Origin of the sequence: Pantanalinema rosaneae CENA516 (genome assembly GCF_050753385.1) — a bacterium.
Taxonomy (GTDB): Bacteria; Cyanobacteriota; Cyanobacteriia; order Leptolyngbyales; family Leptolyngbyaceae; genus Pantanalinema; species Pantanalinema rosaneae.
Genome location: NZ_JBLZFZ010000015.1, coordinates 1 through 57,671 on the forward strand (window position 1 = coordinate 1; position 57,671 = coordinate 57,671).

The 57,671-nt window shown below is 50.6% G+C and carries 53 protein-coding genes (1 of these 53 running past the window's edge); 30 read left to right on the forward strand and 23 right to left on the reverse strand.

Translation table 11 applies throughout. From position 1 onward, the window contains the following. Nucleotides 1-682: bifunctional 4-hydroxy-2-oxoglutarate aldolase/2-dehydro-3-deoxy-phosphogluconate aldolase (locus ACN4EK_RS10820; RefSeq protein ID WP_431657873.1), on the reverse strand; the 682-nt coding region annotated here is incomplete at its 3' end. Between the two features lie 247 nt (nt 683-929). On the opposite strand from ACN4EK_RS10820, the gene ACN4EK_RS10825 reads away from it, so the two are divergent. From ACN4EK_RS10825 to ACN4EK_RS10840, 4 genes are all read left to right on the forward strand, one after another. Then, nucleotides 930-1,181, forward strand: a complete 252-nt coding sequence (locus tag ACN4EK_RS10825; protein ID WP_431657874.1) for a DUF2382 domain-containing protein — start codon at nt 930-932, stop codon at nt 1,179-1,181. Between the two features lie 163 nt (nt 1,182-1,344). Continuing rightward, nucleotides 1,345-4,833 (forward strand): YsnF/AvaK domain-containing protein, encoded by a 3,489-nt coding sequence (locus ACN4EK_RS10830; RefSeq protein WP_431657875.1) that lies wholly within the window; start codon nt 1,345-1,347, stop codon nt 4,831-4,833. Nucleotides 4,834-5,505: 672 nt separating this feature from the next. Continuing rightward, nucleotides 5,506-6,780 carry an RpoD/SigA family RNA polymerase sigma factor gene (locus ACN4EK_RS10835; protein ID WP_431657876.1) on the forward strand — a complete coding sequence of 425 codons (1,275 nt, stop codon included), beginning with the start codon at nt 5,506-5,508 and terminating at the stop codon, nt 6,778-6,780. 79 nt (nt 6,781-6,859) lie between these two features. Continuing rightward, nucleotides 6,860-8,398, forward strand: coding sequence for a glycoside hydrolase family 10 protein (locus tag ACN4EK_RS10840; RefSeq protein WP_431657877.1), 1,539 nt, complete (start codon nt 6,860-6,862; stop codon nt 8,396-8,398). A 15-nt stretch (nt 8,399-8,413) separates the two neighbouring features. Here ACN4EK_RS10840 and radC read toward each other — a convergent pair whose 3' ends face one another. After that, nucleotides 8,414-9,145: a RadC family protein gene (gene radC / locus ACN4EK_RS10845; RefSeq protein WP_431657878.1), complete on the reverse strand. Its 732-nt coding sequence runs from the start codon at nt 9,143-9,145 to the stop codon at nt 8,414-8,416. 220 nt (nt 9,146-9,365) lie between these two features. On the opposite strand from radC, the gene ACN4EK_RS10850 reads away from it, so the two are divergent. After that, nucleotides 9,366-9,563, forward strand: coding sequence for a hypothetical protein (locus ACN4EK_RS10850; protein WP_431657879.1), 198 nt, complete (start codon nt 9,366-9,368; stop codon nt 9,561-9,563). Here the strand turns inward: ACN4EK_RS10850 and ACN4EK_RS10855 are convergent. Next, nucleotides 9,560-10,951, reverse strand: a complete 1,392-nt coding sequence (locus tag ACN4EK_RS10855) for a malic enzyme-like NAD(P)-binding protein (protein ID WP_431657880.1) — start codon at nt 10,949-10,951, stop codon at nt 9,560-9,562. The two genes, ACN4EK_RS10850 and ACN4EK_RS10855, sit on opposite strands and share 4 nt — an antisense overlap. Before the next feature lie 272 nt (nt 10,952-11,223). Between ACN4EK_RS10855 and ACN4EK_RS10860 the strand changes: the two genes are divergently transcribed. Further along, nucleotides 11,224-11,658: an SRPBCC domain-containing protein gene (locus ACN4EK_RS10860; protein WP_431657881.1), complete on the forward strand. Its 435-nt coding sequence runs from the start codon at nt 11,224-11,226 to the stop codon at nt 11,656-11,658. Nucleotides 11,659-11,717: 59 nt separating this feature from the next. On the opposite strand, the gene bchB is transcribed toward ACN4EK_RS10860, so the two are convergent. Next, complete coding sequence (bchB, locus tag ACN4EK_RS10865; RefSeq protein WP_431657882.1) at nt 11,718-13,244, reverse strand: ferredoxin:protochlorophyllide reductase (ATP-dependent) subunit B; 1,527 nt, start codon at nt 13,242-13,244, stop codon at nt 11,718-11,720. A 718-nt stretch (nt 13,245-13,962) separates the two neighbouring features. Then, on the reverse strand, nt 13,963-14,946 hold the full coding sequence (locus ACN4EK_RS10870; RefSeq protein ID WP_431657883.1) for an alpha-ketoacid dehydrogenase subunit beta: 984 nt from the start codon (nt 14,944-14,946) through the stop codon (nt 13,963-13,965). A gap of 123 nt (nt 14,947-15,069) precedes the next feature. Between ACN4EK_RS10870 and ACN4EK_RS10875 the strand changes: the two genes are divergently transcribed. From ACN4EK_RS10875 to ACN4EK_RS10885, 3 genes are all read left to right on the forward strand, one after another. After that, nucleotides 15,070-15,957 (forward strand): PhzF family phenazine biosynthesis protein, encoded by an 888-nt coding sequence (locus ACN4EK_RS10875; protein ID WP_431657884.1) that lies wholly within the window; start codon nt 15,070-15,072, stop codon nt 15,955-15,957. Between the two features lie 554 nt (nt 15,958-16,511). Beyond that, complete coding sequence (gene pgmB / locus ACN4EK_RS10880; RefSeq protein WP_431657885.1) at nt 16,512-19,487, forward strand: beta-phosphoglucomutase; 2,976 nt, start codon at nt 16,512-16,514, stop codon at nt 19,485-19,487. 132 nt (nt 19,488-19,619) lie between these two features. Then, nucleotides 19,620-20,150 carry an ankyrin repeat domain-containing protein gene (locus ACN4EK_RS10885; RefSeq protein WP_431657886.1) on the forward strand — a complete coding sequence of 177 codons (531 nt, stop codon included), beginning with the start codon at nt 19,620-19,622 and terminating at the stop codon, nt 20,148-20,150. Between the two features lie 37 nt (nt 20,151-20,187). Here the strand turns inward: ACN4EK_RS10885 and ACN4EK_RS10890 are convergent, their stop codons facing one another. Together ACN4EK_RS10890 and ACN4EK_RS10895 are read right to left on the reverse strand one after the other, a co-directional pair. After that, nucleotides 20,188-20,394, reverse strand: a complete 207-nt coding sequence (locus ACN4EK_RS10890) for a DUF6887 family protein (RefSeq protein WP_431657887.1) — start codon at nt 20,392-20,394, stop codon at nt 20,188-20,190. Continuing rightward, nucleotides 20,391-20,564, reverse strand: a complete 174-nt coding sequence (locus ACN4EK_RS10895; protein ID WP_431657888.1) for a DUF6888 family protein — start codon at nt 20,562-20,564, stop codon at nt 20,391-20,393. The genes ACN4EK_RS10890 and ACN4EK_RS10895 overlap by 4 nt, the downstream gene beginning before the upstream one ends. A gap of 268 nt (nt 20,565-20,832) precedes the next feature. Here ACN4EK_RS10895 and ACN4EK_RS10900 point away from each other — a divergent pair, with 268 nt between their 5' ends. From ACN4EK_RS10900 to ACN4EK_RS10910, 3 genes are all read left to right on the forward strand, one after another. Beyond that, nucleotides 20,833-21,078 carry a hypothetical protein gene (locus ACN4EK_RS10900; RefSeq protein ID WP_431657889.1) on the forward strand — a complete coding sequence of 82 codons (246 nt, stop codon included), beginning with the start codon at nt 20,833-20,835 and terminating at the stop codon, nt 21,076-21,078. A gap of 108 nt (nt 21,079-21,186) precedes the next feature. Next, nucleotides 21,187-21,696 (forward strand): hypothetical protein, encoded by a 510-nt coding sequence (locus ACN4EK_RS10905; RefSeq protein WP_431657890.1) that lies wholly within the window; start codon nt 21,187-21,189, stop codon nt 21,694-21,696. A gap of 655 nt (nt 21,697-22,351) precedes the next feature. Beyond that, entirely contained in the window at nt 22,352-22,618 is a 267-nt protein-coding gene (locus ACN4EK_RS10910) for a tyrosine-type recombinase/integrase (RefSeq protein ID WP_431658001.1), read from the forward strand. Here the strand turns inward: ACN4EK_RS10910 and ACN4EK_RS10915 are convergent. The 4 genes from ACN4EK_RS10915 to queG form a co-directional block, all read right to left on the reverse strand. Beyond that, the gene (locus ACN4EK_RS10915; protein WP_431657891.1) at nt 22,586-23,617 is read right to left on the reverse strand and encodes a 2-hydroxyacid dehydrogenase; all 1,032 of its coding nucleotides are present in this window, start codon (nt 23,615-23,617) and stop codon (nt 22,586-22,588) included. The two genes, ACN4EK_RS10910 and ACN4EK_RS10915, sit on opposite strands and share 33 nt — an antisense overlap. A 108-nt stretch (nt 23,618-23,725) precedes the next feature. Then, complete coding sequence (locus ACN4EK_RS10920; protein WP_431657892.1) at nt 23,726-26,164, reverse strand: phosphoketolase family protein; 2,439 nt, start codon at nt 26,162-26,164, stop codon at nt 23,726-23,728. An 804-nt stretch (nt 26,165-26,968) separates the two neighbouring features. After that, complete coding sequence (locus ACN4EK_RS10925) at nt 26,969-27,676, reverse strand: sensor histidine kinase (protein ID WP_431657893.1); 708 nt, start codon at nt 27,674-27,676, stop codon at nt 26,969-26,971. Nucleotides 27,677-27,777: 101 nt separating this feature from the next. Further along, complete coding sequence (queG, locus tag ACN4EK_RS10930) at nt 27,778-28,749, reverse strand: tRNA epoxyqueuosine(34) reductase QueG (protein ID WP_431657895.1); 972 nt, start codon at nt 28,747-28,749, stop codon at nt 27,778-27,780. A gap of 212 nt (nt 28,750-28,961) precedes the next feature. Between queG and ACN4EK_RS10935 the strand changes: the two genes are divergently transcribed. Then, the gene (locus ACN4EK_RS10935) at nt 28,962-29,471 is read left to right on the forward strand and encodes an orange carotenoid protein N-terminal domain-containing protein (RefSeq protein WP_431657896.1); all 510 of its coding nucleotides are present in this window, start codon (nt 28,962-28,964) and stop codon (nt 29,469-29,471) included. A 125-nt stretch (nt 29,472-29,596) separates the two neighbouring features. Further along, complete coding sequence (locus ACN4EK_RS10940; RefSeq protein WP_431657898.1) at nt 29,597-30,031, forward strand: nuclear transport factor 2 family protein; 435 nt, start codon at nt 29,597-29,599, stop codon at nt 30,029-30,031. 7 nt (nt 30,032-30,038) lie between these two features. Here ACN4EK_RS10940 and ACN4EK_RS10945 read toward each other — a convergent pair whose 3' ends face one another. Then, nucleotides 30,039-30,479, reverse strand: a complete 441-nt coding sequence (locus ACN4EK_RS10945; protein ID WP_431657899.1) for a hypothetical protein — start codon at nt 30,477-30,479, stop codon at nt 30,039-30,041. Between the two features lie 173 nt (nt 30,480-30,652). Here ACN4EK_RS10945 and ACN4EK_RS10950 point away from each other — a divergent pair, with 173 nt between their 5' ends. Next, on the forward strand, nt 30,653-31,096 hold the full coding sequence (locus ACN4EK_RS10950) for an Rrf2 family transcriptional regulator (protein ID WP_431657900.1): 444 nt from the start codon (nt 30,653-30,655) through the stop codon (nt 31,094-31,096). A 48-nt stretch (nt 31,097-31,144) separates the two neighbouring features. Here the strand turns inward: ACN4EK_RS10950 and ACN4EK_RS10955 are convergent, their stop codons facing one another. Beyond that, a complete protein-coding gene (locus tag ACN4EK_RS10955) occupies nt 31,145-31,591 on the reverse strand; it encodes a CU044_2847 family protein (protein ID WP_431657901.1) in 447 nt (148 codons plus the stop codon). 133 nt (nt 31,592-31,724) lie between these two features. Between ACN4EK_RS10955 and cbiB the strand changes: the two genes are divergently transcribed. Continuing rightward, the gene (gene cbiB, locus ACN4EK_RS10960) at nt 31,725-32,711 is read left to right on the forward strand and encodes an adenosylcobinamide-phosphate synthase CbiB (protein ID WP_431657902.1); all 987 of its coding nucleotides are present in this window, start codon (nt 31,725-31,727) and stop codon (nt 32,709-32,711) included. Here cbiB and ACN4EK_RS10965 read toward each other — a convergent pair. After that, the gene (locus tag ACN4EK_RS10965; protein WP_431657904.1) at nt 32,691-34,451 is read right to left on the reverse strand and encodes an ABC transporter ATP-binding protein; all 1,761 of its coding nucleotides are present in this window, start codon (nt 34,449-34,451) and stop codon (nt 32,691-32,693) included. The genes cbiB and ACN4EK_RS10965 overlap by 21 nt on opposite strands. Before the next feature lie 90 nt (nt 34,452-34,541). Further along, nucleotides 34,542-35,912 carry a YdcF family protein gene (locus ACN4EK_RS10970; protein ID WP_431657905.1) on the reverse strand — a complete coding sequence of 457 codons (1,371 nt, stop codon included), beginning with the start codon at nt 35,910-35,912 and terminating at the stop codon, nt 34,542-34,544. A gap of 195 nt (nt 35,913-36,107) precedes the next feature. Here ACN4EK_RS10970 and ACN4EK_RS10975 point away from each other — a divergent pair, with 195 nt between their 5' ends. From ACN4EK_RS10975 to ACN4EK_RS11020, 10 genes are all read left to right on the forward strand, one after another. Next, entirely contained in the window at nt 36,108-37,595 is a 1,488-nt protein-coding gene (locus tag ACN4EK_RS10975) for a cation:proton antiporter (RefSeq protein WP_431657906.1), read from the forward strand. A 101-nt stretch (nt 37,596-37,696) separates the two neighbouring features. Further along, entirely contained in the window at nt 37,697-37,864 is a 168-nt protein-coding gene (locus ACN4EK_RS10980; RefSeq protein ID WP_431657907.1) for a hypothetical protein, read from the forward strand. 124 nt (nt 37,865-37,988) lie between these two features. Next, nucleotides 37,989-39,491: an N-acetylmuramoyl-L-alanine amidase gene (locus ACN4EK_RS10985; protein WP_431657908.1), complete on the forward strand. Its 1,503-nt coding sequence runs from the start codon at nt 37,989-37,991 to the stop codon at nt 39,489-39,491. Between the two features lie 37 nt (nt 39,492-39,528). Next, the gene (murI, locus tag ACN4EK_RS10990; RefSeq protein ID WP_431657909.1) at nt 39,529-40,404 is read left to right on the forward strand and encodes a glutamate racemase; all 876 of its coding nucleotides are present in this window, start codon (nt 39,529-39,531) and stop codon (nt 40,402-40,404) included. Nucleotides 40,405-40,451: 47 nt separating this feature from the next. Then, nucleotides 40,452-40,649 carry a hypothetical protein gene (locus ACN4EK_RS10995; RefSeq protein WP_431657910.1) on the forward strand — a complete coding sequence of 66 codons (198 nt, stop codon included), beginning with the start codon at nt 40,452-40,454 and terminating at the stop codon, nt 40,647-40,649. Nucleotides 40,650-40,704: 55 nt separating this feature from the next. Continuing rightward, the gene (gene thyX, locus ACN4EK_RS11000) at nt 40,705-41,439 is read left to right on the forward strand and encodes an FAD-dependent thymidylate synthase (RefSeq protein ID WP_431657911.1); all 735 of its coding nucleotides are present in this window, start codon (nt 40,705-40,707) and stop codon (nt 41,437-41,439) included. Nucleotides 41,440-41,605: 166 nt separating this feature from the next. Next, entirely contained in the window at nt 41,606-42,670 is a 1,065-nt protein-coding gene (gene hemE, locus ACN4EK_RS11005; protein WP_431657912.1) for a uroporphyrinogen decarboxylase, read from the forward strand. Nucleotides 42,671-42,834: 164 nt separating this feature from the next. After that, nucleotides 42,835-43,803, forward strand: coding sequence for an NAD-dependent epimerase/dehydratase family protein (locus ACN4EK_RS11010; RefSeq protein WP_431657913.1), 969 nt, complete (start codon nt 42,835-42,837; stop codon nt 43,801-43,803). A gap of 89 nt (nt 43,804-43,892) precedes the next feature. Beyond that, nucleotides 43,893-44,174, forward strand: coding sequence for a DUF2470 domain-containing protein (locus ACN4EK_RS11015; protein WP_431657915.1), 282 nt, complete (start codon nt 43,893-43,895; stop codon nt 44,172-44,174). Nucleotides 44,175-44,201: 27 nt separating this feature from the next. Beyond that, complete coding sequence (locus tag ACN4EK_RS11020; protein WP_431657916.1) at nt 44,202-45,866, forward strand: ABC transporter substrate-binding protein; 1,665 nt, start codon at nt 44,202-44,204, stop codon at nt 45,864-45,866. Here ACN4EK_RS11020 and glsA read toward each other — a convergent pair. The 7 genes from glsA to ACN4EK_RS11055 all read right to left on the reverse strand — a co-directional run bounded on the left by glsA (nt 45,863) and on the right by ACN4EK_RS11055 (nt 51,859). Further along, the gene (gene glsA, locus ACN4EK_RS11025; protein ID WP_431657918.1) at nt 45,863-46,777 is read right to left on the reverse strand and encodes a glutaminase A; all 915 of its coding nucleotides are present in this window, start codon (nt 46,775-46,777) and stop codon (nt 45,863-45,865) included. The genes ACN4EK_RS11020 and glsA overlap by 4 nt on opposite strands. Before the next feature lie 59 nt (nt 46,778-46,836). Next, nucleotides 46,837-47,181 carry a carbon dioxide-concentrating mechanism protein CcmK gene (locus ACN4EK_RS11030; protein WP_431657919.1) on the reverse strand — a complete coding sequence of 115 codons (345 nt, stop codon included), beginning with the start codon at nt 47,179-47,181 and terminating at the stop codon, nt 46,837-46,839. A 64-nt stretch (nt 47,182-47,245) separates the two neighbouring features. Then, nucleotides 47,246-47,557, reverse strand: coding sequence for a carbon dioxide-concentrating mechanism protein CcmK (locus tag ACN4EK_RS11035; protein ID WP_431657920.1), 312 nt, complete (start codon nt 47,555-47,557; stop codon nt 47,246-47,248). 138 nt (nt 47,558-47,695) lie between these two features. After that, nucleotides 47,696-48,082 carry an oxalurate catabolism protein HpxZ gene (gene hpxZ / locus ACN4EK_RS11040; RefSeq protein ID WP_431657921.1) on the reverse strand — a complete coding sequence of 129 codons (387 nt, stop codon included), beginning with the start codon at nt 48,080-48,082 and terminating at the stop codon, nt 47,696-47,698. Nucleotide 48,083: 1 nt separating this feature from the next. Beyond that, on the reverse strand, nt 48,084-48,977 hold the full coding sequence (locus tag ACN4EK_RS11045) for an alpha/beta fold hydrolase (protein ID WP_431657922.1): 894 nt from the start codon (nt 48,975-48,977) through the stop codon (nt 48,084-48,086). 97 nt (nt 48,978-49,074) lie between these two features. Continuing rightward, complete coding sequence (locus ACN4EK_RS11050) at nt 49,075-51,483, reverse strand: M48 family metalloprotease (RefSeq protein WP_431657923.1); 2,409 nt, start codon at nt 51,481-51,483, stop codon at nt 49,075-49,077. 136 nt (nt 51,484-51,619) lie between these two features. Then, the gene (locus ACN4EK_RS11055; protein WP_431657924.1) at nt 51,620-51,859 is read right to left on the reverse strand and encodes a hypothetical protein; all 240 of its coding nucleotides are present in this window, start codon (nt 51,857-51,859) and stop codon (nt 51,620-51,622) included. A 322-nt stretch (nt 51,860-52,181) separates the two neighbouring features. Here ACN4EK_RS11055 and ACN4EK_RS11060 point away from each other — a divergent pair, with 322 nt between their 5' ends. The 3 genes from ACN4EK_RS11060 to ACN4EK_RS11070 are packed head-to-tail and all read left to right on the forward strand — an operon-like array spanning nt 52,182 to nt 55,991. Further along, nucleotides 52,182-54,668, forward strand: coding sequence for a CapA family protein (locus ACN4EK_RS11060; RefSeq protein ID WP_431657925.1), 2,487 nt, complete (start codon nt 52,182-52,184; stop codon nt 54,666-54,668). 9 nt (nt 54,669-54,677) lie between these two features. Further along, nucleotides 54,678-55,547 (forward strand): aldose epimerase family protein, encoded by an 870-nt coding sequence (locus tag ACN4EK_RS11065; protein WP_431657926.1) that lies wholly within the window; start codon nt 54,678-54,680, stop codon nt 55,545-55,547. A 15-nt stretch (nt 55,548-55,562) separates the two neighbouring features. Then, the gene (locus ACN4EK_RS11070; RefSeq protein WP_431657927.1) at nt 55,563-55,991 is read left to right on the forward strand and encodes a DUF1036 domain-containing protein; all 429 of its coding nucleotides are present in this window, start codon (nt 55,563-55,565) and stop codon (nt 55,989-55,991) included. Between the two features lie 22 nt (nt 55,992-56,013). On the opposite strand, the gene ACN4EK_RS11075 is transcribed toward ACN4EK_RS11070, so the two are convergent. Then, entirely contained in the window at nt 56,014-56,631 is a 618-nt protein-coding gene (locus tag ACN4EK_RS11075; protein ID WP_431657928.1) for a hypothetical protein, read from the reverse strand. 796 nt (nt 56,632-57,427) lie between these two features. Here ACN4EK_RS11075 and ACN4EK_RS11080 point away from each other — a divergent pair. Then, on the forward strand, nt 57,428-57,671 hold the 5' end (the start) of the coding sequence (locus ACN4EK_RS11080; protein WP_431657930.1) for an ABC transporter ATP-binding protein. The gene runs 1,574 nt beyond the window's last position; 244 of the gene's 1,818 nt are visible here — the first part of the coding sequence; it begins with the start codon at nt 57,428-57,430; its stop codon lies off the right edge, out of view.

A 57,671-nucleotide genomic window follows, 5' to 3' on the forward strand; every position in this document is an offset into this window, starting at 1 on the left:
AGATGTGTATAAGAGACAGCCTCCCCCTCTCCCCCTCTCCTACTTCCCATTTCTCCACCAAACTGACTAACCGACCAGCCTGCTCCGCGATCGTCTGCCACTCACCTTGCTGCACGAGTGCTTTAGGAAACAGACAGCCGGATAGACCCACCCCAACCGCCCCAGCTTGTAAAAAGGCGGTGGCATTGGCTAATGTGACTCCGCCCGTAGGAATCAGGGGAATTTGACCTAATGGTCCTTGCAGGCTGTGGATGTACTCTACGCCGCCCAGGGCATGAACTGGAAAGACTTTGACACTACTACAACCTGCCTGCCAGGCTTGAATTATCTCAGTGGGAGAAAGAGCACCAGCCATCATGGGTATATTGTGTTCAACGGCTGCCTGAATCATGCCGACATCTACATGGGGACTAAACAAAAACTGGGCACCAGCCGCGATCGCTGTTTTCAGGTGATGCGTGGTGAGCAATGTACCCGTCCCGATCGCACAGTCGGGCAAGGTGTCTCGCAGATGGGCAATCAATTCAGGGGCGCGATCGCTGTTCCAGGTGATTTCAATCAAGCGCATGCCACCCTGGGCGACGGCGGTTGCCATCTGGCAGCCTAATTCAAAGGTAGGAGCACGAATGACTGCGATCGCCCGTAATTGGCAAATGACCGTCATCCAAGACTTAATTTCCATGCTCAGGTTCAATCAAATCAATCCAGGTTTTCGGAAAATGAATTTCCGGTTAATCAACAGTTATTTTTTCGGGTTGTGGGGGATTGCTAGTATTAGCCATCGGTTGGCTCTGAATAAGCCAGTAAAGGTCAAAAGTAACAAAACTTAATCAGTTAGCCAAAGCCAGTGGGGGAGCGGTGGAAAAAACCCGTTCCATTCGGAGATTTTTAATATCATGGTATCAACTTAGGTCATGAGGAACAGGGACGTGTCTCTTAACGAAGTTAACAGTGATGAATTGGGCGATCGAAATTCCTTAGCCTGCTCTGAGGGCGGATTGACTTTGACGAAAGATTCAAATTCGGAAAGCATCCGTGGAATAACTGATTTACAGGAAGGCGAAGTGATTCGGGTGGCAATTTATGAGGAAGTTCCCGAAATTCGGCGGGAAACATTCGTGCGGGAAAAAGTTCAGATTAAAAAAGTTCTGGTGCAAGAGAATGCTACTTCCCAGCCTTAAATTGGGCTGGGTGATGATGACGTTCTAGTGAAAAAACAACACACCTGCAAACCTCGCCCTTCTCCCTCGATTTATCAACGAAGCCAGTTGATGAATCCTGTCTGCACCTCTAGACACGTTCAAGTCCGAATTGTAGTTTCGTAGCTTAATTTAAGGCAGGAACATGAGTCATCAACCATCTGTAATGCCATCTGGACCGACGGAACCGGATGCCGATCGCCTCAGAATACTACTCGATAACTTGAATAACCTGAGAAGCAGACTCAAGAGTTTTGCGGTGATTGATAAACAGGGACAAGCGATCGGGCAAGTTCAAGATCTGATCCTGGATGCGGCACATCAATTAAATTTAGTGATTGCTCAACCTGATGCCCCTGATAATGGACATAGTTTTCTGTTAGACGGTAGACAAATTCAGAAAGTTAGCGTCCAGGCTCAATCCGTGTTTGTGGATATTGCCCAGGCGGAAGTTAGTAGCTTGCCGATCTATCAAACCAATCAGGCTCCAGAAGAGACGAGTCCAACCGCCTCCGAAATTGAAGATTTGTTTGCCGATACGCCCGAACAGCCAGAGTTAACGATCGCAGAACCGGCTGATAGCCGTTCGCTCACCGACCTGGATAATCTGGGTGATCTACCGGAACCCGAATCTCCGGCGATCGATGCCTTTGGGGATGCCGATCTGAATGGACTGGAGCTAGAAACAGCATCATCCGCGATCGATGAAGATCTGTCGTTTGTCGAGTTAACGGCTGAACCCTCCTCAAATGATGCTCTAGAGGAAGAATTCTCGTTCTCCAGTTTGGTTGCCGATCCAGCGTCCGAAGATCTATCGAATCTGGATCTGGGTAGTCTGGACGTGGCTGAACAGTTGACTGAAGCCGATTTTGGCAATGATTTGGAGCTAACGGAGCTATCGCTGACGGAGGATGTCCTGATCGCAACCCCAGAATCCCCTGAAACGAGTGCCTTTTCCGAGAGTTTGGAGAATTTAGATTTACCACTGAATGATTTAGAGTTATCGTCCGAGTCGGCTACGGCAGATGCCCTGATCACGGATGACCTGGTAGGGTTGGAGGATATAGACCTGCCGGTGACTGAGCCACTGCAAGATGCAGATACTGGGTTCTCAGAATTGCTGAGTCCGAATGAACCCCCCGAAACGGCATTTGATCTGGATCTATCGGAATTAAATGGCTCGGCTGATTTTGGCACCGCGATCGCAGATTCGGTCACAGAATCGTCACTGGGAGATGACTTCGGTTTGGGTGAATCCCTTAGCCCAGAGACGACAATGGATAGTGTTCTGGAGTTCAACCTGGACGATTCGCAGCCATCATTGGAATTGGCATCGTCAGCTATAGAGCCTTCAGAAACTGACCTGAATCTGGATTTTGATCAAGATCATGAGTTCGACCTGAACTTGGAGGACACGGGTGGTCTGGCAGATTTGGAACTTGCCACTACTGAAGCGATGGATGCAGGGTTTGGTCTGGATGAATCCTTGCTGTCAGAACCGACTTCTGAGCCCGCGATCGATTTGGATTTGTTGAGTGAGTCAGAACCATTGGGCTTGGGCTTGGAAGAATCTATTCCTGATGCTGCCTTGGATCTAGATCTGGAAGCTCCGGCAACAGAATCAGAATTCGATTTGGGGCTAGAAGCATCAACGGATGCCCTTGATTTCGGCCTGGAGACATCTGCCCCCGACCTGAATTTGGATTTAGAGGCTCCAGCCGCAGAACCAGGATTTGATCTGGGACTGGAAGCATCAACGGATGCCCTCGATTTCGGCTTTGAGGAGTCCACCCCTGATCTGAATTTGGATTTGGAAGCCTCCCCCCCTGAACCCGCCTTTGATTTAGGACTGGAAGCATCAACGGATGCCCTCGATTTTGGCTTTGAGGAGTCCACCCCTGATCTGAATTTGGATTTAGAGGCTCCAGCCGCAGAACCCGCCTTTGATTTAGGACTGGAAGCATCAACGGATGCCCTCGATTTTGGCTTTGAGGAGTCCATCCCTGATCTGAATTTGGATTTGGAAGCTTCTGCCCCTGAACCCGCCTTGGATCTAGGACTGGAAGCATCAACGGATGCCCTCGATTTCGGCTTAGAGTCTGCTGCACCGGATGATCTGAATTTAGATTTAGAGACATCTACTCCCGAGCCGAGCTTCGATTTGGGAGTAGAAGCATCAACGGATGCTTTAGATTTCGGCTTAGAAGATTCTGCCCCTGAAGATCTGAATTTGGATCTGGAAGCTCCAGCCGCAGAGCCAGGATTCGATTTAGGGCTAGAAGAGGACTCAACGGATGCTCTAGGCTTTGGCTTGGAGGATTCTGTACCGGATCTGAACTTGGATTTAGAGACCTCTACTCCTGAACCAGAGCTTGATTTGGGACTGGAAGCATCAACGGATGCCCTCGATTTTGGCTTGGCGGAGTCTGCCCCCGACCTGGATTTGGATTTGGAGGCTTCAGTCGCAGAGTCAGAATTCGATTTGGAACTAGGGGAAGCAACCGATGCCCTCGATTTCAGCTTAGAGGGGCCTGCGGCTGAAACTGAAACTGGGTTTGATTTAGGGCTAGAGCCTGCTGAACCAGACGTGAATTTGGCTCTGGAACCTCCGACTCTAGAACCAGAATTTGATTTGGGGTTAGCCGCCGCCAGTCCAGATCTAGAGTTAGATCTAGAGTCTCCTGTGACCGAAGCCGGGTTTGATTTAGGGCTAGAGTCTTCGGCACCTGACCTGGGGCTGGATTTAGAGTCGTCTGGGTCTGAATCAGAATTTGATTTAGCAGCCTCCCCGATGCCTGAACTGAATTTGGATCTAGAGTCACCTGTGCCTCCTGATGATCTGGATAGTTCATGGGAGCAGGACTCTACTGCCCCGATCGGCTTGAGAGTTGATCAAACTACCAACTTGACGAGCTTTGAACCAGAACTGGCTGGCGAAATGTCCATAGTAGATAATCTCAGTGCCCTGGATATGGCATTTAGTCAGGCTTCCGGCACCTTATCTACAGAGGATTTAGGTGATGTTGCGGCTGGGACAGCCATTGCGGGATTAGGCATTGCGGTGACGGAAGCAATGCCCTCTGGATATGACACGCCTAGCGATCGCGTCTGGACAGAAGCGGATCTATCCCCAATATCGGTTGACGAAAGTGCCTCATTAGTGGCAACTTTACCGGCGGAAGTGCTGATCTCACCCGATACCATCATTCCACCCGACAGCGTAGATGAAGCGATCGAGTTGCTGGAAGAACGTCTCAGGGTAGATTACAAACGGCGCAAGTTAGGGGATGTGATTATCCGCAAACAAATTGAAACACGGATGATCCAGGTGCCGGTACGTTACGAAAAACTCGTGATTGAGCAGGTTAGCCCCGAACAAAAACCGTTAGCCGAGGTTGACTTAACGGAAGGACAGCCGATTAATGTGGAATTGCCCGATATTATGGGGCAACCAACCATTAGTGGAGAGTTTGAGTCTCCCAAAGCGGCTAATTATGTCCTGAGTGCGATTACCAAAACGCTGAATCATCGCTGCAAAAAAGTGAGGGTGGAAATTGAACTGGAGGATGGTAAATTGCAGCAGAGTTATCAGGAATGGCTCGATCGTTGCATTGATATTCTCAAAGACAGTTAATTCCAGAGGGTAGGGCAGTTGCGATCGTGGGATCAATCTGCCTAACAAAATCTGTGACAAGGGAGGAGATCACACGATTTTCTCCCTTTTTTCATGGATTAGGCGATTGATGCGTAGTCGTAACGAGTTTAACTTGTGAATGCGCTACAATAAGAGCTACTCCTATCCAATCCCTTAACCCTACAGTCAAATTCTTATTCGAGGAGTGTCGTTTGTAGTCTAGTGAACAACGGATTCACCTACTTCAAGTAGCTTAACAGTAGACCTGGATGAGCCATTTGTCCGACTGTTTTTGTTCCTTGTTTCCCGCTTCCCTGCAACTTTCAGCCTGTTGTCTCTTGTGATTTAAGACTCGGTTTCGTGAGCAAACGTTGTCAGCTTTCTTAGTTGATGACTCCTCCTATTGGTTCCTGAAAACTCTGAATTTCTGCCATTTGACGCAAATCTTTGGTTATGCCGTAGGTTTGACGACAGCCTCAAACTGACCCGTTAATATTGGCAGATACCAGACTCTCGGGGCTTGGGATAATATTTGGGGTTTGCTGTTGGGGTTCGCTAATCTTCTGTTAAACGCTATAGCTTCAATTAGTCAGTAGCTCCAATCCAGCGATTCTATGCATCCTGAACAGCCCTCAGAATCCTTGGTTAATTGTGTGTTGAACACGGAATTCTGTGATCAAGCTCCTTTTCACCCCGTTATTAAATATGTCTCAAGAGAACAATCGTTCTGGAATCCTCAATCCGACGCTGAATCCAACTCAGGCAGAGCCAGGAGTTTTACATGATGCAAATAGACATGCTTTTGACCTAATGGCTTCTCTGGAACGGTTGGCAGAAGGCAACCTGACAGATGATGTCACCCTTGAGTTGGATGAGGTAGATGCAGAGCACATCCTGATTGAAGAGGCAGATGTTTCATCCCCCGATGATGGAACATTGACGGATGTCGCGTCTGACGAAATTGCCTCGGCTCGACCGTCTGGTTACAACAAAACGGTGTCCGATGATGCGGTGGGTGCTTTCTTTAAGGAGATGGCGCGTTACCCGTTATTAAAGCCAGAAGAGGAAATGGAACTGGCACAGCGGATTCGCTATTTAGTAGAAATTGAAGAACTGCAAATTGATCTCAAGCAGAGGTTGGGACGATTTCCTTCCAGAAGCGAATTGGCGACGGCAGTTGGGTTGTCGGAACGGCAGTTGGAGAGCCGGTTACACCGGAGTCGAGTTGCAAAGCGCACGATGATTCGATCGAATTTGCGACTTGTGGTGTCGATCGCCAAGCGGTATCTCAATCGGGGTGTTCCCTTTCTAGATCTGATTCAAGAAGGAGCCTTGGGGCTGAATCGCGCCACTGAAAAGTTTGATCCTGGTAAAGGCTATAAGTTCTCGACCTATGCCTATTGGTGGATTCGTCAGGGGATTACCCGCACGATCGCCAATGATTCCCGCACGATTCGGCTACCGATTCACATTGTTGAGAAGCTGAACAAACTCAAGCGAGCCCAACGGGAACTGAAACGGGAACTGCATCGTAATCCTACAGAGATCGAATTAGCCGATGCCCTGGAAGTGCCCCCGGAACAACTGCGGGAGCTACAACAACTCCATCGCCGATCGCTGTCCCTGAATCATCGGGTGGGTAAGGATGAGGATACGGAGTTGATGGATCTGTTGGAAGATGGGGAAACGCGATCGCCAGAAGCCCAAATGAGTGAATCGATGCTGCGGCAAGAGATTTGGGATGTTTTGGGTGATGTGTTAACCCAACGGGAAAAAGACATTATCTCCCTGCGGTATGGGTTGAGTTCTAACAAACCCTGCACCTTAGAAGAGGTGGGTGGCTTGTTTAATCTCTCCCGAGAACGAGTCCGCCAGATTCAAAGTAAAGCCATGCGGAAACTGCGGCGACCTCAGGTTGCTGCTCGGTTAAAAGGCTGGTTAGGGTAAGGAAGTGATTCATTTACAGCAATAGAGTTGATAATCACATAGATCCGCTCTATTGATCTGTGAACGGAGTAACTTGCTTATGACATGGGTTCAACCACAGATAGCCTGTCGGCATTTAGGCGGGCAATCCTGGAGTGTGCGAGTTGCCACTCTGCTAATGGGGTTACTAGCCTCAGGCTGGGTTTCTTCAACCGCAGCGCAAGCGCAGGGCACTCCCTACTGCCAACAACTGACCCAGGCGATTGCCCAAAAAGAGACATTACGGAAATCCGCCGTTCAAGGCAATAAGGATGCCCAGGCAAAATATAAGGCGCTCCTGACTAAACATGCGGAGGCGCTCCGGCAGTGTCGGAGTCGTAATTGGCCACAAAATCAAGCAATTTGGATCCGGTTGTATCCCTGTGACGCTCGACCTGGTGCCCTAGAAGCGGTACTCGATAAGATTGTCAATCGGGGCTATAACCAGGTTTATGTAGAAGTGTTCTATAACGGTATGGTGCTGTTGCCAGCCAATCGCAATCCCACCCCCTGGCCGACTGTTTTGCAAGGATCAGGATGGGACAATGTGGATCTGTTGGAGCAGGTCATCCGTCAAGGGCGGGAGCGGGGGCTAAAGGTGCATACCTGGTTATTTAGTATGAACTTTGGTGCCAATTATGTCCGCCGGATCGATCGCCAAGCAACGCTGTCTCGCAATGGTTTAGGGCAAACCAGTTTAACAGCGAACACGATCGCGGGGCTGAGTGTCGATTTCGGGGCATTTAATCCCTATGAAGCGTTTATTGATCCCTACAGTGCCCAGGCAAGAACTGATTACACCGGGTTAGTCAGAGCCTTTGCCCAATATCGACCGGATGGCATGTTATTTGACTATATTCGTTACCCGCGTGGTTCGGGGGCGGCTTCCGTTGCCAGCAAGGTGCAGGATTTATGGGTGTATGGGGAATCCTCCCAACGATCGTTGCTACAACGAGCCATGAATTATCGCGGCATGGAACTGATTCAACGGTTTCTAAACAAAGGTTTTCTGTCCGCCGATGATCTAAAAGCCAGCGGTATGCTCTACCCAGGCGATCCAGAACCGTTGTGGCAAGGACTGAATCCGGGGCAGATTCCCGCTAATCTACCAGTGAAGCAACGCCTAGTTGCATTGAATGCAGCACTATGGCAATTGGCGGTTGCCCATGCGTCTCAGGGCGTAGTGGATTTTCTCGTCACCGCGATTCGATCGGTCGAACAGCAAGGTATTTCAACCGGAGCCGTATTTTTCCCGGATGGCAATATCACCGTGGGGCAGAGTGGGTTTGACTCCCGCCTTCAGTTTTGGGAGCGGTTTCCCCAGAATGCCGATTGGCATCCGATGGCATACGGAACCTGTGGGAATACGACTTGCATCATGCAACAGATTCAACGGGTCTTACAACGGGCACCCAGTGGAGTGCAGGTGAAACCTGTGTTAGCGGGAATCTGGCAACGATCGGCGGGCAACCGTCCCCCTTTAGAACATCAGATGCAAGCCCTCTATAAAATTGCGCCCTCTCTCACCTCGGTCAGTCACTTTGCCTATTCCTGGCAGGAACCGGGATCTGATCACGATCGCAAATATTGTAAGAAGTGATCCTCGATCGGTGCTCTAATCTCCCTGGGGGCATTCATTCCACAGAGTTGTCACCTGCCGCAGGCTCAAATGGTTGCCATTCCCCAAAATCAAGTGATCCAGGAGGGGAATGCCGAGGAATTGCGCTCCCGTTAGAAGCTGACGGGTCAAGTTAATGTCCTCGGGGCTAGGCTCAACATTGCCGGACGGGTGATTATGGGCAACGATCGCTCGGGTGGCTCCCTGCCGTAACACTTCCCGAAAAATCTCGCGGGGATGTGCCAGGGTTTCGGTGGCGGTGCCAATACTAATCACGCGGGTTCCCAGCAGTCGATGTTTCACATCCAGCAGCACGATCGCGAATCGTTCTTGAGCTTGCCACATCAAGTCATGACTCAAGGCAGCAGCGGCAACGGCGGGATCATCGACTACTGTATTTTCCGGCGGTCGGGCTTGAAAGACCCGTTTGCCTAACTCGATCGCCGCCAGGATCGTGGTGGCCTTTGCCTCACCAATTCCGGGAATTTGGGTTAATTCGGCTACCGTCACCTCACGCAGTACGGCAAGGGGATCACGCTGATGTTTGCCTAATTCTTGCAACACATACTGACCTAACCCAACCGCCGAGAGTTTTCCTGCCCCCTGCCCAGTGCCTAACAGAATCGCAATCAGTTCGGCAGTCGCGAGGCTCCGAGCGCCTTGAAGCATCAAGCGTTCGCGGGGACGTTCGTTACTGGGTAGGTCAGCCACTCTGAGGCAGTAGGTCATAAATGCACCGGAAAGTTGTGAGGGGAGCAGGTGAGCAACCTTAGTTATTCCCATCTGCTGGTAGCAAATCACACCCGTAGAGAAAAATGCCTGGGCATAGTGGCGATCGAGGTTGATGGCTAGGTGGTGAAATTTGACGGCTCGTTAATCAAGGCGCTGATTTAGGCACTCTAAAGACATGCTTGAGTTGAATCCCGCCTAGCCCCTTGGAGCCGTGATCATGACTGTCACTGTTTGGATGCCTGTTGTATTAGAGGACTTAGTTGAACAGATTCTCCTCTCCCGCCGCATTACCTTAAGCCATCGTCGCCGCTTGCAGTCGGTTCTCTTAGCCGAACCGTTATCCCCGGCTGATCTCGTATTGCTCGATCGGCTGTTATACGGAGTTCGCCGGGGCATTTTGCAAGTAGTGGATTAGTTGCCAGCGACACCATCCTGTCGGGCGGCTCGTTGGACTGCGGCGGAGACGACGGTAGCTACTCGCTCATCGAATACGGAGGGAATGATGTAGTCCGGAGTCAGATCGGAGGGTTTAATTAAGCCGGCGATCGCTTCGGCGGCTCCCAGGTACATGCTGGTAGTAAAGGTGGCGGCGCGGCAGTCTAAAGCCCCTCGGAACATGCCCGGAAATGCCAGAACGTTGTTAATTTGGTTGGGATAGTCACTGCGTCCGGTTGCCATCACAGCCACATCATTAGTCACCAATTCCGGTTGAATTTCGGGAATCGGATTTGCCATTGCCATGACAATGCGATCGGGTGCCATCGTCCGAACCATTGCTGGCGTTAAGACCCCGGGCCCACTCACGCCCAGAAAGACATCACTATCCACCAGAGCGTCTGCCAGGGAGCCACACAGTTCCACCGCAAGTTCCCGTTTTTGCGTAGTCAAATCAGTCCGACTATGGGACAGGATGCCTTTGGAGTCACACAGTGTAATGTGATTGGCTCCAGCTTTGGTCAGTAGCCGAGCGATCGCAACTCCCGCCGCACCAGCCCCATTAATTACAACTCGCACCTCTGCCATCGATTTATGCACGACCTTCAGGGCATTGATCAGGGCGGCAAGGGTAACGATCGCCGTACCATGCTGATCATCGTGGAAGACCGGAATATTTAATTCGCGTTGTAAGCGGGCTTCAATCTCAAAACAGCGAGGAGCCGAAATATCTTCCAGGTTAACCCCACCAAAGACAGGGGCAATCCGCTTCACCGTTTCGACAATTTCATCGGTGTCTTGGGTAGCTAGACAGATCGGGAAGGCATCTAACTGCCCGAATTCCTTAAACAGCATGGCTTTCCCTTCCATGACGGGTAGGGCAGCTTCAGGCCCCAAATTTCCTAAGCCCAATACAGCGCTGCCATCGGTGACGATCGCCACGGTATTTTGCTTAATTGTCAGACTGTAAACCTGCTCTGGATCTTCGGCGATCGCCGCACAAATGCGTCCGACTCCCGGTGTATAGGCCATCGCCAGATCTGCCTGCCCTTTTAACGGAATCCGGCTTTCGACGCTAATCTTGCCGCCCCGATGCAGATTAAAGGTGCGATCGTAGACATTAATCACTTTAATTTCGGGTAAGGCTTTGACGGCCATGACGATCGCTTCAGCATGTTCAGTGCTGGCAGCATCTACATTAATTTCCCGCAGGGAGACTTGCCGTGTTTGTTCAATCAAATCAATTTGTCCAATACTGCCGCCCAAGGTGGAAATTGCCTGGGTGACGCTGGCTAACATGCCCGGTCGATTGGGGTTTTGGAAGCGAATGGTGAGGCTAAAGCTGGAGTTTGGTGTTAGGTCTGTCATGGCGGGTGGCTATGGATGTGCAGGTTTGGGTGTGAGTAGGGAGCGATCGCGAACTCATGCAGCGATCGTGTCCTGCTTCTAGTAATCCCCAGAAGGTTCCTAGCTTAAAAGAATATTGACCTCACAGTTGTGACCAGTCACACCAACAAAACGGCATGATAGAGATAGGGAGATGGCAGCGAAGTAAGGAACGATCGCGAGGATAGGGACGTTGAGTGAGATCACACGACCTCCCTGTTTATGGATCAATGTTTACTGCTCATTGATGGAATATGCCGAGTTTATATACAGAAATTGACATCTATGCTTCCCGGCGTAAAGTCTGGAGAGCCTTATTTCATAAAGAGAAGTGGGCATATTGGAACACATTTTTATATGATTGCGATCCTAACCGTCCCTTTGTGGAAGGAGAGGAAATTTGGTTATCGCTGCAACGAGTTCCCGGTGAGGAGCAAACCGAATTTCAACCCAAAGTGACGCTCATTCAACCGGGAATTTGTTTGAAATGGGTCGCGACAATTCCTGGCTTTATCAGCGAGCATGTGTTTGAGTTGCAAGAGATTGGGCGCGATCGCACAAAATATATTCACCAGGAGAACTTTTCTGGGGTGTTAACCCGCGTCTTTTTGCCATTTATCCGACAGGATGAACAGCAGGGCATTCGCCGCATGGCTCGGGAACTCAAACAATATACCGAACGGTATTAATGAATAAAAAAAGGGATCGCTGAGATCCCCTTAAATAATTGAGTTAATGGGTAAATTGACTAAGCACCGACGGCTTCCTTCGCGGCATAGAGGACTTCAGCGGTGATGGTTTCGATGCCACGATCGCGGGCAAATTTTTCGGTATTGCGCTTGACTTTACCGCGCACAAATCCCGGAATTTTGTTCAATTCTGCCAGACCATCTTTACTCCAACCCAGATCAGAATCGGCAGAGACTCCTTTGGTAATCGATTCTTTGGTATCGTGACCGCCGAAGATTTCCAGCAGGTGATCTTCCATTCCTAAGGTAAAGGAGTTGTAGACCAGATCGGTAATTTGGTTGGTGCCTTCGTAGCCGAGGAACGGTTTGTAGCCGATCGGGAAGTTTTGAATATGAATCGGTGAGGCAATCACCCCACAGGGAATATCCAACCGTTTGCCGACATGGCGTTCCATTTGCGTCCCGAAGATAGCAGAGGGTTCCAGCCGAGCGATCGCGTTGGCAATTTCGGCATTATCCTCACTGATCAGGATTTCATCACAGTATTCGCTGACCTGCTCTCTGAACCAATCGGCATCATACTTACAATAGGTGCCTGCCATCACCACATGGATGCCCATTTCCCGAGCCAGAATTTTGGTCATCGCTGCCGCGTGGGTATTGTCCCCAAAGACAACGGCTTTCTTGCCTGTGAGGTTCTGGCAGTCGATCGATCGTGAGAACCAGGCAGCTTGGGAAACATGCAGAGTTTGGTTGTCGATATAGGATTCGTAATCAACAGTGGCTCCCTGTTCGTTCAACACCTGTTGAATCTTCCGCAGACAACGAGCCGTTTCGACCACTCCCATCGGCGTGATGTCCACGTAAGGGGTGCCAAACTCTTGTTGTAGATATTGGGCGGTCATCAGCCCCAATTCCCGGTAGGGCAAGAGGTTGAACCAGGCTTTGGGTAAATTTTTCAGGTTATGAACCGATGCCCCTTCGGGGATGACTTCGTTGACCGTAATGCCCAGATCTGCCATCAATCGCTTGAGTTCGGTGCAGTCGTGCTGGTTGTGGAAACCCAGGGTGGACATGCCGATGATGTTGACGGAGGGCTGCTCAGTTTTCGCGGTCGCTAAGTCATCTTTGCGCCGAGCTTTTTCAATGTAGAACTGCACGACTTGCTGTAGGGTGCGATCGGCGGCTTGCAGTTCATTGACGCGATAGTGGTTGACATCCGCCAGCATCACATCGCCTTTCGCTTCTAGTTGCGCCCGTTCCACAAAGTTTTGCAAATCTTCTTGCAGAATGCTGGAGGTGCAGGTGGGAGTCAAAACAATCAGGTCAGGGCGTTCTTCCTGATCCTTGCGGGTAATGTTATCCACCACTTTTTCCTGGGAACCCCGCGCCAACACATGGCGATCGACGATACTGGCGGTTACTGGGGTAAAGTCACGTTCCCGCTCGAGCATGGAGCGCATGACATTAAAGTAGTCGTCACCCAGAGGGGCGTGCATGATGGCGTGAACGTTCTTAAAAGAACTGGCAATGCGGAGAGTGCCAATGTGGGCGGGTCCAGCATACATCCAGTAAGCCAATTTCATAGAGTGCCTCGCTTCATGATCGGGAAGTCAGCGTCAGGGGCTAGGAGTTGGGAACGCGGAATCAGAGTCGAATCGGGGTAGTTGAGGAAGACAAAAGCTAACGTGTGCGTGTTAAAAGGCAACAATTTGACACTTCAGAGGATGCTTCAAAGGGATCAATGCTGTTCACTTGCCCCCTAAATCCCCCTTTCTACGATGCCGTCAGGCTATATTCTGGGGGACTTTGAATCTGGTTCCCCCCAGAATTGGGGGGCTAGGGGGGCAGCTTAGCTAATTAGTTTCACTGTTCAAACAACCTCTCAAAATCACCTTGTTAAGAGTTGAGTTCCAAATTCCTAGCGGGGCTGAACGGTTAACGCTTATAGATTGTCTCAAACAGTGCAGCATCTTGAGTCAGGAGACGATCGCAACTGGGAAAATGTTGCAATTAGCAAAAAATAGCTGGATGGTTCATTTCGTCTAGGTTATAGCTGATCGCTGCCAATAAAATTGTGGGGTAAAGTTGCAACGATTCTTAATGCTTAACTAGAGTTTTAACTGGATTTTTGTAAAGTTTTTTCTAGAAGCTAAAGGTTAAGAAATCGGGATCAAACAATTTAAGTGAGCAATTATTCCTAATTCACAGGAGCAGACGATCGGCATAAACCAATGAGGGCGAACAACCGTTCGCCCCTACAGTGGCTAAAATCTATGACCCTAACTAAAAACGCCTGAACGATTAGAACTTGTTATCGACCAGTTTTTTCACCGCTTCGATAATTTGAGGAGGCTGAACGATCGTCAGACTTTCCAAGGTGCCGTTATAGGGAGTCGGAATGTCCTGGGACGACAATCGGATCATGGGCGCATCCAGTTCATCGAAGTAGCGATCGTTGATCGAGGCGATCAATTCCGCCGCAATGCCACCTGTCCGCATACATTCTTCCACAATCAAAACTTTGTGGGTTTTGCGAATCGAGGCTCCGATCGTCTCAAAATCGAAGGGCTTCAGCGAAATGAGATCGATCACTTCGGGGTCGTAACCTTCTTTCTCCAGCGTTTCGACGGCTCTCAGGACGTGATAACGCATCCGGGAGTAGGTCAGGATAGTGACATCTTTCCCTTTCCGCACGACTTCCGCTTTATCTAATGGCAGATAATATTCTCCGTCGGGCAAATTTTCCTTCAGGTTATAGAGCAAGACATGCTCGAAGAACAGGACGGGATTCTCATCGCGGATGGCGGACTTCAGCAGACCTTTGGCGTTGTAGGCCGTAGAGCAGGCAACAATCTTCAGTCCAGGGACGGCATGGAAATACGCTTCCAGGCGTTGCGAGTGTTCCGCCCCAAGCTGGCGACCGACTCCCCCCGGACCGCGAATCACGATCGGGATCTTGAAGTTGCCGCCGGAAGTATAGCGCAACATCCCGGCATTATTGGCAATTTGGTTAAATGCCAGCAGCAAAAAGCCCATGTTCATCCCTTCGATGATCGGGCGTAATCCAGTCATGGCGGCTCCAATTGCCATCCCTGTAAAGCTGTTTTCGGCGATCGGGGTATCCAGTAGCCGCAGATCACCGTATTTCTGATACAGATCTTTGGTGACTTTATAGGAACCGCCATAATGCCCCACATCTTCACCCATCACTAACACGGTGGGGTCTTTCGCCATTTCTTCATCGATCGCCTCACGCAGGGCGTTAAACATCAGCGTTTCTGCCATCGGGTTCCTCTTGTCGATCTAAGCCGTCCTCCATTGTATCAAGGAGGCGATATCAGAAGGAACGGCAATGCCTCTAGCCAGGTGGCAGCTATACTGGCAACGCCTGAATCATGCCAAACGACGATGAATAATTTGCCTTTCTGGATTGTAGATGTCTTTGCCGAGATGAAATACGCGGGCAATCAGTTAGCCGTCTTTACCGATGCTGGCGATCTATCGACTGCTGAAATGCAACAAATTGCGAAGGAAATTAACTTTTCAGAAACCACGTTTATCCTCTCGCCAAAGTTGGAAAATGGGGGCTACGATGTGCGAATTTTTACTCCGGCTACGGAGCTACCTTTTGCCGGACATCCAACCTTGGGGACGGCATTTGTTTTGCAACAAACTGTGATTCAGCAGCCGGTTGATCAGGTGATTCTGAACTTACAAGTGGGGCAGATTCCCGTAACGCTGAATTATCGCGATCGAGTGCCGAATATGTTAAGAATGCGACAGAATTCTCCCGGATTTGGCGAAAATTTAGCGGCTGAACAGGTGGCTCCAGTCTTAGGGTTACCGGTAGACGCGATTGATCCCCGCTTTCCGATTCAGGAAGTCTCTACGGGGGTGCCATTTGTAATTGTGCCATTGAAAACATTGGCGGATTTACAGCAAATTAAGGTGGATATCGATCGCCTGTTGGCATTGGTCGAACCGCTGCAAGCCAAAATGGTATTTGTGTTCTGTCCAGAAACCCGTAATCCGGCGAATCACTTTAGTGCCAGGATGTTCGCCTATGCTGTAGGTATACCAGAAGATCCAGCAACGGGGAGTGCGAATGGGTGTTTTGCCGGATATCTAGTACAGCATCGTTACCTGGGAACGGCGGCGATCGATGTGCGGGTAGAACAGGGGTATGAAATTGGTAGACCATCGCTATTGTTCCTTCAAGCTCAACCAGTGAATGATGCGATCGAAGTATTTGTAGGAGGGCAGGTGGTGAAAATTGCGGAAGGAGTATTCGTTTAATTCGTTAAAGAAAGATTTTCGGAAATTAACTTTTCCAAAAAATACGACCTTTTCTTCCGAAACAGGTGCATTCGTCATGTAAGAAACTACTAGTAGCTGATAGCCGAGCAGAGGCAGCGTTTCATTCATTTGAACCAGTTGGATCTGAGGTCAGCTACCAGTTGGGTCTCCCCAATTTGTCAAGTTGCTTTTTTATTGTTTTCAAAACAATACGATCGTGGTTCAAAGACGCGATCGAGCGGTTCAATAATGGGAACTCTAACTTTGTAGGAGAACTCTAGTCTGATCGAACGCAAGTTTCCTGAAAGATTCCTCTTTTGGAGGAAAAATAAAGGAATCAGCACTGGAAACCCTCTACGCACCATGCCAACTTACTTGCGGCGATTCAGGTTTTTCTACTGAGTTCAGTCTTAGAGATCCTGCTTATCAACTTTAGAAAGAAATTCTCGACTACGCATCGACCGCTGCGCTACCCAGTGCTGTTTGCCCAAACAGTGCTGAAGAGTGTTATGCCCTAGCCCACCCCTAGACTCACGCGACAGGTAAATTTCAGAATGCATTACGCTGATTGGATTGTTATCGAAACTACGGAAGGCGAATTTAGCCCGACCCAACTGCACCACAAAGAAACCGTTTTCACCTTAGGAAATGGTTATCTGGGAACCCGAGGCAGTTTTGAAGAAAGTTATCCCGGTGATTGCCCTGCCACCCTGATTAATGGGGTCTATGATGATGTGGCGATCGCCAAAACGGAATTAGTCAACGTGCCCAACTGGTTGCCATTACTGATTAGTGTGGCTGGGGAACGCTTCCGTCTCGATCAAGGAACTGTGCTGGCTTACCGACGTTACCTGGATTTGTACCACGGGATTTTGCATCGGGTGGTGCGGTGGCGCAGTCCGGCAGGACATACGTTAGAGTTTCACTTCGAGCGGTTTGCTAGTCTTGCCGATCAGCATGTGCTGGGAGTACGTTGTCAGGTGACTTCGGTAGACTTTACAGGCGCGATCGAAGTTCATGCCAGTCTGAATGGTTATAGCGATACACAAGGCCTACTGCACTGGAATCCTTTGGATCAGGGCAATACCGACCAATCAGTGTGGCTGCATGTCCAGAGTCGCCACTCCAGAATTGATCTGGCGATGGCAATGCGGCTGGCGATTTCCGGTGTAGAGTCCGCAGTCACTTTACCGATGGGAGTTCCAGGCTATCCCACGCTGGTGGCTCACTTCCAGGTGCAAGCTGGGCAATCCGTGAATCTGGAGAAAACGGTGACTGTCTTTACCTCCCGCGATGTCTCTCATCCGGCTCAGGCAGTTCGGGAAAAGCTGTTGAGTTTGCCGGATTACAGTACGCTGCGATCGAATCACGAAGCGGTCTGGGAAGCGGTTTGGCAGACGAATGATATCGTGATTGAAGGCGATTCTACGGCGCAGTTGGCGGTACGCTACAACCTGTTCCAACTGCTGATTGCCGCTCCCCGTCATGATACTAAAGTCAGCATTCCGGCTAAAACCCTCTCCGGCTTTGCCTATCGCGGGCATGTATTCTGGGACACCGAGATCTTCATTCTGCCCTGTCTGACCTACACGCAACCGGAATTAGCCCGCAACCTCTTGACCTACCGCTACCACATGTTGCCCGGTGCCCACCGCAAAGCCAAAGCCGCTGGCTATGAAGGGGCGATGTATGTCTGGGAAAGTGCCGATACCGGCGATGAAGTCACCCCGAAATGGGTGCCGCACATGAGTGGCGAAGGCTTAGTGCGGATCTGGTGTGGTGATATTGAACTGCACATTACCGCCGATGTTGCCTACGCGGTGTGGCAATACTGGCAAGCCACGGGCGATCGCGACTGGATGCAAGCCTATGGTGCGGAAATCATTCTGGATACGGCGGTGTTCTGGGGTAGTCGGGCGGAATGGAATGCAGCCGCCGATCGCTATGAAATTAATGATGTGATTGGGCCCGATGAGTACCATGAGCGGATTAATAACAACATCTTCACCAATGCGATGGTGAAATGGCATCTGGAAACCGCGTTACAGGTGGTGGATTGGATGTGTCAGGCATGTCCCGATCGCATCCATGAACTGAAAGACAAGTTAGATCTGAGTTCTGCCCGACTTGACCACTGGCGCGATATCATTGCCAAAATCTGGATTGCCCAAGATCCGGAGACAGGTTTATTTGAGCAATTCGATGGTTTCTTTGATCTGACCGATATCAATCTGCAAGACTACGAGCCCCGGACGCGATCGATGCAAGCGATTTTGGGGATTGAAGGCGGCAATGAACGGCAAGTGTTGAAGCAACCCGATGCCTTAATGCTGTTGTATCTGTTGCGTCAAGAGAACTTTGGTCATGGCAAGCTCGATCGTCGTCAGGTGCTACAAGCCAACTGGGATTACTACGTGCCGCGCACCGACCACACTTACGGATCATCCTTGGGGCCGGCGGTTCATGCCATTCTCGCCTGTGAATTGGAGCAACCAGCCGCCGCTTACGAACACTTCACGCGATCGGCGTTAGTCGATCTGGCAGATGTGCGGGGGAATGCAGCGGAAGGCATCCATGCCGCTTCGACAGGAGGCGTTTGGCAAGCGGTGGTGTTTGGCTTTGCTGGCATTCGCTTTACTGCCAATGGTCCTGTTGCTAGTCCTAAACTGCCAGCCAACTGGACTCGCCTCAAATTTAACCTGACTTGGCAGGGACAGACCTATGAGTTTGACCTGCGATCGACCGAAGCGCGTCAACCTAAATTCCCGCACGAAATGGCTACTCTTTCTCCCACGGCAATTTCCTTGCCTCACTGTCCGGTCTTCCGAGGCGTAATCTTTGATCTGGATGGTGTGTTAACCGATACTTCCGAGTTCCACTATCAAGGTTGGAAGCGGTTGGCAGACGAAGAAGGCATCCCCTTCGATCGCACGACCAATGAAGCCTTACGCGGAATTTCTCGCCGCGATTCTCTGTTGTATTTGTTGAACGGGCGATCGGTATCCGAAGAACAGCTTCAGGAAATGATGACCCGCAAAAACGGTTATTACCTGGAATTGATTCGCACGATTACTCCCGATCATCTCCTTCCCGGTGTGCTTCCTTTGTTGAAGGAACTACGAGCGGCAGACATTAGAATTGCCCTCGGTTCCGCCAGCAAAAATGCGCGGGAAGTCATCGATCGCCTGGGGATTGCGGAGTACATGGATGCGATCGCGGATGGGTTAAGTGTGCAACACTCCAAACCTGCCCCGGATGTCTTCCTTCACGCGGCTCATGTGTTGGAGTTACCCCCCGAAACCTGCATCATTGTTGAAGATGCCGCTGCCGGAATTGAAGCCGGTCTGCGGGCTGGTATGTGGACAGTGGGATTAGGCGATCCCGATCGAGTGAACACAGCGCATTTGGTGTTACCCAATCTTGATGGCGTACATTGGGAAACCTTACGCGATCGTCTGGTCAGCCTGATTAGTCCCCGCTCTTCAGACTTAACCCTACAAGCCCTGATGCTGCAACAAGCCCATCGTTAGTCGGCAATTAACTTTCAGCAACTAGTAGAACGGTGAATGGTAGCAGGACGAGTTTCCGCGATCGTTCACCGTTTTTAGTGAGATGAAATCCAATAATGGAACTGTTTTTATCAGTAGAATGGAGGTCTTTAAGTGACTCAGAGCTATCTAGAGCGGCTGTTAGATGCTATTGATAATGATGATGAATTATTAGTTAAGAATATATTAGGAAGCAATCATATTAAAATTATTGAATTCTTAATGAATTTTGGTTATTCACCTCTTGAACATGCTCTTGAAATTGGCAGTTTAAACGCTGCCAGAACTCTAATTGAGCTAAAAATTGGTCTGGATTTATGCGTAGCACGACACCCGCTAGAAGTTGCGATTTCATCTAATCAGATTGAGATGATTAAACTACTTCTAATAGCGGGAGTAGATGTTAACCGGAATTTAGGGGAAGGTTGGAGTTTTTTAATGACAGCGTCTGTCTGTGGCAACTTAGAAGTCGCAAAATTATTAGTTGATGCAGGGGCTGATGCTAGTAGGATAACCCAAGAGGGGTGGACTGCTCATTCAATTGCATTAAGGGCAGGTTTCTTCGCGCTGTCTCGTTACTTAGATTCTTTAGTTGTGGAGCAGACTGTAACAGGAGTACAGGAGGAATGGGAGAAATTGCCATAGTTACAGTGGCACAACCCATTGAAGTAAGTTAGATATATTAAGCCTTCTGCTGCCTCTTACTCTCCAAATACTCTGTGATCGCTTCACTTACATTATCTTCAGCTTTATAAACCCGTGAGTTTGGATTTTCAGAATGTCGTCTATCAAGATAGGCATGTAGGGCTTCTTCATTATCTCGATGCTCTAAGACATAGGCTCGGAGTTCTTGAGTTGTCATTACAGTGAAATCTGGTTTCACGCTCATACGAACCTCCAATCTCCATTCGGGTCAATCTCAATGTTAATTTCTTCTTTCGACAAGATAATCACATACCCTGTGCGTTTATCCAGAGCCACCAAATCAATCGAGCAATATTTGCTGGTTAAATCACAGCAAAGCTGAAAACACCTCAATGCTTGCGCTGTAGTATACATTCTACCCTCATAACCAATGTATGAATAGATACCGCCCACAGCATACTCGATCAAGGCAACATCAATGAGTCTCGCGATATGGCAATCATAGATAACATTTTAGTGAGATGAAATCCAGTGACGCAATGGCATGAAGAAGAAGTTTACCTTGAAGCTGACTAAAGAGGGTCTAGCTGTAAACTTCAAATGTGGTTAAACGTGAGTAGTTTTGAATGGAATTTGAATGGAACCCGGACTTGAAAAGCCACCCGTCAGGAACGGAGATTTTATGAAGAAGGACGCTGATAACGAGATGGACGACGAATTACGACCTGAGTATGATTTTTCTCAGTTAGTCGGAGGTGTCAGAGGAAAATATGTGGAGCGTTATCGAGCAGGAACTAATCTTGTGCTTCTAGATCCTGATGTAGCACAAGCATTTCCAACTGAAGATGCTGTTAACGAGGCATTGCGCCTATTGATGCAGATTGCCCAGCGCCAGCCAGCTAATAACCCAGTTGGAGCAGACGAGTAAAGTTTTTGTGCTTCGTTTCAGGAGGGATCGCCTTGGTTCTACACCAAAAAGACATCTAAATCCTTTCAATGATGGTTTCTTTATTCTCCAAAAGTGAAAGTTGAATTTATGGATTTATCTAAATTGAGATGGATTAAAAATGTCAAGCACAAAGGTGATGATAAACTTTGGGCTTATGACAAACTTAGCGAAATGCCTATTCCAGAAGCTAAGATATTTCGACTAGCTTGGCGTGATTCTAGTAATAAAGGTAACGCTAAGAAACCTAAGAAAGGAGATTTAATGCTTTTACTTCAAAAAGCAAAAGTTACTCACTTGGTTGAATTTCTAGATGATGAATTGTATAAGAGTGATTCTGATGAGTGGTGTATCTACAGAGTTGTGAAAGCCTTATGGATGCCACCTGAAGATTTTGATTGGGATAAGTTACGACATCAGCGAGACTTTTTTGGCTCTGATTATATTGTAGGGGATGGTGCTGCCCATGATTTAGCTGCTGAAAATCAGATGCTGCAATTTCACCAATATTGGGATGTAAGGGGTGGACTGGTAGCATTCCAGAATCATGTCGGCAATCTAATTCATGAAATGTCTTCGACAACTGAAGCAGAAGGTTAAGGTTCTTAAGTTGAAACAAGGCAGCTTGTGTATCAGCTAGGAGCAGTTTAGTTAAGGAATTAGTGTAAGAGGGGAAACGTACATAGTCGATACTGATGTCATGATCGACGTTCAGCAGAGTTATGAACTGTCACTAGTGTCGATCGCGGCATTTGTATTCATGACGATGTAGAAGCCTTTGAGCAAGATGTTCAGCACCTGCGCAATCGCGGTGATGGATTCCCAATTAACTGAAATTAGTTGGTCAATGCCCCGTTTGTTTGCGGAAAATACTGAAATGAATAAGCAAACTCCAGTTTGAGAAAGCAAATGGCTAATTTGCTTGCGGAACACACCAAAATGAGACAGTCGATCGCCTGTTTACTTACTTAAAACCTTGAAATGAGTTAGCAAATGGGCAAAATGAGTTAACCAAATGCCTATTTGCTTACAGAAAATCTAAAAACAGAAAGCAAACAGGCATTTTCTGAATTGAAATCGTGGCAAGCTGGAACTACTCTAAATATTAGCGATGGGAAAGCCTATCTTGATCAAATCAGGAAAAAACTAGAGTCTGGTGATTTGTAGACACTTTGAGTTTGCCCAAGATCAAAAAGATAGTGCGATCACCTTTAGTTTTATGCCAACCCTCTGAAATCGTTGCAATCTGGAAGCGATCGCGTCCGCTGTTCCCATATCATGTGACGGTATTTATCAACTGGTCGTAAAGCTACTTTACGGGAACAGTCTTCGCTTAATCGAAGGGTTGCGCTTACGGGTTAAGGATGTTGACTTTACTCAACAGCAAATCGTGGTCAGAGACGGTAAAGGGAGCAAAAGTCGTGTGACAATGCTGCCATCGAGTGTCACAGCAAAATTACATTCCCCTGAGAATAGAGTCAATTTAAGACTAAGAAATGCTAGCCGTAGGTCTTTTTTCTAGAGGTAATTTCAGTTCGTTTTTGAGAAGATTGCCTTGTTCAAAGTCCGTTAAGCTTTCGATCGTCGTGCGAGAAATATCATCCATCGCATCGGCGGTAAAGAAAGCTTGGTGAGCCGTCACTAACACATTGGGAAAAGTCATTAACCGTTGGAACACATCATCCTGAATAATTTCCTCAGATAAATCTTCAAAAAACAAATCGGCTTCTTGTTCATAAACATCGATTCCAAGATAACCAATCTTTTTCGATTTCAATCCAGCAATCACAGCTTCCGTATCAATTAATGCGCCGCGACTGGGATTAATTAGCATCACTCCCGATTTCATTTGCTCGATCGCAGAGTGATTAATAATATGATGAGTTTCTGGGGTGAGGGGACAATGGAGCGAAATAATATCCGACTGTGCCCACAGTTCTGGTAAGTCAACATACCGACCGCCGATCGCTTCAAATTTCGGAGTCGGATATAGATCATAGCCTAACAATTTGCAGCCAAATCCCGCCATAATTTGACCTAGAATTAAGCCGATTTTTCCCGTACCCACTAACCCGATCGTGCGTCCATGTAAATCAAATCCTAATAGCCCATTGAGGGAAAAATCGCCTTCCCGGACTCGGTTATAGGCTTTATGAAACTTGCGATTCAGCGTCAGGATTAATCCCACCGCATGTTCCGCGACGGAATAGGGAGAATAGTTGACGACTCGCACGATCGTAATCCCGAGTTGCGTCGCCGCTTTAACATCGACATTATTAAAACCCGTACAACGCAACGCAATTAAACGAGTTCCTTGTGCAGCCAGAATTTTTAATGCTTCAGCCGTCACTTCATCATTCACAAACACGCAAACCGCCGCATAGCCCGCTGCTAGAGTTGCCGTATCCTTAGTTAACCGAGCTTCAAAGTAGGTGAACTCATGCTTGTGACCCGCGATCGTGTTTGCCGCCTCTAAAAACTCGCGATCGTAGGGCTTGGTACTAAATACAGCAACTCTCATCACATCCTCGCTAATGCAACATTCACAATTATCTACTATTCATTTGCAACAGAAATGGGAGACAGTCAGACTATCCCCCATTTTGCAGAATTGATTAGTAATCAGCCGTTAATAAGGCCACTTCCAATTCACAATTTCCGGTTTGTCCACCCCGTACTCATAGGCATAGTGCCGACATTCAATTTGCATGTTCTTGAATCGCTCTTTGGCGTGGGCACCTGCCACCTTCAGTTTAGGCACTCGATCGATGACATCGATCGCCACACTAAAACGGTCAATCTGGTTGTTAATCGCCAACTCTAGCGGTGTGTTGATGTTGCCCTTTTCCTTGTAGCCGCGCACATGCATATTGTTGTGGTTGTGCCGACGGTAGGCTAGTCGGTGAATTAACCAGGGATAACCGTGGAAGTTAAAGATCACGGGTTTATCCAGGGTGAACAGGCTATCAAAGTCGCGATCGCTCAAGCCATGCGGGTGCTCGGTATCGGGTTGTAGCCGGAATAGATCCACAACATTGACGAAGCGAATCTTCAAATCTGGAAACTCTTCGCGCAACATCACGGTCGCTGCCAACGCTTCCAATGTCGGAATATCGCCTGCCGTTGCCATGACAATATCGGGTTCTTCACCGCGATCGTTGCTTGCCCACTCCCAGATGCCAATGCCTTTGGTGCAATGTTTAATCGCGGCATCCATGTCCATATACTGCAAGTGCAGTTGTTTATCCGACACAATCACATTGACGTAGTTCTTACTCCGCAGGCAGTGATCCGCTACGGATAACAGAGAATTGGCATCTGGGGGCAGATAAATCCGGGTGACTTCCGGACTCTTGTTCACGACCACATCCAGAAAACCAGGATCTTGGTGGGTGAAGCCATTGTGATCCTGCCGCCATACGGTTGAGGTAATCAGCAAGTTCAGCGAGGAAATATCGGCACGCCAGGGAATATGCTGACAAATTTCCAACCATTTACAATGCTGATTCACCATTGAATCAATCACATGCACAAACGCTTCGTAGGTCGAGAAGAAACCATGCCGTCCAGTCAGTAAATAACCTTCTAGCCACCCTTCTAGAGTATGCTCACTCAGCATCTCCATCACACGACCATCCGTTGCCAACTCACCCCCATCGTTGTCTTCTGGCAGATATTCAGCAATCCAGAACTTCTTACTGGCTTGGTAGATATCCATCAGTTTATTTGAGGTGTTTTCATCGGGTCCAAATACCCGGAAGCAATCCATGTTCTGCTGCATCACATCCCGCAGAAACACCCCTAACGATCGGGTATTCTCAGCAGCGATATGTCCCGGTTTCCCCACCTCAACTCCGTAGTTGCGGAAATCGGGTAGCTTTAACTCCCGCCGCACCAGACCGCCATTGGCATGGGGATTGGCACTCATCCGGCGAGTTCCTTGGGGAGCTAGTGCCCGCAGTTCCGGAATTAATTGACCATTGCGATCGAATAATTCCTCTGGCTTGTAACTCCGCATCCATTCTTCCAGCATTTTCAAATGGTCTGGATTGGTGTGCATGGCTGCCATGGGTACCTGATGTGCCCGCCAGAAGCCTTCGACCTTATGACCATCCACTTCCTTCGGACCTGTCCAGCCTTTGGGAGTCCGTAGCACAATCATTGGCCAACGCGGACGCTGCGCTACCCCTGAGGAACGAGCTTCAGATTGGATCGCTTTGATATCTTCAAGACACCGATCCAGGGTGGCAGCCATCGCCTGGTGCATCGATTCGCGATCGTCCCCTTCAACAAAATAGGGAGTATATCCGTAGCCCTTAAACAGATTTTCGAGTTCCTCATGGCTAACGCGTGCCAGCACCGTCGGGTTATTAATTTTGTAGCCGTTCAAGTGCAGGATAGGTAACACCGCTCCATCCCGAATCGGATTAATAAATTTATTCGAGTGCCATGCGGTGGCCAGGGCACCCGTTTCCGCTTCCCCATCACCGACCATCACCGCCGTAATCAGGTCGGGATTATCGAATACCGTCCCGTAAGCATGGGACAGGCTATAGCCCAGTTCACCGCCTTCATGAATCGAACCAGGCGTTTCCGGGGTGCAGTGACTACCGACTCCGCCCGGAAATGAGAATTGCTTGAAGAATTGCTTCATGCCCTCCTCGGTTTCACTACAGTTGGGGTAGATTTCCGAGTACGTGCCCTCTAAATACACCGGCCCCAACACTCCCGGTGCGCCATGACCGGGGCCTGCCAGATAAATCATGTCCTGGTCATATTTCTTGATCAACCGATTCAGATGGGTATAAACAAAGGACAAGCCTGGACTCGAACCCCAATGCCCTAATAAGCGAGTTTTGACATCTTCTGACTTTAACGGCTCTCGCAGCAAGGGATTGTTTTTCAGATAAATCATCCCGACTGCCAAATAATTACAGGCAGACCAGTAGGCATCCATCCGTTGCAATTCTTCCGGCGAGAGCGGAGTTCCAGCGATCGTCGATCGGGCTTGACCGAAAGCACTGATTGATACGGTATTCGTGATGGGTTTTGAAGGGGTTGCTACCATAAGTTCACCATTCTGCTTTCTTTCAACGTTGAGCATTAGCTCGATGTAGCTAGTCAGATTTCGGATCAACAGAGCGATAATAAACTTGCGCTAGGAGGCTGAACTGTTGCCAACGATTCAATTACGTTTACCTTAAGAGAATTATCGCTATTTGGAGAAATTCGTCAGGGTTTCTTAATAAGAAAAGGCGATTTTGCTCAGTAATACAATCCCCTATAGATAGAGGTTAACTTGACTCATCCAGTACAAACAGAAGGCTTGTTCCACAATCAGTTAAGCCACCACATCGGCTAACTACCAATACCTATAAACCGCCTACCGCAGCAGTTACAACGATCGCTCCCATCAAAAACTGCGCCGCGATCGCCCCAGGCTCATGCCTGAAAAACCACTGCCAAAAATTTAGCCCTATTCATTTCTAGACAACCTATCGCTGATTAACACAACCACAAAACCTCTGCAAACCTTGAACACTACAGAGGTTTTGTGATTTAAAAAACACGTTTTCAATCTGAGAATGTTCTCACTGATTTAAACAATTCTTATACTTTTAATTTAAGAGAGTGTTTAAAAAGGTATTAGCTGTGATGTTGAGCACTCAGAGATCCCCCCAGCCCCCCTTAAAAAGGCTACGGTGTACACACATCTCCTCAAATACCTCAAAATCCTGCATTCTGCCCCCTAGCCCCCCAATTTTAGGGAAACTCGGTATTCAAAGTCCCCCTTATCAAGGGGGATTTAGGGGGATCGGATCTATGGCTACTGGCAAAAGGACTTTTAAAGCATCCTCTAAGAAAAGACGGCTCAATCAACAGCAAGCGGTAAGGAAATTGTCACTGTTTGTAGCCCATCCGGTCTGAGTTGGCAAGCAATTTTCCCACGCTGGACTTCAATCCGACGGCAGCACAAAGCGATTTCCGTAGCGAACTCTCGATTGCCCGGAGGAGCAAACCGTTGAGCCGTCACCCTTAAATCAAGCCACTCCCGATCGGCACTCGCCCCTAAGATGACAGCAATATCGGCATCAGAATATCGTAAGCCCCTGGCCAACAAATCCATCAGTACCGCTTCTGTTAAATCCTGGTCTGCCCATGCAAGTGGCAAGTTGGCATCAATCTCACAGAGTAAGCGCACCTGACCACCATGTTTCGGTTCCAGTAGATGGCGGCTCACCGAGGCAAGAACGGGCTGTACGTTTAAAGCTTCTAGATGGACTTCCACCTTACCGGCTTCTAGTTTTTGCAGCAGCATCGTGTCTGCTAAGAGATCACAGAGCGCATCCACTTCACTCTGCACAGAGCTTAAATGCTGATGCCAGTTTGCGGTTGAGTTTCCCTGCTCACTCAGACGCGTGACATGCACTCCCAGGCTATCGAGCGATCGCCCTACCCGCCGCTCTAAGGAAGCAATCACCTTCTTCTGAGCCGCTAAATATTTCTGCAACTCGGCATTTTCTGCCATGAGTTGTTGGAGAGTCACATCAGCCTGGGGGAGGAGGCAGGGTTGAGACATAGCACCCAGAAGCTCCGCTTAAAACTACTTAAATCTAAGATAGTCTACTTATTAAGGGATGTAACGATTTTCCAAGCTTTTCTTCATAAATTCATTTTTTCTTAAGAATTTCGCTGCGATCGTGAACATAAATTTGCCTGAGCATTCCGCCGCCACATCCAGGGTTTGATTCGTCGCAGTGCCGAAGCCGGAAACCGCCGCTCATAGTCCGCTTCCGACAGTTGACTCAGTTCCGTTAAGGTCGGCGCAATGTTCCCCGGATACGGCTGGAACTCAGGGACATCCGTCGGTTGGGCAAAGCGCTGATTCCAGGGGCAGACCTCTTGACAAATATCACAGCCTGCCACCCAGCCGTGTAATTCTACGGTTGCCGGTAAAGTTTCCGCCCGATTCTCGATCGTGTGATAGGCAATACAGCGATTGGCATCTACTGTTGCCGGAGTGGGAATCGCTCCAGTAGGGCAAGCCACCATACACCGGGTACAGGTGCCACAGTGCGCCGTATGGGGACGATCGGGAACTAACTCTAAATTTGTTAACACTTCTCCCAAAAATACCCAGGAGCCATAGTCTCGGGTAATTAAATTCCCATTTTTGGCAATCCAGCCAATCCCCGCCCGTTCTGCCCAAACTTTATCAGGGACAGGGCCAGTATCGGCATAATAACGCGCCTGAATGTGCTCTCCCTGCTCCTGGAGCCACCGGGTTAAGGCTTTCAGTTTCTTGTGCAGCACTTTGTGATAATCCCGTCCCCAACCATACCGGGCAATTTTGGCGTATTGCCCTCCTTCAGGACGTTGTTCGGGACTGTAATAATTCAGCGCCACACAGATCACCGATCGGACCTCTGGCATCACCTGCCGGATATCTTGCCGTTTCGGGTTCGTCATCCAAGCCATATCCGCGTGGTATCCCTGGGCTAACCAGCGTTGTAACGGGTCTGCTGACGGTAAATTGCTCGCGTCTACTTCAGCCATGCCAACTTTGTGAAACCCTAACTCCAAAGCCTGTTGCCGAATCGCGTCGGTCATAGCCTGCCGATTTGCCCCTTGCAGCCGTGATATTTCGTCCATAGAAAAACCTAATTCAGATTATTCGTAAAGTTTATTGTCAATTTGTAAATAAATGTTGCATACTGGCAAATGTGGAGCGTTAACCCCTCCGGCGTTCAATCAATAGGCAAGCTGTCCTCCTCAGAACCATCTGACGATCGCAGCCACTACTGCCGATTTTGACACCATCTAGTGAACGAGTTGAGTCACGTATCTAGTCCAAAGGAGAGCTTATGACCTTCACAACTGATCGGTTTACGAATCCCTATCTCGCCGCAGCGGCAGCCGCCAATCCTGTTCTAACTCTGACCGATCGCATCAAGCGTCTCACTACCGACGATCAGTTAGCGTTGCTCTGGTATATCTACACCGACTTAGGTAAAGCCATTACTGCCGCCGCTCCCGGTGCCGCACGACTTCAATTAGCCGCAGGCTTGCTTAACCAGGTGCAGCAAATGTCTCAGGCGGAACAGCTTCAGTTCATGCGCGATTTGGTTAACCAGGTCAGCAACCCCGCTACCCGCGCCTATGGTGTCCTGAGTGCAAATACCAAGCTGGCATTTTGGTATCAGTTAGCCGAATGGATGACTCAAGGCAGTGTCATTCCCATGCCTGCGGACTATCGCCTTTCCAAGGAAGCCGAAACAAGTTTGGTTGATCTCAAACTCCTCGATCGAGGTCAGCAGATCACAATCCTCCGGAATGTAGTCGTCGGCATGGGAGTAGACCCCTTAGCCTTCTAAGGAAGGGATCAGAATACCCCTGATCAACCTCCCATTAACTTTAGTTCCATGAACTATGCGGAATCCATGAGGGAAGTGGGTGGTTACTTACTTCCCTTTTTTATTGGTTAATTTCTAGAGAAACTATGCAGCGTCCTAGCCCACCATCATCTGCGATCGCGCCCGAAACCTCTGCCGCTTTCACCATTGAAGGCATTACCGAGCCAGTCATCCTCCGCTACTTTGAATTACTGAACGCCGGAGAATTTCAGACAACCAGCCAACTCTTTGCTGAGGACGGTGCCTTGCAACCCCCGTTTGAAGGTCAAATCGTCGGACGCGAGGAGATCGCTGACTACCTGGTGAAAGAAGCTCAGGGCTTAATTCTGCGACCCCAGTGGGGCAATTCGCGATCGCTGGATGATGGCTGCACCGAGTTTGAGATTGCTGGCAACGTACAAACCTCGTTATTTACAGTCAATGTTTCCTGGACAATGGTTTTGAGTCCCTGGAACGAACTATTTTTAGTTCGGGTTAAGCTACTGGCTTCCCTGAAGGAATTAGCCAAATTCCGCCGTTAGGTTGACTCTAGGCGGCTGCCACCTGGTGCCAGGAACGCATCAACATCCGGCGACCAAGCTCAACATCCTGAGGTGAACATTGCCAGTCCGGATGGCTGGTCATTAATAAACTTTCTAAGGTTTCTTGATCAAATAAGTGCCAGACTGGAGCCTTGTTGATCTCAGTGGCGATCGCAAAGCAATTCTGACTAATGCAGTGAATTGTACAGTCTACGGCTGGACGGGCGATCGTCATTTGATCTCCCGGCTGCATAGCGCGGAAACTGAGGATGGTTGCCCGGAACTGCGTCAATGAGGGAGCCACTAAACCGGGAATCGCTACCATCTGTGTGCGATCGCCATTGACAGCAATCCAATAATGGCGGCTGGGATCGATCCCTTCTAACCAGGGTAATTCGTCATCTAAGCGATAGCGGGGAGCTAGGGACAGGGAAAACGACTGGTTCATGCTAATTGGTTAAAATGCGGCTGGACGGCAATCCTAGGCGGACAAGTGGACAATCACCCTGCTGCCACGCCTAAATTGGATATAAGTATTCGATATCACACACTTAAGTTCAACTAAAGTTGGTAAAACTTCGTACTTCCGTAGTCAACACTCCATAATTTGTTACGTTTCTTATGAAACTCACGACTCGGGGACATTACAGTGTCAAGGCGCTCCTCGATCTTAGTTTGCAGCCCAATTACGGACCTGCCTCCGTCAAAGCGATCGCCCAACGGCAGGATCTCCCGGCTCCCTATCTGGAGAAACTCCTGATGGAAATGCGCCGAGCCGGACTGGTGCGATCGCTGCGGGGCGTTCAGGGTGGCTATCAACTGGCACGATCGCCTGCCCAGATTTCTTTAGGACAAATTTTGGAAGCGGTGGGAGAGGAGGTGGAACCCCTACCCCGCCATACGCCTGATATGCAGCAATCCGAAGACTGGGTGACGTTTATGTTGTGGAACCGCTTGCACCAGAAATTGAAAGAAGCGCTCTACAGCATTTCTCTGGAAGACCTCTATTACGATGCCCGGAGTTGGCAAGCAGCGCAGGGGCAGGAGTCGAGTTTTGTGGTGTGAGGAGTTAGGAGGGTTGAGGAGGTCAGGGAGATGAGGTGGTGAGGCAGGTTATTGAGCGATCGGCAGTTGTCCGTTGCTGGTTTGCCCATTGGTAGCTGACTCGCTTGCCTCCGGTTTGGGATAGGAACACTTGACGGTAATCTTGAGGTTGCTTTGGGCTTTGCCACTGGCAATGTAGGGAATTCCAGCATCGGCACTAATATTCACCCCAAATTCGAGGGTGACTTCATCCACATTGACCGTAGAAACATTTTTGAAGGCATTCAGGCAATAGTGCGTGTAGGTACGAATCGTGTTCTGCACCATTTCCATTGATTGGGTGGGAGTCACTTTGAGGGAGTTTGGCAGATCCCCTAACCCTTTGCGGGTGCGGCCCTGTTCTTCTTCCAGCCCTGGAAGCGGAGTAGTCCGTAACGCTTCCGTTTCGGTGTCCTCTTGCCCTTCAATATAAAGAATCATGCCGTTATCGAGTTGGACAGGAACCAGCTTTGCCATAGTAATTTCCTCTCATGATAGAAGTAGATGCGGTTTCAGTGTTCCCCGGAATTCAGAGGGAGAATCAGGGGTGTGACCCCTCAAACATGGTTAGAGGCGATGGGAAGGATGGGGAGGATGGGGGAGATTCAGTATGGTGGGGCGTGAGGCGATCGTTTTAGGATTGGCAGCCGGATTGGATTACCTGATTGGTGATCCGTGGGACTGGTGGCATCCGGTGCAGGGCATGGGATGGGCGATCGCGAATTACACCCATTTGAGCTTGAAGAGGCTGAACCAACCTTGGGCGTTACGACTAGCCGGAGTTGGGTTAGGGCTAGGGTTAATCCTTGGTAGTGGGATACTCGGTTGGGCGATCGTCACCCTGGCAAGTTGGATCCATCCCTGGGTCGGCATCCTGATGGAAGTCATTTTGTTGGCAAGTTGTTTCGCGGCTCGGAGTTTACGAGATGCTGCCACAGAAGTCTTACAACCCTTGCAGGCAGGTGATCTCATTGAGGCACGATCGCGCCTTAGCCGCTATGTCGGTCGAGACACCGAGCAATTACCGGAAGCTGAAATTTTGCGGGCAGTTTTAGAAACAGTGACGGAGAATGCCACCGACGGGGTAATGGCTCCCTTGTTCTATGCCCTATTGGGAGCAATACTACCAGGAGTTGGCAGTGTACCACTGGCGTTAGCTTACAAAGCCGCGAGTACGCTCGATTCAATGGTGGGCTATCGCTCTGCCCCCTATACCGACTTGGGTTGGTTCAGTGCTAAAACGGATGATCTCCTCACCTGGCTCCCCTGCCGATTCACGGTGCTCACCTTAGCCTTGCTGTCTGGGAAACCGCTTCAGGTTTGGCGGATCTGTCAGCGCGATGCTCCCAAGGATCCCAGTCCCAATTCTGGCTGGAGTGAGTGCGCCTATGCGGCGATTTTGGGTGTCCAGGTAGGGGGTATGAATTGGTACAAAGGGGTCGCCAAACCCAAACCCTTACTGGGAGACGCGATCGAGCCCATTACTGCCGATCACATTTACCAGGCACTCCGCCTAACTCGCTGGAATGTTTTATTGTGGCTAGGTATGGCGGGTACTGGCTGGGCGATCGTTGCCCTACTCCAACGCGGCTTCTAACTGATGTTGTTGCCATAATTCCTGATACAGTCCCGGCTGGCTCACTAACACCTCATGGTTACCAGACTGGACAATTCTGCCGTGATCCATGACAAAAATCCGGTCTGCCATCGCTGCCGCCGACATTTGGTGCGAGATGAAAATCACCGTTTTGCGATCGGTGCCTGCCGACAAATTCTTCAGAATCTCGGTTGCCGTCTGATTATCCACACTTGATAAAGCATCATCCAGCACCAGAATCGGCGCATCGACCAGTAAGGCTCGGGCTAACGCGGTTCGTTGCCGTTGCCCCCCCGATAGCGTAATGCCCCGTTCCCCCACGATCGTCTGGTATTGCTGCGGGAAGTTGAGAATTTCGCTATGAATTTGAGCTTGCTTTGCGGCATGAATCACCGCTGCCTCATCCGCTTGGGGGCTACCATAGCGAATGTTATTCGAGATCGTCGTACTAAACAAAAAGCTTTCCTGCGGCACATAGGCGATCGCCGATCGTAGATCATGCAGCCGTAGCTGGGTAATATCGTGACCATCCAGCCAGAGTTGACCGGGAGTAATGTCGAGTAACCGGAGTAAAGCATTTGCCAGCGTCGATTTACCGGAGCCGATCGGTCCCACAATCGCAACGGTTTCCTGGGGCAGGATCGTAAAGTTCAGGTCATCTAGCGCCGCAGGTGGGTAGGTATTGCCGGGAGCCGGATAGGTGAAGTGTAATCGGCGGGCTACCAGTTCACCCTGCACTTCCTTGGGCAGCAGCCCGATCGCCGCTGGCTGATCCTGAATTTTGGGTTCCACGGTTAGGATACTTTCAATCCGATCGATACTGACTTCTCCCCGTTGGTAGGCGGTAATCGTGAAGCCGAGCAACGCGGTAGGAAACGCCATTCGTTCGACATACAGCAGCAGCGCGATGAAGTTGCCAACACTCAGTTCACCCCGACTGATCGAACCTGAACCCAGCCATAGCACCACCAGCAAACTCACGCCGGATAAGCCGCGCAGGATCGGAAACAACACGTTTCGAGTCAGTGCCAGATCTAAATTGGCATCCAGTAGTTGTTGATTCAGCTTACGGAAGGCATGGCGCTCATTCTCTTCCTGGGCGTAGATTTTCACCAGGGAGATGCCACTCATATCCTCCTGGATCAATTCGCTCACATTCGAGAGTTCTTCCTGCACCGCCAGTTGTTGTTCCCGCAGGCGATCGCTAAACAATTGCACCAACACCAGCATCACCGGATAGACCGATAGCGACAGTAGACTTAGCCGCCAGTCAATCAACAACATGACGGGCAGGGTTAGCCCATAGGTAAAGATGGCATTCGCCAAACTGAGAACCGCAAAGCCCAACAATCGCCGAATATTATCCACATCACTCGTCGCGCGATTAATCAAGTCACCGACGGTATTTGCTGCGAAGTAGGGCGGTTCCAGGGTTAACAGATGGGCGAAAATCTTTTGCTTCAGGTCAAATTCCACCTGCCGCCCCACCCCAAACAACCAGATCCGGGATGCCATCCGTGTCACCCACATACAGGATGCCAGGGCACCCACTAGCACCACATAGTAGACAATTTGGCTGTAACTAAAGGTGACTTGCAACCGATCGATCGCGTCGCGGATCAGCAAGGGAATATAGATTCCCAACGCATTTACCACAAAAAGTGCCAAAACTCCTAAAGCAGCTTCTCGCCAATGAGGACGGAGATACTGCCCTAATTTTCGCAGGCGGGATTGAGCCATCGTCTAAAACCAATACCAAGCGTCAGATGAAATCAGTGCTAAAGCTCTATCATGCTAAACGAATTGGCGGGACGATCGCAGAAGCAGTTTCTACCACCCCTGCCCAGGGATAGATGGCGAAGGGCCGGGTGACGAGGGATTGGGAGGATAAGGGGGATAGGGGGGATAGGGAGAGGAGGGAGGTCGAGGAGAAAAGGTGGCTACGGGGGGTTCCGGATTTTGGGTCGAGACGGGCACTGTAGCATCGATCGTTGGGGGAGCCTGGAACATGCCAATCCAACCCCGCAGGAAATAATAGAGGGCAGTCAGATACTCCTCGATCGCCCGTGAGGAAATACAAAAGGCTTCGGCACTCGGCACAAAGTCAGTCACCAACAGCCGATTTTCCACTAAATCTGTCCCCTGGACAACTCGACCCAAGCGGTTCGCGGGGGGCAGGCTGTAGAAATCCGTCGGTCGGGCAATGATCAGTGTGTCCTCAAAGACGCGTTGAAAGGTGAGATAACTACGGTGCATGTTGATCCCTGAAGCCACTAGCATTAACTGATTGCCAAAATTAATCCGCTGGCTGGTGAGGATTTGGCGAATTTGTTCGGCACTGCGACGGGCATTGCCATCATCATGGTTCAGAATCATGTCCCGTTCGGGTACACCCATCGTCTGCGTCAGGAAGATCTGGATATCTCGCGCCTCTGAGACATCCTCCTTATTCTCCCCCGCCTTCCAGACCCGATTGCCTCGGGTGCCAGCACTAACCACAATCACCGGATTCGTGCCCCGGTTCCCTTCGTCCTGATATAATCTGGCGGCGTAAATTAAGCGATCGCCCTGCTCGGTTAACTGAGTCGGTAGGGTACTTAATACCTGATATTGTTCCTCCAAAATCGGTCGCTCAATTCTGGGCGGCGGCGCAGTGGGGGTACATTCCGGGGGGCAAGTGACCGCAACCGGTTCGGTCGGTGGTTCTCCCTGCCGAGGACGCAGTTGGGAACGAGTCGTACCCTGCCCCAGTACCACAATCACCCGTTGGGCCCCACCGGGCAGTGGGGGAGTTGCCCGAATCAGCTCAATCCCTTCCATCTCCAATTCCTGTGCCAGGAAATAGGCAACCGCCGGGAAACTGCCCAACGCCAGTAGCACTAGGGCAATCAGCATCAGATTTCTTGCCAGCTTTGTCAGCTTCGTGCCCGAAAGCAACACCCAAATCAGCACAATCCCCAAACCCAAGGGCGTGAGGGGAAAGGAAATGATCCGCCACAGTGTCTCCAGAATGCCACCATCGGCGGGGGCACCGCCCACAAACGAAATCACCAGGACTGCCAGAATCAACAGCAGCACCAACATACTGAGAAACGCCCGAGGCAACGCTTTCAGCAGCACAAACCAGGTAATTAACCCTACTACGATCCACAGGAGTACCTGAGTCAATAGCAGAAAGACATCAGCCAGGAGTAAAACCATGCAGCGATCCTCTGCAACAATGGGCAGATCTCTGACAGCAGACAATCAGGGCAATTCTATATCAGGCATTCCAGCCTGAAGCAGCGATCTTCAAGCTAGTGCGATCGCGGCGGATCAGCGTAGGATGTAACGAAACCGAAACAGTTAACAAGACGATACAGTGAACAAGAGATTGCAGAACTGTGGGAGACCTTCATGAATTGGGTAGTATTGCCTGCCTTATCAAACATCCATGCAGTGACTAGCCCCGTGCTGGCAACGGTTGCTGCCGAAAACGAACCCTTTGTACTGGCAGGGGTTCTTTTAAGCTTCATGGTGATTTACCTGGCCAGCAAGTTAGGGGGAGAACTGTGTGCCCGCCTGGATTTGCCGCCAGTGCTGGGAGAATTAGTCGGCGGGGTGTTAGTCGGCGTTTCTGCCCTCCATCTGTTGGTCTTTCCGGAGGGTGGCATCGATGGCACAGAGTCCTGGCTGATGCACCTGCTCCAGTTAACCGCTGGATTTGATGTGGCTGCCATTCCGTCCATCTTTGAAGCCCAAAGTGAAGTGATTTCCGTTCTGGCAGAACTGGGAGTCGTGATTTTGCTGTTCGAGATCGGTCTGGAATCGGATATTAAGGAACTCCTGCGGGTGGGGCCCCAAGCCACGATCGTCGCGGTCGTTGGGGTAGTCACCCCCTTCGCCCTGGGGACGGCTGGACTGATGCTGCTATTCGGTGTACCGACTATACCCGCCGTGTTTGCCGGAGCCGCCCTGACAGCCACCAGTATTGGGATTACGGCTAAAGTATTAGCGGAAATCGATCGCCTGACCTCCCGAGAAGGACAGATCATCATTGGGGCAGCCGTAATGGATGACGTGCTGGGCATCATTGTGCTGGCAGTTGTGGCAAGCCTTGCCCGCAATGGCAGTGTGGAGGTCAGCAATGTCGTGCTTTTGATTGTCAGTGCTGCCGCCTTTTTAATTGGCTCGATCTGGCTCGGGCGCTTACTGATGCCCTTGTTTGTCTCCCTGGTAGACAACCTGAAAACCCGAGGTCAGTTGCTCGTCATGGGGCTGATCTTTGGCTACGGACTGTCCTATATTGCGGCAGTGATTCATCTGGAAGCGATTCTGGGGGCCTTTGCGGCAGGGTTAATCCTGGCAGAAACCAACAAACGTAAGGAATTGGAAGAATTAGTGATTCCGATCGCGGATATGTTGGTGCCCATTTTCTTCGTCTCCGTTGGTGCCAGAACCGATGTCAGTGTGCTCAATCCCTTTGTACCGGAAAACCGGGAAGGCTTGATCATGGCATCCTTCCTGATTGTGATTGCCATTGTCGGTAAGGTGGTTACGGGTGCTACCGTCTTCGGCATGTCAGGCATCAACCGTCTGGCGATCGGGGTAGGCATGGTTCCCCGAGGTGAGGTTGGCTTGGTTTTTGCGGCGGTAGGCTCAGCTAGTGGAGCCTTATCCAAACCCTTAGAAGCCGCCATTATTGTCATGGTGATTCTCACAACCTTCTTGGCTCCTCCCTTATTACGGGTTGTCTTTACCCGAGGCGATGATCTCTCCGAGATTGAAACATCACCTGCCCTGACGGATAGTTCGGCGGAAGCGATGGTTTTGGCATCAACGGCTATGGACTCAACGCCAACCGAATTAGAGCAAATCGAGCCAGACAAGCCATCTCACGGTTGAACGGAAGAAATTCGCCAGAATTCAGCGATCGCTCTGGAGCAGATCGGCTATAGTCTTACGCAGTTTTTTCGTTGCGCCTTCTGGTTCGCTGGAAATTTCTCATGCCAAACGATGTAGCACTCCAGGAAACTAAATGGCTGAATTTACGTCTGACGCGAGTACATTCTCGGATGGCAAGCTTCAGTCAGCTATTTTTCCTTGATTTACAGGTTGACCTGATCGCCATCTTAAGAGATTCGTTATATTGGCAACCTCAAGGTGACTCATGACCTCAGAATCACTGAATCATTGAGTGCCTTTTGTATCGTGCTCCTTGTTTAGCTCCTCCAGAATTCCACAAGTACCGTGAACAAATTTCCCTGCTCCTTACTGCTAGCGACTTCTCTACTCCTGATGGGATCCCCTGCTCTGGCGGGTGGGCTAGAAACGTGGCGATTCGACGATCGCCAAAATCGGTTAGAGTTTACGACCGATGACGGTGTGCAACCAAAAGCCCAGCTGGTTGGCAATCCCACCCGCTTAGTGATCGATTTACCCGGAATTACCTGGGGTCGTCCCCAACTGAATCAAGCCGTCAGTGGGAACTTTCGTTCCATGCGGATCGCCCAATTCGATCGCTATACCACTCGAATTGTGGTGGAATTGGCACCGGGATACACCCTGGATCCGCAGCAGGTCAAGTTTCGGGGGATTACCGCCCGCCAATGGAGCGTTCAACTCCCTACCCCCCAACCGCTCGCCGCTGGAACTCCATCCGTTCCTTCAGCCAGTGCTGCCACCCCATCGGTTTCGATCGTCTCTACCCCCCCTGCCGCCAGTTCGGGTTCCTCCAGTAGCCAAGCCCCTTCAGTCAACAGTCGTCCCTGGCAATCACCGAGCCAACGACCGGAGCCAACCGCCTCAGCCGCTACAGGGTTAACCACGATCGAGGCGATCGAGCTAGCGGGGAATGGTAGCCAACTGGTGATTCGCGGCAATCAATCCCTGAACTACGATGCCAATTGGGATCGAGCTTCAGCCGCCTATCGGATCACCTTGAATTCTGCCCAACTGTCACCCAACATTCGCCGACCGCAGTTGAGTCCTGGCAGTTCCATCCTTAACCTGCAAGTTCGGCAGGAAAATCCCCGTACCGTGTCGCTACTGGTACAACCTGCCGCTGGAGTCCAGATTAATGGCGTGAGCCAGTTGAACCAACAATCGGTGGCGCTGCAACTACAACGAAACCGCCAACCTGTTTTGACTCCTCCAGGTAACGTGGGCTCTATTCCTGTGCCGCAGGCTCCCCGCACCACCACTCCTCCAGCAATTAATCCCATACCGGGTCAACTCCCTCGGGTGCCATCGGGGCGGTTAGTTGTAGTCATCGATCCGGGACATGGTGGGCCTGATCCAGGCGCAGTCGGGATTGGTGGGTTGCAAGAAAAAGGAATTGTGCTGGATATTGGCATCAAAGTCGCTAGTCTGCTACAACAACAGGGTGTTCAGGCAGTGTTGACGCGGCAGGACGATCGCGATCTGGATCTAGAACCCCGAGTGCGGCTAGCGGAACAAGTGAATGCCACCGCCTTTGTCAGTATCCATGCCAACGCCATTAGCATGAGCCGTCCAGATGTTAATGGGCTGGAAACTTATTACTTTCAAAGCGGTGCAGAGCTAGCCCAAGCCATTCATCAAAATGTGTTGGCGGCAACGGGGATTCCCGATCGGCGGGTGCGTACCGCTCGATTTTATGTATTACGGCGAACGTCTATGCCGTCGGTACTGGTAGAAGTTGGCTTTGTCACCGGGCGAGATGATGCCGCGCGGTTGTCTGATCCAGCATACCGGAGTCAGATGGCAGAAGCGATTGTTCGTGGTATTCTACAGTACCTTCAACGGTCTGCCCGTTCCTAAGCGACAAGTTGTTGATCACAAACAAGAGGTGTGTGGAGTGTCAGAAAATCAGTTTACGATCGGTCATCTGTCCACTAGCCGATCTCGTAATGCGGCTCCGATTGGCGTGTTTGATAGCGGGGTAGGTGGACTCACAGTATTGCGAGAGCTATACCGTCAACTGCCCCAGGAATCGGCGCTTTACTTTGGTGATACGGCTCGTCTGCCCTATGGCACCCGCTCTCAAGCCCAGATTCTTCAGTTTGTGCGGGAGATTCTCACCTGGATGGTTGAGCAGAACGCCAAAATGGTGATCATGGCTTGTAACACCAGTTCCGCCTTGGCATTAGAGGCAGTGCGATCGGAGTTCAACATTCCGATTCTGGGACTGATCCTGCCCGGAGCCAGAGCCGCTGTCCAACAGGGACGACGCATTGGGGTGATTGCCACCCCTGCCACCGCCACCAGCGATGCCTACCGTCAGGCGATTCAAGAAATTGATAGTGAGGTGCAAGTTTGGCAGGTTGGTTGCCCTGAGTTTGTCCCACTAATTGAGCAAAATCGGATTCACGATCCCTATACTCAAACCGTAGCTAGCACCTATCTAGAACCGTTGCTCCAACAACAGATCGACACCTTAATTTACGGCTGCACTCACTATCCCTATTTGGCTCCAGTCCTACAACGGATTCTGCCCCCCCAGGTCAAACTCATTAATCCAGCCGTACATGTCGTCGCCGCCGCCGCTCAGGAATTAGATTTATTGGGATTACGCAATCTGCGTACCCCCGTACCAACCCGTTTTTGTGTCAGTGGCACTCCAGATAGCTTTACGCATCTCGCTAGCCAATGGTTAGGCTTTACCCCCCTGGTAGAACAAATTCAGCTACCGGAACTGTGTTACCAACCAGCCACCCTGGAAGCGGTTGAGTAATCCGTCACCCGTAGGGCGTTGGGTCAAACGCCCTGCAAGGAATCACTATGCCTGAATTCCCCTCCCAATTTCGACCAGACGAGTTACAGCAATGGCAGGAATGTGTTGCCGAAGCCGATCGCTACAATATTCTCTGTCACTGTCGCGTTTGCGATCGAGAATGGATCGCTTCCACGCAAGAACGCTGTCAGTGTGGCAGTACCCATGTTGAACATATCGCCTGCTGGCAGTTTCCCGATGACTGATTCCACCGGTCGATCGTCCACCAGTTCACCCTTTCCCACACCACCTTAGTTGCCAATGACCTCAACTGTCTTATCATCACCGACCACCTGGCTGGATCCCTTGAACGATGGCAAAAGCCGCATCGAACTGATTGCCAGCATGGGTAGTGATCTGGATATTGTCAACGATGCGCGGGCGAGTTTTGAGAAAAGCTCCCCTGAACTGAGCGACAAAGATATCAAGCTGATCCACTACCTGATCAAACATCAACACACCAGCCCCTTTCGCGGCGTAGTATTTAAGTTCAAGGTCAAAGCTCCGCTCTATGTCTGTCGGCAATGGTGGAAGCACGTGATCGCCAGTAACCACAATGACGAACAGTTAGGCTGGAACGAAAAAAGTTTTCGTTATGTGGCGATCGACGATAGCAACGAATTCTATATTCCCCAAGTATTTCGGCAGCAGGCTAAGAGTAACAAGCAAGCGACCGAAGGCGCATTAGACGAAGCCGCGAACCAACAGGCGATCGACCTTTATACAGCGCAATGCCGCGCCAGCTACGAAGCCTATCAAGCTCTCCTGAATTTAGGCGTTGGTCGGGAACAGGCTAGAGGTGTATTAGTCCCCTCCGTCTATACCTCCTGGGTCTGGACAGTCTCCCTCCAGGCAGTCTTACACTTTATCGGCTTACGTCAAGGCGCAGGCGCTCAAAGCGAAATCGGTGCCTACGCCCAAGCCATCCAGACCTTAATTAAACCGATCGTTCCCGTCGCCATTGCCGCCTGGGAATCCTGTCACAGCGAATTCTAACGAGTTCTCCCCCATCTTCCCCATCTCCCCACCTGCCCCATTTCCCCTATCCTCCCAACCCCTCCGGATTTCACAATCGATCGGCGATTTCCGATCGCAAGGCGCAAAACGGTTGTCCCAGAGTGGTAAGCTAACAAATGCACTCGAAAACTAGGACAACGTTTAGATGACCGGGTCAACCCAGGTTCCCTTTCTGCTTCGCGCTGCTCGTGGTGAAATTCTAGAGCGTCCCCCTGTCTGGATGATGCGGCAGGCAGGTCGCTACATGAAAGTCTATCGAGATTTGCGGGATCAATACCCCTCGTTCCGCGATCGCTCGGAGAAACCGGAACTGGCTATCGAAATTTCACTTCAGCCCTTCCGCGCCTTTCATCCGGATGGGGTGATTTTGTTTTCCGATATTTTGACTCCCCTCCCAGGGTTAGGCATTCCCTTTGACATCGTCGAAAGCCGAGGTCCAATCATCGATCCGCCGATTCGCAGCCTGGAACAAATTAATCAACTGCGTCCCCTGGAACCCGCCGAATCTCTGCCCTTTATTCGGGAAACCCTGCAAGCATTACGGCAGGAAGTCGGGAATCAAGCCACTGTCCTGGGATTCGTTGGTGCGCCCTGGACGCTCGCTGCCTATGCGATCGAAGGGAAAAGCTCTAAGGATTACACCATTATTAAAAGCATGGCGTTTAATGAGCCAGCCATGTTACATCAGTTTTTAAGCAAGTTAGCAGCCGCGATCGCCACCTACGCCTGCTACCAGATTGAGTCTGGGGCACAGGTGGTGCAGATGTTTGACTCCTGGGCAGGTCAACTCAGTCCCCAGGACTACGCGACGTTTGCGCTGCCCTACCAACAGCAGGTCTACAAACACGTCAAAGCGGCCCACCCCGATACCCCATTGATCCTTTACATCAACGGTAGTGCTGGTATCCTAGAGCAAATGGCCACATCGGGCGCTGATATTGTCAGCGTAGATTGGACTGTAGATATGGCACAAGCCCGTCAACGGTTGGGTTCCGAGATTGGGGTTCAGGGTAATGTTGATCCTTGTGCGTTATTTGGCTCCAAGGACTTCATCCGCGATCGAATTTTGGATACCATCCGCAAAGCGGGTCAGTGGAAACATATTCTGAATCTGGGTCATGGGATTCTCCCCAGTACCCCTGAAGAAAATGCTGCCTTCTTCTTTGAAACAGCAAAACAAGCCCATGAGTTGCTGGCTGTTCATGCTTGATTTGGGTTTGATCGTTGGTTTTGTTGGTAATGAGTGAAGTCTTAGATATAGAGTATGAAGGCTTGGGGAACGACGATCGTTGCCTACCGAACGCTTAACCTCTCAGATTTGGCTTAAAATCAACAATCCCACACTTCAAACCCTGCTATCCATCTAATCTCCTGATGACATCCAAACGGATTTTCGTGACTGGCGCAAGTGGCTGCATTGGTCACTACCTGGTTGAAACTCTCATTCAAGCAACAAACCACGACCTATTCCTGCTAGTCAGAGACCCAGACAAGCTGAAGATTGATTACAACGCTCGTCCGGGAATCACGATCTTGCAAGGAAACATGCGGGAGATCGAGCAGTTTAGCGACTTGCTGAAAACGGTGGATTGTGCAGTGCTGGCAGCAACCGCTTGGGGAGGTCCTCAGGAAGTGTTTGACGTGAACGTCGTCAAAACTATTCGGTTGATGAATCTGCTCGATCCCGAGCGCTGTCAGCAGGTAATCTATTTCTCAACGGCGAGCATCCTGAATCAAAATAATGAGTTGCTGAAGGAAGCAGGCGAGATTGGCACCGATTATGTGCGATCGAAATATGTCTGCTACCGTCAACTGGCTAAGTTAGCCATCACTCCCAAGATTACGACGGTGTTTCCGACCCTGTTGTTAGGTGGCGACAAACAGAAACCGCAATCCCATATTTCTTCAGGCATTGCTCAGGTGACACGCTGGATTGGGTTAGCTCGCTTTTTCAGTGCCAACGGCAGTTTTCATTACATTCATGCCCAGGATGTCGCCTGGATCGTCAAGCATTTAATTGACAACCCACCGGAACCCGGAGAATCACGCGATCTGGTCTTAGGCAATCCGGCAACGACGATCGATCAGGCCGTCGAAGAAACCTGTGCCTATTTGAACAAACGCATTTTTTTCCGCATTCCGTTAAATCTCAAGCTGGCGAATTTTCTGATTACGCTATTTCAGATTAAGGTGGGAGCCTGGGAAAAGTTTGCCATGCGGTATCGCCACTTCATTTATCAAAACCCTGTCACTCCCTCTACCTATGGGATGCCAACCTACTGTGCCACCTTTACCGATGTCTTAAAACTGAGTGGCATTCGTCCCGGCAAACTCCATAAATAACTCCATAAATCAAGGGATCGGACTGAAGCAGGGTAGATTTCCCGGCTCTCATCCCCGATAATGGCTGAGGACTGAAATTCTCAAGCACTATGTCTGATCCCATTACTCCCGAAATCAGCCAACGGATTTGCCAGCACATGAATGATGACCATGCCGATGCAGTGCTGATGTATGCCAAGGTATTTGGCAAGGCAACGTCAGCTACCTCAGCAACGATGGTCGCGATCGATCCGCAAGGGATGGATCTGATGACGCAAGCCGATGGCACAGACATCCCGGTTCGGATCACCTTTGACCATGAACTGCGAGATTCCGAGGATGCCCACCAAACCTTGATTGCCATGGTCAAACAGACCCGCGTTCAGGGGTAATTCACCCTCACCATTCATAGCAGGGAGATGGGGTTGGCAGTGAATCGCTCAATCATCAGAAAGTTCAGGCGTTATGGCATTTTGGCATTGGTGTTGACGATCGCGATCGCCCTGACGAATTGTGCCGTTAACAATCAGCCATCATCTCCCCCCACTGCCACCTCCCCCACCACGGGAACACTCATATACGGATCAAGTGGGCAACCCGTCAACCTGGAACCAGGCAACATCACCGATGGCAACTCGATCATTGCCCAAAACCAGATCTATAACCGTTTGTTGGACTTTAAACCGGGCACAACCGAATTAGCTCCGGCGCTGGCAACCGAGTGGTCGGTTTCATCCGATGGCAAGACCTGGACATTTAAACTGCGCCAGGGGGTGAATTTCCATGACGGTACGCCCTTTAATGCCGAAGCCGTGAAATTCAATGTCGAGCGCTGGTGGGATGCCAACCACCCACAGGGCTTCCGCAATGCTGGCAAGATCTACGAAATTTGGCAGCAACTATTCGGTGGGTTTAAAGACAGTCCCACGTCGCTGCTCCAAGCCGTGACTGTGGTTGATCCATACACGATTCAATTTGTTTTGAATCAACCCTTTTCCGCCTTCCCCCAGGCGATCGGATCGAGTTTTTTCGGCATTGCCAGCCCGACAGCCATTCAGCAAGCCGGAGCCAATTATGGTAAACCGGGATCACCCGTTGCCGGGACAGGCGCATTTGTCTTCAAAGAATGGCGGACGGGCGATCGGATTGTGCTGGCAAAAAACCCGAATTACTGGCGATCGGGTCTGCCCAAAATCGATCAACTCGTCCTGCGGTTTGTTACCGATCCGGCGGCTCGCCTTGCCCAACTCCGGGCTGGACAGATTGACTTCACAGTAGAACTCACCCCTGACCAGAAACCCGAGATCGAGCGTGATGCCAATCTCACAGCCTTATCTCGTCCGTCCTTTAATGTCGGCTATCTGGCACTCAATCCCAGCTATCAGCCCTTATCTGACCAACGGGTGCGGCAAGCGATCGCCTATGCCATCAACCGTCCCGCGATCGTGCAGGCATTCTGGGGCGATGCCGGAATTCACGATGCCCACTTTACGCCGCCGACTCTGGCATGGTCACAGGATCAAACCCTCGAACCCTACCCCCACGATCCCCAACAGGCAAAACAATTACTGGCAGCCGCAGGGTATCCCAACGGGTTTGATCTGGAACTCTGGTATATGCCCGTTTCCCGTCCCTACTTCCCTAACCCCAAGCCGATCGCCGAAGCCTTTGCGGCTGACCTGAATGCGATTGGGATTCGGGTTGTTCTCAAAACAAAGGATTGGGCAGCTTATATCAGCGATCGACGGAAACCCCCTGGCTATCAGTCCTTTATGTTGGGTTGGACGGCTGACTACGCCGATCCAGATAGTTTTTACTACGCCCACTTCGGTCCCAGTGCCACCGATGATATTGGGAACTGGCGCAACGATCGGGTGACTCAACTCCTGAATCAGGCACGGGCAACTGCCGATCAGGTGGGTAGAGCAAAACTGTATAGTGAGGTCGATCGGATTTTGCATGAGCAAGTATTGCGCCTCCCGATCGTCCATTCCCAACCCTTAGTCGCTCAACGCAAATCGGTTACAGGTTGGGTACCCAGTCCATTAGGCACAGAACCCTTTGAAGCCATTAGTAAACCCTAGCCAAACACGCTCAAATTTAACGATTGCGCCATCTCCCGCAATAATGCCAGTCCAGCAACGGAGTTACCCGCCTCATCCAGGCAGGGGCTATAACAGGCGATCGCGCCCTGCCGGGGCACCACAGCCAGCAATGCTCCCCCCACCCCCGATTTCATTGGCACTCCCACCTGCACCGCCAAGCGCCCCGAGGCTTCATATAACCCACAGGTCAGCATCAGAGCATTCACCAACCGTTGATGGGTAGGTGAGATCGCCCTGTGAGGGTATACCAACAACATGCCTAATTTGGCTAGGTCAGCCACCGTCGCTGATAGACAACAGATTTGATTGTAGGTATCCAGGGTAATGTCGATCGCGTCAACCGAACCCGCTTGAGCCAGAGCATGGGCGATCGCCCGATTCGCTTCATTTCGCAACGATCGCACCGATGCCAACATCGCCTGATCTAAAACCAGACTGGCACCCGATTGCTGATTCAGCCATTGCCGCAGATACTCACAGCGCTGGTCGCCATCCCGACCCGGTAAATGGGAGGCTAACGCGATCGCCCCACTGTTGAGCATGGGATTACGCGGAAACCCGCGATCGGCCGTCAATTGCAGCAACGAATGAAACGGTTGGTCGGAGGGATCCATACCCACCCAGGTAAACACCGTGGGGCTGCCCAACTGCTCCAGCAAAACCAACAGCATTAAGGGCTTGACCACACTCATCAGTGGAAAGGTCTGTGCCAGATCCCCCGCCGCATAGGTTTGACCATGCATACACTCAACCTGAACCGCAAAGCTGTCAGGGTTTGCCGTTGCCAGGAGAGGAATATAGTCCGGTAGTCGCCCAGTTTGGGGCTGTATCCTCACAGCCCTGACCCAGGTATCCAACTGCACCTGGGTTAATGCGGTGAGTCCTGTCAAATTCAACCCTCGCGGTAGACGGCGGTGCTGCCCAGTGTTGTGTCTTGATGAGTTTAGAGCTAGGAAGCTGGACTGATCGCCCGTTGCCCTTCGACCGATTGCCGGAAGCGTTCGACATCATCGCCATAGCTAATCGGCAGTACCGCTTCCACATTCTCATGGGGGTTGGGAATAATCACCCAGGTTTCAACTGTGCCGCCATAGACCGCTTCCGCCGCCTCCACACCGGCTTCAACCGCCCGTTTGACTTCCGACACGTCACCCCGAATGTTGACGGTAAACCGAGCACTCCCTGCCCGGATATAGCCGACTAAGGTAATCCGTCCCGCTTTCACCATCGCATCGGCTGCTGCCAATACTGCCGGAAACCCCTTTGTTTCAATTGACCCAACCGCCTTTGGCATATTGCTCTCCTAAACAGATGTGACTGATGTAAAACCCAACTTGCTCCGCCGTCACTAACCGCCCCTAAAATCGAAACCGCTCTACTCTGGACGTAAATTCGATCGGCAGGACTGACTCTACATTCTCCGGGGGATTCGGCACAATGTAGTGGGACACCAACCGACCACCGGGAGGCGTAAAATTTGCCGCCTCTACCCCTGCCTCTACGGCGGTTTTGACCTCGGCTGTCGGACCCCGCACTGCCACCAGAAATTCTGCCCGCTCTGCTAACCCAAAATAAACCAGCGTGACGCGCCCTGCCTTCACCATCGCATCGGCTGCGGCTAGCACCGGAGGAAACCCGTCTGTTTGAATGACTCCTACCGCTAGCGGCATGACAATCTCCTGAAATCGATGGAAAGCACAGAATTCATTCTATGCATCTTCCATGTCATTTGTGGCACCCGAAGTAGTTTTCGTCACCAGTTTTTGCTTATGTAGACAATTACTAAAACTTCTCTAACGTTACCGGGGTTAATCGGGCAACAACGAAACATGCGCCGAAACAATCTTCCAACCTTCTGGAAAGCGATACCAGGTTTGGCTTTGTCGCCCCGATCGCTCTACTCCCTGAATCCGCCGCCGAAATTCTAGCGTCACCGTTGCCGTATCACTGCCAAAGGTCACGACTTGCAGTTGAGCAATCTCTCGGTGTAAATCCTGGGTAGATCGCTGTTGCCGAAACGCCCGAATCGCTTCAATGCCATAAAGATTCTCTGTCGCCCCAAACCGGACTACTTCGGGAGCCGCCCAAAACAGATGATCCAGGGTTTGAATATCGTTGTCACACAGCGCTTGTTCGTATTGGAGATACAGGGCAGCTAATTCCGCGACTAAAGCTGGATCATTAATGGTAGGCATATCACGCAACCTGAGTACAGACCTGCAAAATCTGTGCCGCCGTGAATTGAGGCTGTTCCAAGTGGGGCACATGCCCACAATCCGGCACCCAAATTAGTTGGCTATGGGGAATGGCTACCCGAAATTTTTCAGCATCGGCGGTGCCCAGGATACGATCGCGATCGCCCCAGAGGATCAATGTAGGCGACGTAATCCGAGCAATTTTATCAGCCAGAAAGTTATACCCCCCACTTTTGGTAAAGGCAATCAGAGCGCGATGCCAGTAGGCAGACTCCAGATGTAACGCCGTACAAAGTAAAGCGTCTGCCGTTACTAAACTGGCATCGACGTAGGCTTGCAGGCTGACTTTCCGGCGCACCCCCGGACGACGCAAAAACTCCGCTGCCAGATACCCCAAGGGGGGAATCAGGAACTTCCCAATCGCTGGAGCCGCCGCAAATCCAGCACTATTGATCAGCACCAATTGCTGCACCGCCTCTGGATAAGTTAAGGCAAAATCGATCGCCACCGCACCGCCCATCGAAGCCCCCACCAGAACCACGGGCTGACCAATTAGAGTTTTCCAGGTGTAGTAAAGGTGAGTCTTAATCACCACGGGATCAATAGGTTGATTCGGCGATCGCTCCGTAAAGCCAAACCCCAATAGATCCACTGCCCAGGTTTGATGCTGTGTTGCCAACAAAGGCAGCAGACGGCGAAACTCTAATACAGAACTATCAAACCCATGCAGTAAGAGGATAGGCAAATTGCCCATACCCTGCTGCACATAGGCAGTGGCGATTGGCTCAGGGCTAAAGGGCATGAACACAGGCTGTTGGCGAATCTGCTGAGCCAGGGCGATCGAGGTGGCTTCAGTTAATTGACTAACGGTAGAAGGAAGAAAGCTAGGAAACATACGCCCTAGTCTATCTCGATTCTGGAATTGCCTGAGGATTCAGGAATTCATCCATTTGCCTGCCATCACGCACCGCCGACCGGCTCCAGTTCCGCCACTAGAACAACTGGGGTAATAGGAAGCCTAAGACGATCGCCCCCAAGCCCAAAAATGCCGTCCAGAAGCGGTGGTAGCTATGTACCGTCCACTTGCGATCGCATTCCATGGTGGTGTAATCAATCCAGGGCATAATGCCCCGGCGGAACCAACCCACGACCCGGACTTGTTGATGCACAAACCCAGCTGCCTGAGTCATCCCAAACAGGAAGTTACCCAAGGGCCCCCACCGAGACGAGTAGCGCAGGTAAATCATCCCCGTCGGGTCTTGTAGCTTCAGGTCAGACCCAAAGGCGTAACCCGCGTCTCCCCGACCAATCACTTCCCCGGCTAGTTTCACCGCCCGACCTCGTAACGGACTGGCATAGGGATCCGACATCAGCGTTAACACATCCGTTTCCGGGGCGCGGCTGAAGTCAGGATACATAAATACCATTTTCAGCAAAGTGCCAATCCCAAAGCAGATGAATGGCAGGGAAGCCAGGGGTCGCCAGTTTTTGGTCGAGGCAAATATCGCTATGCCGATCGCCAGACCCAAGACTAAGCCGATCGCATCTGCCCACAGCATCACAATATCCAAAGCAAAATTGCCATACAGCTTGTGCTTGTTCAACGATCGCCCTTCTCGGATCACCCGTCCCATCTCAAATTCCGTATCCAGTCCTAACTGTTCAGCGTAGCTACTGAGTGCCCGCACCCGCTTCCCGGTCAGAGGATGAGTCGAATTCAACTCCATCCACCATGCCCAGGGGTTAAACATATCCCAGAGAAATACTTTGCCCATCTTCTGGGGGTCGGCAGCAACCCGATAGGCAGTTCCCGTCAAGGCAGCCGATTTCGGATCCGCGATCCCTAATGCCCGTGTACCTTGCAGCACCTTACTCGGTTCCTGACTGCGCTTGCCTTCCTCTAATATGCCGTAAGCAATTTTTACCAGCGATCGAGATAACCCATTCGGATTGCCCGTCACTTCCGCCGCAAAGTGATCTGCATAGTATTCGCGAGTGCGGGAGAGATATAACAGCAGATATTCGCCCACAATATAGAACACATACGCCATGAGCGATGCCATCTGTGCCCCATTTCTGATCTGCTTGGACATCTCCCCATCCCCCAGAAAATCAACCATCTCTCGGGCATAGACATAGAGTAGGTAGGTGATTTGCACCAGGGTTGCTGCCAGCGTCATGACAGCGAAATCCCAATGGACAATGTGCCCCAGTTCATGGGCATAGACGGTGGCTATCTCGTCATCATCCAAATAAGTGAAAATTCCTTTACTCACCACTAACCGAGCGCTATTCGGCAAGGAACCATAGGTAAAGGCAGTCGGATTCTGGTCTTCAATAATGCCCAGCCGGGGTTCCTGAAGCTTTTTCTGCTGACACACTTCCCGGATGACTTTGGCGGCTTCGGGGCTGTAGCGCTGAATTTCGGAGAGGGTTGTCCAACGAGTGCCGTATAACCACCCCTGCACCAGATCCATGATCCACGGTGAGATAAAGAAAACTAACAGATTAAAGACGATCGTAATCGCAACACCGATCACCAAACCTTGCGTAGGATTCTCCTTACCGACAATGAGTAACAGTGCCACCACTACCACCAGAATCATGCCACCCAAAAGGGACAGGGTAATCCCCGAGGCGAGTGATAGGCTAGCAGCGACCCCGCGCATCGTCAGTTTGACACCTTGCCGATGCGATCGCCCCGCCTTGGGTAACGATCGTGGTTGGGCTGGCGGTTCTTCGGTAGAACCCTCAGCAGTAGCGGCTGCACTTGACTCCCCACCTGCCGTGGCTGTCTGTAAAGCTACCTCAGGAGCCAGGGTTTGCAGAAATTGTTTTGCCCAGGTCTGGACATATTCTTTGTCGTGGCTCAGTAATTGTTGGCAAAGCGCGATCGCCTCCGGTTTCTGCTCATTGCCCTTATAGGCTTTTACCAGCCACATCTGCGCCTGAGCATAGTCACCTTCACTCGGATCGGTGCCCCGACAATACGCCTCTAGCGCAGATACAGCTTCAGCAAATCGCTGCATCTTTAAGGCTTTATTGCCTTGCTGCAAGAATTCGCGGCTGGCTCCGGGGCTGAGGCGTTCGTAGGTTGGCTCGGGTGTCTCCGCAGGCGGTGGTTCTGTAGGGGTTGAGGTCAGCCGTGGCAAAATGCGCTCTGCCCATTCCCGCACCTGGGGGATAGAACTGGTTGCCATTTGATGACACAACGCGATCGCCTGCGATACCTGCCCCTGCTCCTGGTAGGCTCGCACTAACCACATTTGCGCCTGAAAATAGTCTTTCGAGTTCGGGCTGGTTTGACGGCAAAACGCTTCTAGTCTCTGAATGGCTTCAGAGAAACGGTGTTGCTGAATTGCCTCAATCCCAGCTTGCAACAGATCCGGATGAGGAGGCATGACAAAGATTCTCCTGAGTGATGAATGAAGCTAGGGGCACCCCTAGTCAGAGAATTCCCTAAGAAATCACTTCATCCATCAATTTCATCCCAAAAGAGGTTGACTCCGGAGAAACTCAATGATTTGCGAACAATGATCACGTTCGCTGATACCGAGAACTGGAACCCGAGTAACGGTCTAATGGTGGCATCTGAACTTTATTTTGTGCCTCGCGGCAAATGGTTCCAGCCTTAAGTTCTTCATACAGTTGTTGTAATGCTTCCATGTCAGTAGATGTGTAGCCCCTGATGGCGAGAACCTGCCGAATTAATCCTTCAGATTCAACGCTGAGATATCCCGTTTGGAGGGCTGACTGTACAAGGGTGCGAATCATCATGGCACCTGATGTCCCTGTTACGACGGTTGCCTTTACTATCAGCCATTTGGCGGAAATGCTGACTGACGGGGATCAGGGCTAGGCGTGATCTTTAATCTGGTTGCCAGTGATCTTAATCACATAGCATCGACATCCTTGAAGAGCAACCGATCTGACAAAGCAGGGATCAGCCTGGAATTCTTAATGCTTTCACCTTCAGATTTGTCGGTCATTCTAAAAATTCTGAGCTATTAATAGTCTGTGATTGCCGCCCGATCGCTGTAAAGGGTGACAAATCCCCGTTGAACAGCGACTTAGCGGCAGTGGAGTGTGAGGTGAGGATATGGTTCAGTCGGGCAGTCGTGTGAGGCATCCATCAGTTGTTGAATTAGCGCGAAGAGGAGACCAGCGAGCGATCGCCGCCTGGATCAACCGCTTGCTGTTGCCCTATGGTATGCGAGCGTACATTCGCCTGCCGCGACCGGGCTATCTCAAAATTTTGGTGGAATTTCAGTGGGATGGCAATCCAGAGGAGCTCTCGGAGCAGTGGCGGGATCATCTGATCCGGTTTGTTTGTCACCATATTTGCCGGCTCAATTCCAGTTTGATCGAAGGAGTCCGCATTGCCGGACGGTTTGTGGGTGACTCCGACATTATTTGGGAGCGATCGATTCGGATTGTCACCCCTGCCAATCGCGCTCGGCGGCAACATCAACATCTGCGATCGCGGATTCGTAACGCCTCCAAACGTAAGACGCGGTTACGCATGGTGCGGTCGTTTGTCACCAGTGGCCCCGCGATCGCCGCACTAATTATTGGGGGCATTTTAGGCTACGCCAAAGCCCCGATTCACCAAACTGGCGCGTCAGCCTCGTTAGATCCCCAACCCGATCAAGCGGTGATTCCGCCTCGACCGGATACTGTGCGGGCGGCCTTAGAAACCATCCCTGTGATCAAACATAACCAGGTCGCTAATCCCAGCGATCCATCCGTCAGTCTCTTGTTCAGCGGCGATGTTACCCTATCCGATCACTTTGAAGAGGTGATTGGCAAGGACTATGAAAAAGTGTTCGCCAAGATGGACGAATATCGCAAAGCGGATTTAGCCATGGTGAATTTAGAAAATCCGCTAACACGCTCAACCCTGGCAATGCCCAATAAACAATTTAATTTCAAAGCCGATCCAGAGGCAGTCAAAGTCTTAACTTCTGGTGGAGTAGACATCGTGACGATCGCCAATAACCACACTATGGATTATCAAGCAGACGGTTTGAAAGAAACGATGGATGTTTTAGATCAAGCGGGTATTCAACATATTGGGGCGGGTAATCACCTGCCAGAAGCCCGTCGTCCCGATATCTTTGATGTTAAGGGGCAGCGGATTGCCTATCTGGCGTACTACGGCGAAGAGTACGGTGCAGAAGCAAATAAAGCCGGAGTTAGCTCGATTAAGGAAGAACGCATTGCCGAAGATATTCGCGCCATTCGGGATCAGGTGGATTGGATCGTTGTTAACTTCCACTGGGGTCAGGAATTAGCCGAACATCCGGCTGATTGGCAAACCGAGCTGGGTCGCTTCACGATCGACCAGGGAGCGGATTTGATCGTGGGGCATCATCCCCATGTCCTCCAGGGAGCCGAAATTTACCGAGGACGACCGATCGTTTACTCACTCGGCAATTTTATCTTTGGTGGTAACTCCCGCACTGATTACGATACCGCCGTTTTGAAGGTGGCACTGAAAGACAAACAAATGAAGGTAGAATTCCTGCCGGTCGAAGTCAAAAACTACCAACCCCAAGTCGTCCAGGGCGATCGCGGCAAGCAAATTCTGCAACATCTGGAACAGCTTTCTGCCAGCTTTAAGCAACCCATGAAATCAGCCATGGTGTTGGATGCACGCACCTTCCCTCCGGCTCCGGGTCAACCTCCTACCGCCACCTCCACGAGCCCAGGTGAGTCCAGCCTCCCGAGTTCGCCTGCGATCGATACTCCGGCGACAACAACACCCACTACGCCCACGCCATCTACCGGCTTCTCAGCCCCCGCCAATCCCAACTGGTTAGATACCCCATCCCTGCCGACCACCAGCCCACTGGAGCAATCGGCTCCCAATGGTGGCTCTACCGATACGATCGTACCGTCGGATCAGGCTCCCGATCCCAGCCATTTACCATTACCACCCGCCCCTGGGGCGACCACGGAGCAACCCGGCGTGGAATCCACTCCCATGCTGCCAACGGATAGCGATCAACCAGCGAGTACCACCTCCAGTAGTCCCGATCCAGCGACGACTCCCGTTCCCGCACCTGAACCCCAATTACCGGCCTTCGCCCAACCCAATAACGCTGATTCATTTACCAACTCGCCCAACCACACGCCGATCACCCACCCCACGCCAGATTCTAGCTCTAGTACACCCGACTCCGGCGCAACCGCTCCCACCTCCCAGATGTCACCCGACAGCGAAACCGATCTCAGTGAACCCCAAGCCTTGGCTGGCCCCCAATTACCACCGCGATCGATGTTGCAACCTCATGCCGTTGCCCGGGTGAATTCCCTACCCACACCAAGCCAAGCACCGACCCCAGCCATTTCTCTGGAAGCGGCGGTGCAGATGGGAGTCTCGACCTTCTATCCGGCGACCGCTTCCGTTGAGCAGGCGGCACCAGATCCTCGATCGGCAGTACGTCCTGCCCCATCCTCTCAACCGCAGCCGCAGCGACAGCCCAAAACCGTTGCCAGCGCCAAAGGTCGGCAGACAGTCAAGCACACTGCGGGAGAAACCCTTTTCCCAGATGTGGCAATGCAAGGTAATCCCTGGTGGTGAGGTAACTGTATGGCAACGATCGCAGTTGAACAACGTCAATATCGCACTTATCTCCTGCACAATCAGGCAGGAGACTCCCGGTTGGAAGTTGTGCCAGAACGCGGTGGCATCATTACTCGCTGGCAGGTTCAGGGACAGGACTTGCTGTATCTGGATGCTGAACGGTTTACTCACCCCGAGTTAACGGTGCGGGGCGGCATTCCGATCCTGTTTCCCATTTGCGGCAACCTACCCGATAACACGTATACCCACCAGGGACAATCCTATAGCTTGAAGCAACACGGCTTTGCCCGTGACTTACCCTGGAATGTCGTTGATCAAACGACCCACGATCGTCTGAGTTTAACCTTGGAACTGAGTAGCACCCCACAAACTCAGACCGTTTATCCGTTTGATTTTCACCTGGCATTTACCTATATCCTGCACGCCAATACGCTAACGTTGCATCAACGCTATACCAACCAGTCGGATGTATCGATGCCCTTCGCGATCGGCTTTCATCCTTACTTCCAGGTACAGGATAAATCGACATTACAGTTTCAGATTCCGGCTACCGAATTACTCGATCAGCGCACCAAAACAACCCATCCCTATGCCAGCAGATTTGATCTGGAGCAGGATGAGATCGATGTCGCCTTTACAGAACTCTCTAGCCAGGTCGCTAGCGTCACCGATCTTCAGCGATCGCTACGGTTAACCCTCCAGTCCAGTCCAGCGTTTTCCACCTTAGTGTTTTGGACAGTGAAGGGTAAAGATTTCTACTGTCTGGAACCCTGGACAGCACCGCGCAATGCTTTAAACACTGGAGAGCGGTTAATTCATTTACCACCGGGAGCGAGTTTAGAAACTCATGTAACTTGCACAGTTGATTTTATCTAAGGGTGCGGAGGGGTTATGGGCAAGTTCTATATGCTATTAGGCGGGGCAGCTCTGGCGATCGCTTGGATTGGTAATCTTGCCTTCACCCCCCCCGGAAAAGGGTCGTTAGGCTTTTGTAACCGCAGCAATCGCGGCACCGTTCACATCACTCTAGCGTATCCCGGAGAACAGAATCGCTGGCAGACTCAGGGTTGGTTGACATTAAACAATGGGGAGTGCGGGACATTACTGGAAGGCGATTTATCGAACCGCTATTACTACTATTACGCGGAAACCGATGGTCAGTATGCCTGGAGAGGCGTTCATAAATTTTGTGTTTCCAGCGAGAAGTTTACCTTCATCAATGCCGACAAACAATGTGAAGGGGCAAAATCCCGCTGGGAGAACTTTTTTGAGTTAGACACTGGCAAAAATGCCGAGAATTTTGTCCTCAATCTGGAATAGGAGACTATCCGCGCGATCGCTCTTACTTCGTCAACCGCCGACGCAGCCGTAACCCTAATCCCACTAGACCAAGTGAGACTAATCCCCCTGCCAACTCTGAAGGTTCTGGCACTGCGGCACAGGAAGCATCACCGTCACAGGGTTTGGGATCGGGAGGTGGGTCAGGTGGCTGGAACCAATAGGTGACAAAACCCACCAAATTTCCATTGAAATAGGCTTCCGGCGCAGAACCGTTATTACCAATCATAAATTCTGTGCCCAGCAAGAAAAAGCCTGGATTCGATCGGGGTGGCAGCACCAAAAAGCTTAATCCATAGAGCTGACCATCTCGAAAATAAACTCCTGGAAAGGTAGGAAATTCTAACTCATCCTCAGCCGTGTAGGTTTTGTTTAAAAAGGTGAACAGGAGGGATAAATTACCGTAAGACGGCGTAATAATTTCATCGCCAATTCCAGTTAACACAGAGTCGTCATAGCGGAACTGACCATCGTATTGACCGACATATTCGCCGAGGGTGACATTCACCTCGAAGTTATAGGTAATTGTGGCAGCTTGAACAGGATTGGCATCCATGACTGGATTGAGCAAAACCGCTCCTGTAATAACTCCAATTAGGGTTTTAAGTGCAGCGTTAACCATGACCTCCTCGTGGTCGGTGCTGAATGAACTGAAACAAATAAGCCGGGGCAAGCTGTAAATGTTCGCGGCAGCAGATAACCCTTTCATTTACAACACAGATATCCTGAGTATTTCAGGAAGAAGGTAAGAGGTTGTTTAAATCGTCAAATTAGTGACCCGAACTTTCTCCCTTTAGCCCGCCAATCCCGAAGGAAAGCAGACTCAAACTTCTCCAACATTGTGAGAAATTTAAGGGGCGAGTACGGTGGCGTTGACACTTTAAAAACATCCTCTGAGACAGTTATCAAAGGTAATTCACCATTCAGCGGTAGGAAAAACCGATTAAGGCAGAGATTTCGTTTACATTTTGGTCAGTCAGGAGAGCAGCCAATAGACGCAGTAGCAGGTGTATGTAGACCACAGATAGAGGTTCACCTGTTCTAAAGTTTTTTTCCTATGTGAAGGCTATCGAATTTTTCAGTAGATGCCTAGGGCAATCAAAGCGTCTTTACTAAGACTGCATAAATCTAGACACAACCACAGCAACCCATTAAGCCAGGACGTAACCAGGCTAGAAAATGTTTCATAACGCAACCATTCTATTTTATCCAATTAGATAATTTTCAACAGCCCTAGATCAATCCCGGCAATCAGCTACAACATCATCTGAAGCCTCCCTTGCCGATCCCCAACCGGGTCGTCAATCAACCAGGAAATTTGGCATCGCATGGTGTATTTGTAATACAATGCTACTTTTGTAGCACAATAAATTCTACAGCTACTCCACCTGTCATCACCCCTATTTCAGGGAGGGATCATGGCGAAATTTCAGGATGTTGTTCGTTATTACCGCAACTATTGGCTGATTTCGGTATTCAGCATTGCCATGATGAGTCTGTTCGAGATCATCGATTTATTTAGCCCCTACGCGATCGGGCAAATTCTCAACCTGTTATCGCAACAACCGATCGATGCGCCGATGCAGACTGTAATTAATCATTTGACCCAGGCGATCGGGCAATCCCCCAGCCAAACCCTATCCCTCGGCATTTTACTGGGCT

Coding starts and splice junctions, on each gene's coding strand:
- ACN4EK_RS10830 (WP_431657875.1), top strand. CDS start 1,345: ATGAGTCATCAACCATCTGTAATGCCATCTGGACCGACGGAACCGGAT.
- ACN4EK_RS10840 (WP_431657877.1), top strand. CDS start 6,860: ATGACATGGGTTCAACCACAGATAGCCTGTCGGCATTTAGGCGGGCAA.
- radC (WP_431657878.1), bottom strand. CDS start 9,145: ATGACCTACTGCCTCAGAGTGGCTGACCTACCCAGTAACGAACGTCCC.
- ACN4EK_RS10850 (WP_431657879.1), top strand. CDS start 9,366: ATGACTGTCACTGTTTGGATGCCTGTTGTATTAGAGGACTTAGTTGAA.
- ACN4EK_RS10855 (WP_431657880.1), bottom strand. CDS start 10,951: ATGACAGACCTAACACCAAACTCCAGCTTTAGCCTCACCATTCGCTTC.
- ACN4EK_RS10860 (WP_431657881.1), top strand. CDS start 11,224: ATGCCGAGTTTATATACAGAAATTGACATCTATGCTTCCCGGCGTAAA.
- bchB (WP_431657882.1), bottom strand. CDS start 13,244: ATGAAATTGGCTTACTGGATGTATGCTGGACCCGCCCACATTGGCACT.
- ACN4EK_RS10870 (WP_431657883.1), bottom strand. CDS start 14,946: ATGGCAGAAACGCTGATGTTTAACGCCCTGCGTGAGGCGATCGATGAA.
- ACN4EK_RS10875 (WP_431657884.1), top strand. CDS start 15,070: ATGAATAATTTGCCTTTCTGGATTGTAGATGTCTTTGCCGAGATGAAA.
- pgmB (WP_431657885.1), top strand. CDS start 16,512: ATGCATTACGCTGATTGGATTGTTATCGAAACTACGGAAGGCGAATTT.
- ACN4EK_RS10890 (WP_431657887.1), bottom strand. CDS start 20,394: ATGAGCGTGAAACCAGATTTCACTGTAATGACAACTCAAGAACTCCGA.
- ACN4EK_RS10895 (WP_431657888.1), bottom strand. CDS start 20,564: ATGTATACTACAGCGCAAGCATTGAGGTGTTTTCAGCTTTGCTGTGAT.
- ACN4EK_RS10900 (WP_431657889.1), top strand. CDS start 20,833: ATGAAGAAGGACGCTGATAACGAGATGGACGACGAATTACGACCTGAG.
- ACN4EK_RS10905 (WP_431657890.1), top strand. CDS start 21,187: ATGGATTTATCTAAATTGAGATGGATTAAAAATGTCAAGCACAAAGGT.
- ACN4EK_RS10915 (WP_431657891.1), bottom strand. CDS start 23,617: ATGAGAGTTGCTGTATTTAGTACCAAGCCCTACGATCGCGAGTTTTTA.
- ACN4EK_RS10920 (WP_431657892.1), bottom strand. CDS start 26,164: ATGGTAGCAACCCCTTCAAAACCCATCACGAATACCGTATCAATCAGT.
- ACN4EK_RS10925 (WP_431657893.1), bottom strand. CDS start 27,676: ATGTCTCAACCCTGCCTCCTCCCCCAGGCTGATGTGACTCTCCAACAA.
- queG (WP_431657895.1), bottom strand. CDS start 28,749: ATGGACGAAATATCACGGCTGCAAGGGGCAAATCGGCAGGCTATGACC.
- ACN4EK_RS10935 (WP_431657896.1), top strand. CDS start 28,962: ATGACCTTCACAACTGATCGGTTTACGAATCCCTATCTCGCCGCAGCG.
- ACN4EK_RS10940 (WP_431657898.1), top strand. CDS start 29,597: ATGCAGCGTCCTAGCCCACCATCATCTGCGATCGCGCCCGAAACCTCT.
- ACN4EK_RS10945 (WP_431657899.1), bottom strand. CDS start 30,479: ATGAACCAGTCGTTTTCCCTGTCCCTAGCTCCCCGCTATCGCTTAGAT.
- ACN4EK_RS10950 (WP_431657900.1), top strand. CDS start 30,653: ATGAAACTCACGACTCGGGGACATTACAGTGTCAAGGCGCTCCTCGAT.
- ACN4EK_RS10955 (WP_431657901.1), bottom strand. CDS start 31,591: ATGGCAAAGCTGGTTCCTGTCCAACTCGATAACGGCATGATTCTTTAT.
- cbiB (WP_431657902.1), top strand. CDS start 31,725: ATGGTGGGGCGTGAGGCGATCGTTTTAGGATTGGCAGCCGGATTGGAT.
- ACN4EK_RS10965 (WP_431657904.1), bottom strand. CDS start 34,451: ATGGCTCAATCCCGCCTGCGAAAATTAGGGCAGTATCTCCGTCCTCAT.
- ACN4EK_RS10970 (WP_431657905.1), bottom strand. CDS start 35,912: ATGGTTTTACTCCTGGCTGATGTCTTTCTGCTATTGACTCAGGTACTC.
- ACN4EK_RS10975 (WP_431657906.1), top strand. CDS start 36,108: ATGAATTGGGTAGTATTGCCTGCCTTATCAAACATCCATGCAGTGACT.
- ACN4EK_RS10980 (WP_431657907.1), top strand. CDS start 37,697: ATGCCAAACGATGTAGCACTCCAGGAAACTAAATGGCTGAATTTACGT.
- ACN4EK_RS10985 (WP_431657908.1), top strand. CDS start 37,989: ATGGGATCCCCTGCTCTGGCGGGTGGGCTAGAAACGTGGCGATTCGAC.
- ACN4EK_RS10995 (WP_431657910.1), top strand. CDS start 40,452: ATGCCTGAATTCCCCTCCCAATTTCGACCAGACGAGTTACAGCAATGG.
- thyX (WP_431657911.1), top strand. CDS start 40,705: ATGACCTCAACTGTCTTATCATCACCGACCACCTGGCTGGATCCCTTG.
- hemE (WP_431657912.1), top strand. CDS start 41,606: ATGACCGGGTCAACCCAGGTTCCCTTTCTGCTTCGCGCTGCTCGTGGT.
- ACN4EK_RS11010 (WP_431657913.1), top strand. CDS start 42,835: ATGACATCCAAACGGATTTTCGTGACTGGCGCAAGTGGCTGCATTGGT.
- ACN4EK_RS11015 (WP_431657915.1), top strand. CDS start 43,893: ATGTCTGATCCCATTACTCCCGAAATCAGCCAACGGATTTGCCAGCAC.
- ACN4EK_RS11020 (WP_431657916.1), top strand. CDS start 44,202: ATGGGGTTGGCAGTGAATCGCTCAATCATCAGAAAGTTCAGGCGTTAT.
- ACN4EK_RS11030 (WP_431657919.1), bottom strand. CDS start 47,181: ATGCCAAAGGCGGTTGGGTCAATTGAAACAAAGGGGTTTCCGGCAGTA.
- ACN4EK_RS11035 (WP_431657920.1), bottom strand. CDS start 47,557: ATGCCGCTAGCGGTAGGAGTCATTCAAACAGACGGGTTTCCTCCGGTG.
- hpxZ (WP_431657921.1), bottom strand. CDS start 48,082: ATGCCTACCATTAATGATCCAGCTTTAGTCGCGGAATTAGCTGCCCTG.
- ACN4EK_RS11045 (WP_431657922.1), bottom strand. CDS start 48,977: ATGTTTCCTAGCTTTCTTCCTTCTACCGTTAGTCAATTAACTGAAGCC.
- ACN4EK_RS11050 (WP_431657923.1), bottom strand. CDS start 51,483: ATGCCTCCTCATCCGGATCTGTTGCAAGCTGGGATTGAGGCAATTCAG.
- ACN4EK_RS11055 (WP_431657924.1), bottom strand. CDS start 51,859: ATGATGATTCGCACCCTTGTACAGTCAGCCCTCCAAACGGGATATCTC.
- ACN4EK_RS11060 (WP_431657925.1), top strand. CDS start 52,182: ATGGTTCAGTCGGGCAGTCGTGTGAGGCATCCATCAGTTGTTGAATTA.
- ACN4EK_RS11065 (WP_431657926.1), top strand. CDS start 54,678: ATGGCAACGATCGCAGTTGAACAACGTCAATATCGCACTTATCTCCTG.
- ACN4EK_RS11070 (WP_431657927.1), top strand. CDS start 55,563: ATGGGCAAGTTCTATATGCTATTAGGCGGGGCAGCTCTGGCGATCGCT.
- ACN4EK_RS11075 (WP_431657928.1), bottom strand. CDS start 56,631: ATGGTTAACGCTGCACTTAAAACCCTAATTGGAGTTATTACAGGAGCG.